This is a genomic window from Streptomyces sp. NPDC026206, from assembly GCF_040638465.1.
Taxonomy (GTDB): Bacteria; Actinomycetota; Actinomycetes; order Streptomycetales; family Streptomycetaceae; genus Streptomyces.
In genome coordinates, this window is the sequence record NZ_JBEZYL010000020.1 from 57,672 (window position 1) to 103,685 (window position 46,014).

A 46,014-nucleotide genomic window follows, 5' to 3' on the forward strand; every position below is an offset into this window, starting at 1 on the left:
CGGGCGGTCGCCACGGTCCTGGCGGCCGGGTCCTCCGCCTGCTGGGTGAGCCAGGCGCGCAGCCCCGCGACGGCGGTGGAGGGCAGCAGTCCGCTGCCGCCCGCGGACTCGGGCAGCTCGGGGATGGTGAAGCGGGGCACGTCGCCCAGGCCCGCGTTCTCCAGCAGCGCGTCGTACTGCCGGGACACCTCCACCGCCACCTGGTGCGGCACCCGGTCCAGTACGGTGACGAGCGTGACGTCGTACTCCTTGGCCGTGCGCAGCAGGTGCCAGGGCACCGCGTCGGCGTACCGGGTGGCGGTGGTGACGAGCACCCAGATGTCGGCGGCGCAGATCAGGGCGGCGGCGAGTTCGCGGTTGCGGGCGACGAGGGAGTCGATGTCGGGCGCGTCGAGCAGGGCCAGGCCGCGCGGCAGGGCGCGGTCGGTCTCCACCCGCAGGGCGAGCGGCTCGTCCTCCGCCACCTCCTCCCTGCCCTCGACCACTCCGTCGTCCATCGCCTCCGCCTCGTACGCCGCCGCGGCGGCCTCCTGGTTCGGCACCCAGACGCGCTGCAGCTTCGGCAGCACCCGGTCCCCGGCGAACCAGTGATGATCATCCGGATGGCACACCAGAACTGGCATGCGGGTTGTCGGCCGCAACACCCCCGCCTCCGTGACCCGACGCCCCACCAGCGAGTTGACCAGAGTGGACTTCCCGGCTCCGGTGGACCCGCCGACAACCGCCAGCAACGGCGCTTCGGGGGCGCACAACCGGGGCACCAAGTAGTCGTCGAGCTGCGCCAGGAGCTCGGCCCGGTTTCGGCGGGCGCGGGCGGCGCCGGGAAGGGGGAGCGGGAAGCGTGCGGCGTCCACGCGGTCACGCAGTGCGGACAGCGCGTCAAGCAGTCGGGGCCGTACGTCCAAGGTCGCCACACGTGTAGAATGCCCGGTTCTGGGGCGTTTTTGAAGCGTATAGCCCCTGGCGCGCGAGGCGTGGCGCAAGAGGCCCAGGCATAACGAGTGCACAACACCCGCTGACTGATGCGTCAAAAACGATGCGAAAATCGCACCTGCCTGCGATTATCAGGACCGCTTCACCGAACCTCCACATCGTGTCACGGAGGTGAAGCAACCGGGACGAGGTACGCGGAGCCCTATCCTTGTCCCCGGCAAGGTCACGGCACCACCGAGCCCGGGGCTTCAGCCGTCCGCGACCGCCGCACACACCGGCCCCCGTAGCTCAGTGGATAGAGCAGGCGCCTTCTAAGCGCTTGGCCGCAGGTTCGAGTCCTGCCGGGGGCGCTCGCTCCAGATTGCACGCCCCTCCCGTTGGGAGGGGCGTTTTTGCTGGTCAGGGGCACGAGGCCCGTGAGGTCGCGGGTCTCGCGGACGGCACCGTCGTCCGTCCAGGCGCTGCCGGCTTCGGGCTCGACGGCGTAGACGAGGAACTCGCCCCAGCCGGTCTCGGGCCGCGCGGCGGCCTCGACGCGCGGGGCGACGGCTTCCTCCGGGCGCAGACCCGCGTAGTAGAGGGGGGCGAAGAACGCGCGGAGCCGGCTTGAACGGCTCCGGCACGTTCCTCGGGCGCCGGTGGTGGGCCGAGGCCAGGAGCTCGCCGAGGTCGGTGACGCGGAAGCGCCGGACCGTCTTGCGGTCCGGGTTCAGGGCTCTGACCGCGGTTCCGTGAAACAGCCGGTTGCGGAACGGCGGCAGTTGGGACGCTCGATCCTTAACGGCTGCGGCCTGGGTGAGCCTGCCCTGTAGCCCCGTCGCCGCGTTCTCCCGACTCAGAGGGCGACCTCGCAGAGCGCGTCTGTGAACTTGTCAGCCCGACGTGTGGCAGGCTCGGCCGAGGGCGCCCCCTGCCGTGATGAGTTCCACCCGGGTGCCGAGTCTGGTCCGGTGAGCGTCGTAGGGCGTCGTACGACGCTGCCCGGCACGAGACACCACGGAGGACACCATGACGGCCACGCCCGGCAACGCGAGCAGCAACCTCCCCGGCAAGCCGCCAGTCGTCGACCTGGCCACCTGGCAGGCGGCGCGCGAGGAGCTGCTGGTCCGCGAGAAGGCGCACACCCGTGAGGGCGACGCGATCGCCGCGGCCCGGCGGCGGCTGCCGATGGTCGAGCTCGACGGCGCGGTCGAGGTCACCGGCGTTGACGGGCCGGTCCCGTTCCTCGACCTGTTCCAGGGGCGCGACGAGCTCGTGGTCTACCAGCACATGTGGTACGACGGCGCGCCGCATCAGGGGCAGTGCGAGGGCTGCACCACTACGGCCTGGCACGTGAAGGATGCCGTCTACCTCAACGCCCGGGGCGTCTCGTTCGCCGTCCTGACCTCGGGCCCGTGGGACGAGGTGGCTCCCTACGTCGAGTTCATGGGTTACACCCAGCCCTGGTACTCGGTGCGGGGCCTGGAGGCGCCGGTCGGCGGAGAAATGGGGCACATCGTCTGCTTCCTGCGCGACGGCGACCGCGTGTTCCTCACCTACGCCACGACGGGCCGTGGCAACGAGCCGGTCAACGGGTCCCTCGGCCTGCTCGACATGACGCCCTACGGCCGCGGCGAGGCGTGGGAGGACAACCCCGAGGGCTGGCCCGTGATCGGCGATGTCCGCGAGGGGCACCCGTCCGAGGGCGGCCAGGCCTGCTGGTACTGGCGCGCGGACGCCGACGGCGTCGCCACCTGGGGCCCGACCAGCCGGCCCGTGCCGCAGTGGACCCGCCCCGGCGCGACCCCCGTGGAGACCCTCGGCCGGCACGGCCACCACCACTGACGCGCCTTCGTCGACGGCGTCGGCAAAAGGTGTCAGGTGCCGGGCGGAACCTCCGGACGATGCGACGCCGTTCGCCGCCCTCGCCGCAAGGGACCCCTGGCGGGTGCCCGGCCGCCCCGCCCGGAAGTGCTTCCCGGCGGCCGGCCCGGAGGCGCGCCCCGGGAGTGCCGTCGGCGCCGCCCAGACATCGCCCGGTCGCAACGACCCCTTTCCTCTTATGGATATGAGCCCTCGCAGGCATGTCCACAAGAGGACACAGGGAAAACAAAGACACACGGACAGCACCAGTAGTTCCGAAAAGGCTGTCAACAACCTGCCATGGGGAGCTGCTTCGCACCAAGCGCTCAGCGGCATGACCGAAACTTGACACGCGGTTTTCGATCCGGATGCACATTGCCCTCCGCCACCTTCCAGGCGGATACCGCCCTCCACCGCACGGCGGAGGGCAGGTCAGCTCACGGGACGATTTCCGCGGGACCACATGGTACGGCTGAGCATCCGCTCCTAACCTGCCATGGGTGCTGTCCGGCGAACGGACACTGAAAACGGATGCCGTCCTCCCGAGCAGTTGGAGCCGGCAGCAGAAATAACTTTCGTAAAGGAGCGTCATGTTCGGACGGATAGGACGGTTCTCCGTCAACCGGCCATGGCTGACCATCGTGGCCTGGATTGTCGCGGCGGTCGCCCTGGCCGGACTGGCCCCGGAACTGAAATCGAGTACTGATCAGGCCGACTTCCTCCCATCCCACTATGAGTCGGTTCAGGTGGGCAAGCTCCAAGAGAGCGCCTTCCCGCAGCAGGAGAGCGCGGCGGCCATCGTCGTCTATCAGCGGACCGACGGCGAGAAGCTGACCGATGCCGACCGGGCCGTCGTCGTCAAGGCGACCGAAGGGCTCGAGGCCAAGAAGTACGAGAACTTCAGAAACGTGGTGACCTCTCCCGAGGCGGTCTCCAAGGACGGCAGAATGGCGCTGGCGAGCGTCTTCTCCACGAAGAAGGACCCTGGGGAGGAAGCCACCCTCGAGTCGGTCAAGAAGCTGCGCACGGACGGCAAGGAGCTGCTCCAGGGCAGCTCGCTGAAGATGGGCGTCACCGGTCCGGCGGCTACGAGCGTGGACGCCAAGGAGTCGGGGGGCGACACAGACGCCATGATCATGATGGCCACCGTGCTCCTGATTATCGTGCTGCTCGGCGCCATCTTCCGCAGCCCGCTCATCGCCCTGCTGCCGGTGCTGATGATCATTTTGATGTTCGTCATGGCCCAGGGCCTCATCGCGACCGCGAGTAGCGTCTTCGGCCTGGAGGCCGACAGTAGCGTCTCAGCGATCCTCATCGTGGTGCTGTTCGGTGTCGGCACCGACTACATACTCTTCCTGCTGTTCCGCTACCGGGAGCACCTGAGGACCGGCCAGGAGCCGAAGCAGGCGCTGATCGACGCCGTCTCCCGGGTCGGCGAGACCATCGCTTCCGCCGCCGGTGCGGTGATCGTCGCCTTCCTCGCCCTGGTGCTGTCCACCATGGGCAGCATGCGCGCCATGGGACCGTCGCTGGCGATATCCGTCGGCGTGACGCTCGTCGCCGCACTCACCCTGGTACCCGCGGTCTTCTCCCTGCTGGGCACCAAGGCCTTCTGGCCGTCCAAGGCGTGGCAGCGGACTCCGAAGAACCGGCTGGCCAACGGTGTGGGCAACATGGTCTCGCGGCGTCCCGCCCTGGTCGCCGCCGTCTCCGGCGGTGTGCTCGTCGTCCTCGCGCTGGGCACCCTCGGCTTCAAGTCCGAGTTCGACTCCGAGAGCTCGCTGCCCAAGAACCTGGAGTCCGTGCAGACGATGGCGGACATGCAGAAGAGCTTCTCCGCCGGCGAGTCGGACCCCAGCCTGGTGTACATCCAGTCCAAGGACGGCGGGAAGCTCGACAAGGCCGCCCTGGACACCTTCCAGCAGGCGATCTCCAAGGCCGAGGGCGTCGGCGACGTCTCCCCGGCGAAGCTGAACCCCAGCGGTGACGTCGCCCAGTACAACATGGTGCTCAAGTACCGGCCGGCGTCGGAGAAGGCCATCGAGCTGGTCTCCGGCACGCTCCGCGACACCGTGCACAAGAGCGCGCCCGAGGGCACGAGGGCTCTGGTGGGTGGCACGACCGCGGTACTCGCCGACATCGAGGACGCGGTGAACCACGACTACAAGCTGGTCTTCCCTGTCGCCGGACTCGCCATCATGATCATCCTTGGCCTGCTGCTGCGCAGCGTGGTCGCGCCGGTGTACCTGATGATCGCGGTCAGCCTGGGCTTCACCGCGACCCTCGGTTCGACCGTGTGGCTCTTCCAGGACATCAAGGGCGAGCGCGGCCTGCTCTTCATGCTGCCGATCATCGTGTACCTGTTCGTGGTCGCGATCGGCACCGACTACAACATCCTCATGGTGGCGCGCCTGCGCGAAGAGGTCGGCCGAGGCAAGTCCCCGGCCGAGGCGGCGCGGCTCGCGGTCACCCACTCGGCGCCGACGATCGGCTCCGCGGCCGTCATCCTGGCGGGCACCTTCGGCGTCCTGGTGCTGGCCGACAACTCCATGCTCCAGCAGATGGGATTCGCTGTCGCGTTCGGCATCCTGCTGACCGCGTTCATCATGGCTCTGCTGCTGGTGCCGACGGTGACCGCGCTGCTCGGCGACAAGGCCTGGTGGCCCAACCGCGGCGGTGGATCCGCCGGGTCCGCATCCGGCCGGCCTCTCGCACAGGAGCCCCAGCACACTGTGGAATCCGCCGGCGTGTGACCACGGTCCCGCGCTGACAACCGAACGCCGGCCCTCCGCGACACTGTCGCGGAGGGCCGGCGTCGTTTCGCGTACCGCAGAAGCCGAGGCGGCGCGGTGCCGGCGGCATCATGCGGCCGGAGGCGGGGTCGCGGGACGGTGGGGTCTCGCCCCTCGGAAATCCGGTGCAGGAAGATGTCAGCTTCCCTTGTTCCGGATGGCGGCCGGATCGTGAATGGATTCAATGAAGCTGTCCGGCAGCCGGGGACGGCCGCCGGAGGGAATTGTCGTGCGAGAAAGAATGGGGAAACGGTATGCGTGGATTTCTGACCGCCGTGGCTTCCGCCGCCGCCGGGATGGCTCTCGTGGTGTCCGCTCAGGGGGTGGCGGCCGCCGCGACCGGCACAGCGTCCGGTGGATCTGTTCCCGGCTGTGTCACGGCCAAGCAATGGGCCGCGGGCACCATCTGGGTGGACGTCACCAACAACTGCAGCACCGTACAGCGCGTGCAGGTGAGGTACGTGAACCGCATCGACGAGACGTGCTACGTACTGCAGCCCGGCGAGAAGCGGACCAGTTCCCTGCCCTTCAACTTCGCGCGCTTCGACCGGCTGGTCGGCTGCTGAGTTCCGCTTCCCGTACCCGAATCCGGCGTCGAGCAGATACAGAGGACTACCGTGATCGACAGCAATACCCACACGGATGTACTCGCGAAGATGGAGCGCGACTACGTCGCCTGGCTGGAACAGGGCGGGCTGAGCCGCATGGCGCAGTGGGACGGCCGGGATCTCACGGATCCGGGGGTGTTCGCGGAGGCCGTCGGCGAGCCGGTGCTGGAGCCGCACCGGGCCGCGCTGGCGGGTGACGACGGAGTCCGGTGGGCTAATCTGCTGGCCGCCTTCATCGAGGCGGTGCACAGCGGGACGCTCGACGCGCTGGAGGCCGAGACGGCGGCGATGGCCGCGAGCCTGGACGGAGGGCACGCGGGCGGCTGCGGCTGAGGAACGCCCTCCCCGATGGCTACGGCCGCCCCGTGGCCGGGCGAGCGAAGACGCCGGGGAGGGCCGGCCGCGGGGCCCGCGGCCGGCCGTGCGCTGCGGGTCCGGAATCAGGCCGTGCGCAGGGCCACGAAGTCGCAGAGTGCGTCGAGCACCTTGAGCGCGGGCTGCTCGGAGAGGGACTCGAGGGCCTGCCGGGCGCGGGCGAGGCGCTCGTCCATCAGGGCCCGGGCCTCGGTCATCGCGGGGGACGCGGCGAGCAGTTCCAGCGCACGGCCGCGCGCCGCGGTGTCCGGGGTGCCGCCGTCCACGAGCAGGCGGCGCAGCTCACGACCGTGCGGGCGCTCGTCGCCCAGGGCGAGCAGGACCGGCAGCGAGGCCACGCCCACCGCGAGGTCCTTGCCCTGCTCCTTGCCCAGGAGCGCGGTGGGCGAGGTGATGTCCAGCAGGTCGTCGGAGATCTGGAAGGCGACGCCCAGCTGTTCCCCGTACTCCGCGAGGGCGGCGACGACCGGTTCCCCGGCGTCCGCCTGTACCGCGCCCATGCACAGGGCCATGGAGATCAGGGCCGCCGACTTGCCCGATATCACGGCGAAGTAGTGGTCGAGCGGGTCCTCGCCCGGGGCGGGCCCGGCCAGTTCGCGTATCTGGCCGTCGACGAGCCGGTTGGCGGCCTGGGCGTTCATGACGGCCGCCGCCTGGCCGAGGTCGGCGGCGAGCTGCGCGGCCTTGGCCAGCAGCCAGTCGCCGGCGTACACCGCGAGCCCGTTGCCCCAGCGGTGGTTGACGCTGCTCACCCCGTGCCGGGTGGGTGCCTGGTCCATCACGTCGTCGTGGTAGAGCGAGGCGACGTGGACCAGCTCGACGATCACCGCCGCGTCCTCGGCCCGCCCGGTCGCCGGGTCGCCGAACTCGGCGCCCAGCAGCGCCAGTACGGGGCGCAGGCGCTTGCCGCCGGCCGCGACCAGGTAGCCGACCACCTCGGCCGTGAAGGCGTCGTGCGCCGTCGCGGCGCATGCCTGGAGGCGCCGTTCCGCCTCCGCGGCCCGGCGGCGGAGCCGGGCCTCGAGCCCGGGATCACCGGCCCCGAGCCAGTCGAGCAGCTGGGCGCCGCCGAATCCGGTTCGCGTCGACGACACGTTATGCCTCCCCGCGGCCGGGGCCCGACGGCCCCGGTCCTGTACTGGTGGGCGCCGTCGCCGGACGGCCGGCGGCGCCCGGATGTCAACAGCCCGACAGGTCGCCGAGCCGGAGTGCCGCCTCGATCACCGGGTGCGCGTAGGCCTGGCCCGGCTGCCGGCCGAGCCGGATCACCGGTCCGGAGACCGACAGGGCGGCGACCACCCTGCCGTCGCGGCCCCGCACGGGGGCGGTCACGGTGGCGATGCCCGAATCCCGCTCGCCCACGCTCTGCGCCCAGCCGCGGCGGCGCACGGCGGAGAGGGTGTCCGCGGTGAACCGGGCCCGGCGCAGCCCCTCGTACAGCCGGTCCGGCTCCTCCCAGGCGAGCAGCACCTGGGCCACGGCCCCGGACGTCATCGGGAAGGCCGCGCCGACCGGCACCCTCTCGCCGGGGCCCGCGGGCTTCTCGGCCGTGGCCACGCACACCTGGAGATCACCGCGGCGCCGGTGGAGCCGGGCGTCGGCGCGGGTCCGGTCGCGCAGGGCGCTGAGCACCGGGCCGGCCGACTCCACCATGCGGTCGCCCCGCACCTCGACCGCCATCTCGCCCAGTCGCGGCCCGAGCATGTAGCGGCCCCGGCTGTCACGGGTGACCAGGCGCAGCCGCTCCAGGGCCATCGCCAGCCGGTACACCGTGGGCCGGGACAGGCCGCTGGCCGCGACGATCCGGGCCGACGAGGCGGGACCGTCCTCCAGCACGCCCAGCAGGAGGGACGCCTTGTCGAGTACGCCGACGCCGCTCTCGTAGCGGGGCCGCAGGGACGCAGCGGTGCTCATCGGGTGCCCGCCGGCGGCCGGGAGAGCGCGCGGATCAGTTCGTCGCGCTGCTCCACCAGGTAGAAGTGGCCGCCGGGCAGCACGCGGAGCGTGAAGCCCCGGGGAGCGACGTCGGACCAGGCCGCCATGTCGTCCTCGGTGATCGCGGGGTCCGTGTCGCCCACGTACGCGTGGACCGGGCAGCCGACCGGAACCGGGCGGCGCGGGCCGTACGTGCCGACGATGGTGAAGTCGGCGCGGAGCGCGGGGAGCACCAGCTCCCGGAGGTCCGGGTCGTCCAGGAGCGCGCTGTCGGTACCGCCGAGCCTGCGCACCTCGGCGATCAGCGCGTCGTCGCCCGCCAGGTGCAGCGGCCGGGGGGTGAGCCGGTGGGGCGCCTTGCGGCTGGAGACATGGAGCGCCCGGGGGACCACCAGGTGCCGGCTCTCCAGCCGGAGCGCGAGCTCGTAGCCCAGGGACGCGCCCATGCTGTGGCCGAAGATCTCCAGCGGTACGTCGAGGAAGGGCAGCAGGGCCGCGGTGACCTCGTCCGCGAGCGCTTCCATGCTGCCGGCGCCCGACTCGTCCAGCCGGTCCTGGCGCCCGGGGTAGCGCGCGACCAGGACCTCGGTGTCACTGCTGAAGGCGGAGCCCCAGGCGTGGAAGAAGCTCGCCGACCCGCCCGCGTGCGGCAGGACCAGCAGCCGCCTGCGCAGCCCGGCGGCCGCCCCGTACCTGCGGAACCATCTGCTGTCGATGCCGACCGTCATCCTCTGAGCACCTCGCGTCAGGGGTAAATCAACCGTCCGCGACCCTCGCGGCGCCTGAATTTCCGATGTTCCTGTCTAACCGTGGCGCCGGGACGGCGACAACGAGCGTTACAGGAACCTGCCAGTGGTACGAATTTTCTGATGTCCGCTTCGCTCAGGGCCCATGACGCTGCGAAATATTGGGAAGCAGGCCGAGTTCCGCGGCCCGCACGCCTGCCTGAAATCGTGAGGACGCCCCCACCACGGTCATGATTTCCGCGACGTACCGGCGATAGGTGCGGACCGACATCGACAGTTCACGCGCGGACACTTCATCGGTGGCGCCCGCGTAGAGCTGTTCGAGAATGCGGCGGGCGGTTTCCGTACGAGTGCGGTCACCGAATTCGATCGGCACCGCCACGTCCACGGAATTACGCCAGACGCCGTCGAAGAGGGTGAGCAGTGATTGAGTGACATCAGCGGCACGGATGAGGGAGGCGCGCCGCCCCACGGCCGAGTCCGCGCACACCAGGGCCTCGCAGCCGTCGACGATGACGGCCGAGAGCAGGGGGATCCGTGCGATCCGGACCGCGGCCCAGCGCCGCTCGATCGCGTACCTGCGCACGAACTCCCAGTCGGCCGAGGCCGGAGCACACAGCAGCCGTACCCTGACGGCGTCCTCGCGCCGGGTGAACAACTCCGTCAGGGCGTCGAGCACCGCCGTCGCATGGTCGGCCTCGGAGGCGAGGACCACGTCGACGCTCTCCACCACCCGCCGGATCAGTCCGCGGCCCAGGGAGAGGGTCTCCTCCCCCGCATCGACCATCCTGACGAGTGAATCGCCGCGCATACGGCCGCGGTGTTTGCCGACGGTGGACTCGATGAGGGCACCGATCTCGAGGAGTTGTCTCTCGAATTCCTCGTCCGTCTCGCCGATGGGTCTGCATTCCCCACCGGTGTCTCCGGCTCCGGGCTCCGGACCAGCCGGTGCCGATCGCAGCACAGTACTCACCCCCGTGATCTTTTCAAGAACAGGTAAAGAAAACGCACGCGTCACGCCGTTCCGGGGCTCAGCCACCGGCTGACAGCAGTCCCAGCTCCACGGCGCGCACTCCGGCCTGAAACCGCGAATTGGCGCCCAGTTCCCGCATGATCTCGGCCACGCGGCGGCGATAGGTGCGCAGGGACACCTGGACCTCGCGGGCGGCCACGCCGTCGGTGCTGCCGTCGCGCAGGTGTTCAAGGATGCGCCGCGTCACGTCCGAATTCAGCCGCTCGTTCATCCAGGCGTGGTCCACCGGGTGCAGAGCACCGCTCCAGACTCCGGCGAAGAGCAGGTCCAGGGCACGAGCGGCGGCGGGGTCCTCGACGATGACCACGTGGTCGTCGGCCGGGCCCCGATGGGACCGGATCAGGGCGGTCCGGCCGTCGGCGATCAGGACCTCCCGCAACACGCTTTCGGTGACCCGCGTCTCGAGGCGGGGCGAGAGCTTGCGCACGGGAGCGACCGTCGGTGCCATCAGGCCACGCGGGGTGCAGAGCAGGCGGGTGGTGACGGAGGGGTGCCGGGCACCGCGCAACCGGGCCAGGGCAGCGGCGCCCAGTGCGGCGTTTCCGGCGTTGCCCGGCAGGGCCAGGCTCAGGCTGTGGCGGGCCCGGGCGAAGAGCACATCGACGACGTTCTCGACAGCGGCCTCATCGTCCGCCTTCACCACGAGGGGGTTGCGCCCCGGCATCCGGCGGTACATCGAGACCGTCGAGTCGATCAGTTCCCGCGCGCACAGCAGTGCCCGCTCCATCTGGTCGGCCGTGCCGTCGGGCCGTTCGCTCCCCGGCCGGGGTGCGTCCCGCAGGGCAGCGGTGTTCTCGCATGGTGAATATGTGGACAGCATCAACATTTCGGCTACTCTCCCCCGTTGCGGTGCAGCAGGTGCCCCCACCCATCGCACACCGAACCATCCAGTGCCTGGGTGGCCGGTCGTTGAATTCCACCGCAAGAAATATGAAGCGCCGGATCCGAAAGCCGCCCCCCTGGGCAGCCGGGTCCTTCCGGGCCGAACGCCACTGAAACGCTCGACACCCCCCACGGACACCGGCTCGACCGACATTAGTTCGGGCTGCGGAGATCGTCAACGTCAGTTGATGCTTGAAGGTGACCCCACAGTCCGATTAATGCCATTTCCATAAAAGGAATGGAGAATTCCGGGATTCCGGGCAGGGAAGAAAACAGAAATTCACGGCCTTCCTGTCGATGGGGCCGGCCGGGGTCAGCCCGGGCTCGTCGTCAGCCGCGCCACCCCGGCCGGCGGCGGTGCCGGTGCCGGTGACAGCGCCGTGGACAGGGGACCGTCCCAGGTCCGGGGGGTGCCGAAGTTCCGGTGCACCCAGTCCGGGTCGTACACCGAGTCGAGGTAGCGGTCCCCCATGTCGGGCGCGATCGCCACGGCCGTGAGGCGCTCGCCGGGCGGCCGCCCGGCGAGCCAGCGCAGCGCGCCGCTGACGACGGTCCCCGTGGAGCCGCCGAACAGGAAGCCGCGCCGGGCCATGGCGTGACAGGTGTCGATCGTGTCCCGCTCCGGCACCATCACCACGTCGTCGACCAGGCCGGAGTCCAGCAACTGCGGCCGCACGCCCGCCCCCAGGCCGGGAATCATGCGCGGCAGCGCGGGCCCACCGAAGGTCACCGAGCCGATGCTGTCCACCGCCACCACGGTCACCGGCCGCTCGCGCTCGCGGAAGTAGCGCGCACAGCCCATCAGCGTGCCGGTGGTGCCGGCCCCCACGAACAGCACGTCCAGTTCGGGGAACTGGGCGGCGATGGCCGGACCCGTACCGCGGTAGTGCGCCAGCCAGTTGTTCGCGTTGGTGTACTGGTTGAGCCATACGTACCGCGAGTCGTACGCGCACAGCCGGCTCACGTAGTCGATGCGGGCGCCCAGCAGTCCGCGCTCCTTGTCGGGGCGCGTGACGACATGTACCTGGGCGCCGAAGGACTCCATGAGCCGGCGGCTGGCCGGGTTGCAGCGGGAGTCCGTGACGCACAGGAATCCGTAGCCCCGGCTGGCCGCGATCATGCTCAGGGCGATGCCGAGATTGCCGGAGGAGGACTCGACGAGGATCGCTCCCGGCGTCAGCAGCCCGCCGCGCTCGGCGGCGCGCACCATCTCCAGGGCGGCCTTCAGCTTGACGGAGCCCGCGAGGTTGAGCCCCTCGCACTTGAGGTAGAGCGGAACGTCGAAAGTGGGCGCGAGATCGACGAACAGGTCGTCCACATTGATCTCGTGCGGGTCGGATATGACCGGCACTTCATCACCGCGATTCGTCTGGAGCGCTGCCTAGGCGCGGGTGTGTCCGTAGCGGTCGAGCTCGTGGAAGAAGCCGTCGACGACGCCGAGCCGGCCCGCCTCCTGCAGCCGGTCGTGCACGTAGCGGCCGAGGGCGACGTCCAGCACGCCGAGGCCGAACGGCGAGAAGACGACGGGCCGGTCGTCGGGCAGCTCGATGCGGCCCTCGAGGACGTCGTGGAGGGTGCCGTCGATGAAGTCCCGGTTGCCGGTGAGCTGTTCGGCCAGGTGCGGGGAGGTGTTCGCCTTGAGGCAGTGCTCCACGTCGTCGACGATGTTCGCCGAGGCCAGCAGGATCTCGGGCGCCAGGTCGCGCAGCGAGACGTTCAGGACGAGCTGGTTGCCCGCGAACCACGACGGGTCGTGCACGTGCGGGGCGGCCGCGACGGTCGCGAAGACCACGAGGTCGCACTCACGGATCAGTTCCTCGGCGGTCGGGCGCACGACCACCGGCGTGTCGCCGCAGCGCCCGGAGACGTAGCCGGCGAACGCCCGGGCGTGGTCGTCGGACAGGTCGTGGATGCCGATCTCGTCGAAGGTCCATCCGGTCGCCTCGAGGTAGGCGTGGATATAACGGGCGATCAGCCCCGTGCCGATGAAGCCGATACGCCGCGGGCGCTGGCCCCGGCTGAGCCGGTCGGCCGCCAGCGCCGCGGAGGCCGCGGTGCGGGACGCGCTGATGATGGAGCTCTCCAGGCACGCGAAGGGGTAGCCGGTCGTGTAGTCGTTGAGGATGAGCACGGCCGACGCGCGCGGGATGCCGGAAGCGACGTTCTCGGGGAAGCTGGAGATCCACTTCAGGCCGTCGGTGGGCCGCTCACCACTGACGGCGGCGGGCAGCGCGATGATGCGGGCGCTCGGCCGGTCGGGGAAGCGCAGGAAGTACGAGGGCGGGTTGACCGTGTCGCCGGCGCCGTGCAGCCGGTACACCTCCTCGACCAGTCCTACGACCTCCTTCTCGCTGCCGGTGAGGACTTCGGACACCTGTGCGCCGGTGATGACGGCGAACGGCGGCACGACAGGCTGCGGGGACATGGGTTGGCTCCATTCCGGGATGCTGCGAAGGGTGGTGGGCGGGACGGTGTCAGGCACGGCCGGGCCGTGCCACGGGGTCGCCGAGGACGACGGCGATCTCGCGCTCGCCCTCGTACGGCTCCCGGCTGTGCGCCATCCGCAGGTTGTCCACGATCATCAGGTCCCCCGGGCGCCACGGCTCCCGCAGGGTGTGCTGCTCGTAGACGGCGTTGATGGCCAGCACGGTGTCCTCGTCGAGGGCACCGCCGCCGCCGTAGCGGGAGTTGAACGGCAGCCCGTCCTCCCCGAACTCGAACTTCAGGTACTCGCGGATGACCGGGTCGAGCGTCCACTCGTTGAGGAAGGCGATCTGGTTGAACCAGCCGGGGCGGCCGGTGCCCGGGTGGGTCAGCACGGCCTCCGCACGCTGGCGGGTGCGCAGGTCGCCGTTGCCCTGCCAGACGGCCTCGATGCCGCGGTCGGCGCAGTACGCCTCGACGTCCGCGCGGTCCGCGGAGCCGAAGGACGCGGACAGTCCCACGCCGACGGTGTCGGTGTAGTTGCGGTCCAGCAGCCAGCCCTCGCGCTCGAACCGGGCCACCAGCGCCGGGTCCAGCGCCCGGAGCACCTCGTGGGCGTCGGCCAGCCCGGTCACCCCGCCCGAGGCCGGGGCCGTCAGGCAGGCGAAGAGCAGCGTGCCGGGGACCTCCCGGGCGTAGCTCAGTTCGTGGTGCATGCACATCGGCTGGTCGGCGGGCCACTCCGACGAGGAGTACACGCCGTCGGCCAGCATCCGCCGCGCCGCGAAGCCCTCGCGTTCGGTGACGACCTCGTCCAGCAGCTCCCGGGCCACGCGCCCGACGGCAGGCGCGTCCCGCAGGCCCAGGCCGCGCACGAGCAGGGCCCCGTGCTCGGCGACCGCGGCGCGCAGGAAGGCGCGGTGCTCGGCGGCCCAGGCGGCGGGGTCGGCGGGCGCCGGATGGTCCGGCTCCAGGATCGCGGGGCGGCCCTCGGCCGTCCGCACCGTGTACGGGGTGTTCCGCGTCGGGGTCGACGTCTCAACCATGGGTCCGGTCATTTCCTCAGTTCTTCGTTTCACTGGTCTCGGCGGGTGCGGCGGAGTCCGCGACCCTGTTGCTCCCCGCGTCGAGCAGCCCCGCGAGGTCGGCGAGCCGGGGGTGGCGGTGCACGTCGCGCAGCGTGAACGCGCGCTCCATCCGGACGACGAGCTGCACGGCCGACAGCGAGGTCCCGCCCCGGTCGAAGAAGTCGTCGTCGCGCCCGAGCTGGCCGGCCGGCAGCCGCAGGACCGCGGCCCACGCCTCGGCGAGCCGCCGCTCGGCATCGGAGCGCGGCTCCTCGCGCCGGCGCTCCGGCTCGCCCCGTTCGGCGGCCAGGGCCGTCAGGGCCCGCTTGTCGGTCTTGCCGTTCCCGGTGAGCGGCAGTGCCTCCAGGCGCTCCAGGCGGCGCGGCACCATGTACTCCGGGAGCACGCGGGCGAGCCGCTCGCGCAGCGCCTCGGCGGGCTCGTCCGAGCCGGCCTGGAAGGCGACCAGGTGCCGGCCCGCGTCCGCGCTCTCCACGACGACGACGGCGCCGTCGCGCACGCCCGGCAGCCGCAGCAGCTGATTCTCGATCTCGCCGATCTCGATCCGGAATCCCCGGATCTTGACCTGGGCGTCGCGGCGGCCGAGGAATTCGAGCGTGCCCTCGGGTGTCCAGCGGCCGAAGTCCCCCGAGCGGTAGAGCCGCGCGCCGGGACGGTGGGGGTCGGAGCCGAAGGCCGCGGCGGTGCGTTCGGGGTCGTTGACGTAGCCCCGGCCGACGCAGACCCCCGAGAAGACGATCTCGCCGGGCGCGCCCAGCGGCACGGGCCGCAGGTGCTCGTCGACGACGTAGACCGTCACGTTGTTGACCGGCCGTCCCAGCGGCACGGAGTCGCCCGCCGGGGGAGCGGTCATCACCTCGTGGTTGGTGTCGTCGCAGGTCTCGGTGAGCCCGTAGGCATTCATCAGGGGGACCTGGGGGAACCGTGCGAACCACCGCACGGCGAGTTCCTTCTTGAGGGCCTCGCCGGTGACGGACACGCAGCGCAGCGCGGGCAGTTCGCGCGGTACGGCCTCCAGTCGTGCCAGGACGACCTCCAGGTAGGAGGGGACGGCCTGGAGGACGGCGACCTCGCCCTGTTCGACGGTGTCCAGGTAGCGGTCGACGTCGAGGACGGCCTCCTGCTCGACGATCAGCGTCCGGCCGCCGACGACGAGCGCCGCGAGGAGCTGCCACAGGGAGATATCGAAGGACTGCGGAGCGGTCTGCGCCACCACCTGTCCCTCGGTGATGCCCTGGTCGTCGATCTTGGCGTAGAGGTGGTTGACGAAGCCGGCGTGCTCGCACATCGCGCCCTTGGGCTCACCAGTGGAGCCCGAGGTGAAGTAGAGGTAGGCCAGCTGACCGGCGCCGACGGGCACCCGGGGGTCGGTTGCGGGGTGCCCCTCGCGGTGGGCGGCGGCGATGTCGAGGAGTTCCGTCCGCTCCCCCGCGGCCTGCTCCACCGTGCCGCGGCCGGTGGCCTCGGTGAGCACCAGGCGGCAGCCGCTGCGCAGCAGGGTCCTGGCCATGCGGTCGGCGGGGGCGTGCGGCTCGATGGGCAGGTAGGCCGCTCCGGCCTTGAGGATGCCGACGACCGCGGTCAGCCAGTGAAGATTGCGCTCGGTGACCACGGCCACCACCGGCTCCGGGCCCAGCTCGCGGGCGAGCAGGGCGTGCGCGATCCGGTTGGCGGCGGCGTTGAGTTCGCCGTACGTGAGGCTGCTGCCGGCGTGCACGGCCGCGGTCCGGCCGGGGTGGGCGGCGGCGCGTTCCTCGAACAGTTCGTGGAAGCGCCGGTCGGGGACCTCGCGCACGGGCCCGGCGAGCCCGGTGAGCTGGTGGCGCAGTTCGTCCTCGGACAGCAGCCCGCCCTCGTGGTACGGGTCGTCGGGCCGCTGTGTCATTCGTTCCAGCGCCGTCAGGTAGTACCCGGCGACGCGGGCCGCGGCCTCCTCGTCCAGCACGTCGGTGCGGTACGCCAGGTGCAGGTGCGGGCCACCGGGTGCGGTCCGCAGCGAGGTGGCGAGTACGACGGCGGAACCCTCCGGGGCGGCGTACGCGCCGCCGAGGTCGAGGACCGTCTCGAAGGTGCCCTCGGCGGGCTCGGCGGCGGCCTTGCCGGCCCGCGCCAGCAGGTCCCGCCAGGTGGCACCGTCCACGGACAGGGAACACGGCCGGGGGCCGCCCGGCGCCTCCCGGTCCGCGACGGGCACGCGGCCCGTCGTCAGGCCCTGTTCGCCGCTCAGGGCGGCGAGCACCACCGTGTGCGCGGCGAGCGCGGCGGACTCCCAGCTGGTGCCGGAGCGCCGGGCCAGCAGCCGGACCCGGGCGGCGAGCCGGACGGGCAGGGGGCGGGACAGCCCGGCGAACGCGGCCGGGCCGCCGGACGGCCGTGCCCAGCGCGGGATCAGCCGCTGGGGAGTGCCAGTGATCGTCATGCGTCCGTCTCCTGTCGGGCTCCCGCGCTGACCGCCGGGGCGTGGAAGGGCGCGTCGGTGGTTCCGTCCCAGGCCTCGCCGCGCACGGCCGCCACGAAGGCCGAGACCCGCTCGGCGCCCCAGAAGCCCTCCCGGCCGTGAACGAAGTACGGCACCCCGAAGGCGTCGTCGTGGTAGGCGGCCATGAGGCATGCCACGCCCCTGGCGCGCAGCCGGGGGTCGTCGACGGCGTCGGCGACGGCCGGGTCGATGCCCAGCTCGGCGGCGATCTTGGCGATGGTGGTGCGCTCGGCCAGGTCCAGGCCCTCGTTCCAGCGCGCCCGGTAGGCCAGGTCGACGAACTCCCGTCCCCTGCCCTTCTCCTCGGCGGCCAGGTAGGCCAGGTGCGAGACCTCCCAGTGCGGCGCGCGGTCGACCGGCCAGGTCACCGTCCAGCCGCGGGCGTGGGCCCACCGGCGGGCATCACGCAGGATGTAGAAGTTCTTCGCCCGGTGCATGGGCATGACGGGCAGGGTGACGCCGCCCTCGGCCAGCAGCCGCTCGGACTCGGCGTCGGGCTCCCAGTAGGGGATCCACTCGATCGAGTCCAGGACGTCGGGGTAGCGCTCCTTCAGGTCGCGGTAGGCGAACCATGAGTACGGGCTGCGCAGCGAGAAATACCACCTGGGGTTCTTCTTCCTGCGGTTCACAGCGCGATCCCGCCGTCGATCTGGAAGACGGAACCGGTGATGTAGCCGGCCCGGTCCCCCGCGAGGAAGGCGACGAGCTCGGCGACCTCGTCGGCGGTGCCCATGCGGCCCAGGGCCACGTTGGCGAGCGCCGCCTCCCGCGCGCGCTCGGCGACCGCGGCGACCATGTCGGTGTCAACGAAGCCGGGCGCGACGACGTTGACGCGGATGCCGTAGCGGCCGGTCTCCTTGGCCAGGGAGCGGGAGAAGCCGATGATGCCGGCCTTGGACGCCGCGTAGTTGGTCTGCGTGGCGTTGCCGTAGATGCCGGCGACGGAGGAGATGTTGACGATGCTGCCGGAGCGGCGCTTCATCATGCCGAAGGCCACCGCGCGGCAGACGTGGAAGGCTCCGTCGAGATTGGTGCCGAGGACGGCGCGCCAGTCGTCGTCGGACATCATCACCATCGCCTTGTCCCGGGTGATGCCCGCGGAGGTCACCGCGGCCTGCACCGGCCCGAGTTCCTTCTCCACGGCGGTCACCCAGGCACGCACGGCGTCGGGGTCGCTGACGTCCACGCGGTGGCAGGCGACGTTCGCGCCCAGGGAACCGGCCTCCTTGACCAGCAGTTCGGCCGCCTCCGCCTGCGAGTGGTAGCAGAAGGCGACGTCGTAGCCGTCCGCCGCGAGCCGGAGCACCGCGGCCCGGCCGATGCCCCGGGAGCCGCCGCTGATCAGCGCCACGGGCCTGTCCTCGGTCATGGGGTCGCCTCTCTGTCTCGTCCGGCTTCCGGCCGGGCAGGGGTGGTGGGGGTGCGGAGCCGGTCCGCGGGCCGGAAGGCCATGACCATCCGGGCCACGGACAGCACGGTGTCCGGGCCGCGGCGGCTGACACCTTCGAAGATCACCGAGTCGGTGAGCGTGTGGGAGATGCGCACCCGGTGCTCGATCACGTCCCCCGGGTGGACCGGGAGGGGGAACTCGGCGTCGGCGACCGAGCCGAAGAGCATGACCTGCCCGGCGGCGTCCGGGGCGGCCGCCGCGGCCAGCAGCCCGGCCGCCTGCCCCCAGGACTCGATGAGCAGGGACGCCGGATAGGCCGTGTCGGCGTCGGGCGAAAGGCCCGCGTACCAGGGCTCGTTGTACGTGACGGCCTTGATCGCGCGGATGCTCTCGCCCGGGACGAGCTCCAGGACGCGGTCCACGAGCAGCATCGGATAGCGGTGCGGCAGCAGGTCCGTCACCCGGGGCGGCGGAAGGGAAGGTGCGCTCATCGCGGTTCACCTCCCGGTGCGCGGTACCGCAGCCGTACGGAGGCGGCCTTGCCGCGCTCGGTGGTGACGGTGGCGTCGCAGCGCCAGCCGTCCCCGTCCGGGCGCCAGGCAAGCGCGATGTCGAGGACGTCGCCCGGGTACACGGCCCCGGCGAACCGCGCGGAGACCACCGCGGCGAGCTCGGCCGGTCCGGGCGCGGTGGCGGTGGCGGCGCGGTGCGCGCACTCCACGACGCACACCCCGGGGAAGATCGGGAAGTCGGGGTAGTGACCCGCGAAGACCGGCTCCGCCGCGGTGACGGCGACGCGGGCGGCGGCCCTGCCGTCGGCGTCGCGCGCGGACACGATCCGCACGTCCCCGGCCACGGGGCTCGGCCGGGTGGCCGGGGCGGCCACGGCGGTGTGACCGGTGCCCGTCATGACGCGACCAGCCGCAGTACGGCGCAGGCCAGCGAGCCGTCGCGGTCCGCGGAGGTCACGACGGCCAGGCGCCCCGCGGCCTCCGGCGTCGCCTCGGCAGTGGCCAGCAGCATCGCTATCTGGAACACGCCGGAGGCCGCGGAGACGTCGCCCAGGCGGCCGACCGCCGGGACGCGTTCCAGGGCCGCCGGTCCGCAGACCGCGGCGAGCGTGTCGCGCTCGACGGCGCCGAGGCGGCCGGGCGCGTCGCCGGGGCTCGCCGCCCACACCTCCTCGGGCCGCGCCCCGGCGGCCTCCAGGGCGGAGCGCACGCACGCCTCCAGGACCGTACGGACCCGTGGTCCGTCCGCCACCCGCGTCCGTACGGCGAGGATCTCGGCCAGTGGCCGGCGGCCGGGGCCGCCCGCGCCAGCGGGCTGGATCAGCAGGACGGCGGCGCCCTCGCCGAGGGCGAACTCGGGGGCCTCCGCACCGCGGCTGTGCCGCTCCAGCCAGTAACGGGCCGCGGAGAACTCCTCGGCGGCGGCGCACAGCACGGTGTCGGTGCGGCCGGTGGCGAGCAGCCGGGTCGCGTAGTTCACGGCGAGCAGGCCGGCCGCACGGCCGCCGGCGAGCGTGGTGTTGGGGCCGCGGATGCCGTACCAGATCGCGCACTGGCCGGCGGCGCAGTTCATGACGGCGTTGGGCATGACGGCGGGATCGACGTCATAGGGCCGCTCGCCCTCCAGCGAGCTGCGGGTGAAGTCCATCATGCTCGCCGCGCTGCCGGTGGTGGTGCCCAGGACCAGCGCGGCCCGCTCACCGGTCTCGGTCTCCCGGGCGGCGCCCGGCTGGTCCAGCAGCCCGCCGACGGCGGACACGGCGAGGCCGGTGACGCGGTCCATGGACCGGGTGCCCTTCTTGCCGAGCACCTCGCGCGTCTCGAAGCCGGGCACCAGGTGCGCGTGGCCGGCGGGCACGCGCCAGCGTCCGGCGTCGAGCGGGGCGGCCGTGGACCTCCCCGAGCGCAGGCCCTCGCGGAGCGCCTCGGCGTCGAGCCCGTAGGGGGAGACCGCCGACCAGGCGGAGATCACCGGGGGTGTGCGGACGTCCGTCGTCATGCCGCCGCCCTCCTCGGGGTGGACAGTGCGGCCACGGTGTCCTCGTCGAGGGTCGCCATCTCCCACTGATTGGGTGCCGTCTCGGTCAGGTAGCCGTGGGTGATGGTGCCGGTGGCGGTCTGCACGAGGAGTCCGTCACGGATGACGTAGCAGTCCATGCGGGCCGTGTAGAGGAGGTTCTTGAAGACGTTCTCGATGGTGTAGACGGTGTGGAGCTCCTCCTCCATCCGGGTCTCGTCGAGCAGCTCGATGCGGGACTGGGTGACCACGGGGATCCAGTTCCGGGTGTCGAGGACCTCCTTGATGGCCAGGCCCCGGTCGGCGAGGAAGAGGTCCTCCGCCTCCTCCATGATCCGCAGGAAGCCGGACATCTGCACACGCTCGTTGAAGTGGCAGTAGAAGTAGGGCATGCGCCAGCGCCAGCCGAACGCGTTTGACTCGCCGATGAGTTCGGCGAGGACCGGGTCGCCGGTGCCGGTGACGCCACGTCCTTCGGAGAGGCTGCCGTACGGGCGGGGCGCGGCCGTCAGCGCGCGGCGCGCGCCGGTGCCGAGCCGCTGCACCGCGAACCGTTCCAGGCCGGCCGGCCAGGGCTCCTCGGCCTTGATGTGGTCGTCGATCCGCAGCGCCACCCGCACGGTCGAGCCCGCGCACTTGAGCCGCTTGCCGTCCCGCTCGACGAACAGCTCGACCTTGAACGTCAACCGGTCGTCGCCGTCCTTGACGGCCGGGGTGACCCGTGCCTCGACCTCGTCGTCGACCGCGAGCAGCGCGCCGAGCCGGGAGTGGATGTCCACGACGTCGAAGCCGAGCCCGAAGCTCCGGTAGAGCACGCCCGCGGGCAGCCCCGCCTCGCGGAAGTGGTTCAGCACGGCCGCTTCGGCGACGTAGTTGATGTGCTTGAAGCCGATCGCGAAGCTGATGTTGTTGCCCTCGAACACCGGGCGCAGCCGCGCCGTGCTCGGGTTCTCCAGCAGCGCCGTCACCGCTTGATCGGGCGTCGGGCCCATCGCTGACTCCTTCGTTTCGTGGTTCAGATGCCGGCCCCCGGGCCGATCGGCTCCGGGGTCCGGTCGAGGAACGCGTGCACCGTGTCGGCGAACCAGCCGGGCCGCTCGAGCATCGGGAAGTGGCCGCTGTCGGGCAGGATCAGGGCCTCGGCGGCAGGCATCCGGCCGGCCAGCGCCAGCGCGTCCGACGCCGGCGCGGACGCGTCCAGTGCGCCGCCGATCACCAGACACGGGGTCCGGACCAGCGCCACCTGGAACAGCGGAGTCCGCAGGTAGGTGTCGAAGAACCGCAGCCAGCCGTAGGGGCCGATCCACTCGGTCAGCCGGCGTGCCATGTCCTCGCGCAGCGCCGGGTCGATGGGCCGGTCCAGGCTGCGCAGCCGCAGGGACTCGGCCAGTGTCTCGGGGAAGCTCCGCAGCGTGGGCGCGATCATGTCCCAGTGGAAGTCGTCCGCGGAGGCCCGGTAGAAGGGGTTGACGAGGACGACGCCCGGGAGGTCGAGCGGGTCGCCGGCCGCGGCGCGGCGGCTGAGCAGTTCCAGCAGCACGACCGAGGTGAACGAGTGCGCGACGATGAGGTCGGCTCCGCCGGGCACGTCGTCGATCGCCTCACCGACCAGCCGCGCCGAGTCCGTCTCGTGCCGCCACTGGGGGATGCCGCCACCGTGCCAGGGCAGGTCGGGGGCGTGGATCCGCACGTCCTGACGCCAGTGCCCGGCCAGCCCCGACCATATGGAGCTGTTGTTGCCGAGCCCGTGCAGGAGCAGCACCCTCCTCATGAGGCGTGCCCCGGCGCGTCGAGGGCCAGCCCGGCGGCGCCGTCCGGCCCCTTGCCGCCGAGCAGGGCGTACACCGGTCCGGGGCGGCCCTCGGCGAACCAGCCGACGGCGGTGGCACACTGCAGCACGCCGAGGGCTCCGGAACTCTCGCCGTGGTCGGCCAGGGAGCGGCTCTCCGCCCCGCCCGGCACGACGGCCGGGTCGGGTGTGAGCCACAGCCGGGGCCCGGGGGCGGCCTGTGCCAGGCGTGCCGCGGCGGCGGCGAGCCCCTCGGCGCGGACCGAGGGACCGAGCAGGGCCCTGGGGGCGGCCGTGCCGCCGCCGTCGCCGTGCCGGCCGAGGACCAGGGCGGCGCCGCCGTCGGCGACCGGTCCCCCGACGAGCCGCCGGGTCACCTCGTTGTCCGGCTCCACGCCGATGACCAGCAGGTGCTCGGCGCGGCCGGAGCGCAGCAGGAGGTCGGCCCAGCGCACCGCGTCCAGCCCCGAGGTGATGCCGTTGCACACCGTGAGGTTGGGGCCGCGCAGGCCGTAACGGATGGCCGTCTCCGAGGCGATGATGTTGCTGGAGGCGTTGGGGATGTCCATCGGGCTCAGCCCGCCGGTGCTCTCCTCGGCGATGGTCGCGACCGCACGGCAGACGGTGTCGGCGTTGCCGAGGTTGGAGCTGACCACGACGCCGATCCGGTCGCCGGGGACGGTGAGTTCCCCGCCGTCGAGCAGTCCGGCGTCGGTGAGCGCCGCGCAGGCCAGGTGCAGGCCGACCCGGGTGGCCCGGTCCTTGAAGCGCAGGCCCTTCTTGCCGATCAGGGCCGCCGGGTCGACGGCGGGCGCGCCGGAGGGCGCCGGTGCGAGCAGGCGGCGGGGGTCGTCCACCCCGGGGAGGGCCACTGCCAGGCCCGTGACGGCGGTCCTCATGCCGCGCCCTCCACGATCGCGACGGCGTTGACGCCGCCGAAGCCGAAGCCGTTGACCTGCGCCACCTTCAGTGGTGCGGACAGCGGCTCGTCCCGGACCAGGTGCAGCCCGGCGCCCTCCGGCAGGGGGTCGCGGAGCCCGGCGATCGGCGGCACCACGCCCGTCTCAAGGGCGCGGAGCGCGACGATGAGGCTGAGCAGGCCGGCGGAGCCGGAGGTGTGCCCGGTCAGGGACTTGATGCCGGTGAGGGCGGGCCGGGTGCCGGCGAAGACCTCGGCGGTCACCTCGGCCTCGGTGCGGTCGTTGAGGGGGGTGCCCGTCGCGTGGAGCAGGACGAGGTCGATCTCCGCGGGCGTGAGCCGCGCCCGGGCCTGGGCGTCGTGAATGGAGGCGCGGACACCGGCCGCGTCGGGGGCGGTCTGGTGGTGGGCGTCGCAGTTGACGGCCACCGAGCGCAGCAGGCCGCGGACGGGGCGGCCCGGCGCGGCCTCGCGGCGCAGCACGACGGCCGCGGCGCCCTCGCCGAGGATGGTCCCCTGCCGTGCCGTGTCGAACGGGCGGACCGAGGGCGGCGGGTTGAGCTGCACCCGGTCGGCCAGGCCGAACATGCTCTCGGTGACGACGTCGCAGCCGGCGACGATCACGGTGTCCGTGCCGCCCGCCTCCAGCAGGTCCCAGCCGAGGGCGAGGGCGTAGAGCGAGGCGGAGCAGGCGCCCGCCAGGGTGTGGGTGTCGTGGGCGCCGAAGCGGCGTGCCAGGGCGGTGCCGAAGTGCAGCTCGTCGGCCTCGAAGGGGGTGCCGTCGCGCCACCACAGCTCCAGCGAGCGCAGTTCGCGCAGGCCGGTGCCGACCAGGACGGGGATGCCGGCCAGGTCGTCGGGCAGCCCGGCGTCCCGGGCGGCCTGCTCGACCGCCTGGAGGAGGAAGCGGGTGGCCCGGCCGGGTTCGTCGACGCCCTCGGCGGGGCGGTCGTCGATCTCGAAGAGCTGCCCGGCTTTGAAGCGGGAGCGGTCGAAGCCGCGGAGGGGGGTGGGGCCGCCGCGCCCCTCGCACAGGCGGGCGAAGATCTCATCGGGGCCGGCGCCGATGCTCGTCACGGCGCCGACCCCGGTGATGGGGAAGCTCATGCCGGGCTCCCGGTGTACTTCCCGAGAATCACGATCGCATTGTTGCCGCCGAAGGCCAGGCCGTTGTTCTGGACGATCCGCAGGTCGGCGTCGACGGCGTGGTTGGGCACGCAGTCGATGCGGCACTCCGGATCGGTCTCGGTGTGGTTGATGGTGGGCGGGATGAAGCCGTGGGTGATCGCGAGGCCGCAGGCGATGGCGCCGAGGGCGCTGGCGGCGCCCATGGTGTGGCCCAGCATCGACTTCAGCGAGATGGTGCGGGGCGGCTCCTCGCCGAAGACCTGGCGGATGGCGCCCGCCTCGGTGATGTCGTTGGCCTTGGTCCCGGTGCCGTGCGCGGAGATCAGGTCGACCTCCTCCGGCTTCACGCCGGCGTCGCGCAGGGCGATCTCCATGCACTCGGCGACGCTGGCGCCGTTGGGGGCGACCTGGTGGTACGCGTCGCAGTTGAGCCCGTAGCCGAGTACTTCGGCGTAGATGGTGGCGCCGCGGGCGAGCGCGGACTCCAGGCTCTCCAGGACGAGCACGCCGGCCCCCTCGCCGGTGAGGATGCCCTTGCGGTCGACGTCGAAAGGCTGGCAGCACTCGGGGGCGATGGTGCCCAGCCGGTAGAAGCCGGTGAAGGTCTTGCGGCACATGGCGTCGGCACCGCCGCACAGGGCGAACTCCACCTCGCCGGAGCTGACGGCGTCGTAGCCGTACCCGATCGCGTAGTTGCCCGCGGAGCAGGCCGTGGCGATGGTCGGTGCCTCGACGTCGGTCAGGGCGAGCTCGTGCGCGATGGCCGTGGAGAGCCGGGCCGCGGGGACCCGCCGTACGATCCCGGGGTCCATGCCCCCGGGCCCGTCGGCGAGCTCGGCGGCCACCAGCTGGTCGAGCTCGAAGGACTCGCCGTCCGTGGTGCCGACGGATATCAGTCCCCGCTTGCCGGCCAGTTGTTCGGGGTCCAGGCCCGCGTCACGCACCGCCATCCGTGCCGCGGCGACGGCGAAGCGGCTGGCACGTCCCAGTTCCCCCAGCGGGATGCGGGTGATCCACTGCTCGGGTTCGAATCCCTTGACTTCGCAGCCGTTGCGGTGTTCGAACCCTTCGACGTCGAAGACCGAGATCGGGCTCACACCGCTGCGGCCGTTCCGGAGGCTCTCGGTGAATTCCGCAGCCCCGATGCCGATGCTGGAAATGACTCCGAATCCGGTGAGCACCACCCGGCGCTTTCCCTGCTCAATGCCGGGATGTACTGAGGACATGCTGTCTCCCCTTTCGATCGGCGGGCACGGACCGGATCAGCGGGCGGCGGCCTCCGCCACGACCTGGTAGACCTTCTCCAGGTTGACCATTTCGCTGAGGTCGGACTGATCGATGGTGATCTTGAACTCCTTCTCCAGGGCGGCGAGGATCTCGATCGCACGGAGAGAGTCGGCGCCGTGGTCCTCGATGAAGAGGCTGGTGTCGGTGATCTCGGCGTCCTCGAGCTCGAGGATGTCGCAGACGATCTCCTTGATGGCGGTGCGGCGCTCATCGGTGATGGTGGCCATGTTCCTTGTGCTCCTTGTCAGATTCCGGATCGTGCCGGATTGGTGGCGCAGTCGGCGTAGTTGCCGGGGGACATGCGGTGGCGCGGTTTCAGACTCCGGCGTCCATGGCCTCGGCGAGACTGCGCGGACGCATGTCGGTCCAGTTCTCGTTGATGTAGTCCAGGCATTCCTGCCGGGCGGCCCGGCCGTGCACCGGCTGCCAGCCCGCCGGGATCTCGGCAAAGGCCGGCCAGAGGGAATGCTGACCCTCATCGTTCACCAGCACGTAGTAGTCGGCCTGCTCGTCCTCGAATGGATTGGACATGCCCTTCCCTTCCAGTGCCTCACCCTTTTGGGAAGGACCTTAGGCAGCCGGGATTCGCGTCCACAAGGCTCTTCGGCAAGGTGCGGCGCCGATCGCTTGAGAGATTCCGATGAGAAGAATTCGATAAAGCATTGCCACCACGCGCCCCGTCACCCCGGAGCGACCACCGGACACCCTAAAAGGGATATTTGACTCAGCGTCGGCCGGGGTGTGGCCCGCATGCGTCACGCTGAACCGCCGTAAGAACACCCAGTGTTACCGCCGCTTATCAAGAAATTCTCGGCCGCCAGTCCTGACCGCCGGTTCGCCCGAGTAGGGTCGCCAGCTCAGTCCCCCCGCCGACACAAGGAGTTCCGGTGCCCCGCACCTTGCTGTGCCTCAGTTTCTGCGGTGGCGGCACGTCGCCGTTCCGGCCCTGGGCGCGGACGCTCCCGGACGACGTGGAGCTGGTGGTCCACTGCTACCCCGGCCGGGAGAGCAGATACCACGAGCCGTTCGCCCGCACATGGGACCAGCTCGTCTCGGACGCGCTGACGACCGTCCGCGCGGTCGGCGATGGGTCATACGTCCTGCTGGGACACAGCATGGGGGCCTGGGTGGCCTTCGATCTCACCCGTCGGCTGGAGGAAGGCGCGGGCCGGCCACCGTCGGCGCTGGTGGTCTCGGCCGCGGACGCGCCGAGCCGGTGGGCGGCCGAGCGGGACCTGCCGCCGACCACGCGCAACACCGACGAGGAGTTGCTGGCCTGGATGAGCGCGGCAGGACAGCTGCCGGCGGTCCTGCTGGCCGATCCCGACATGCGGCAGATCGCGGTGGAGATCTTCCGCGCCGATCTGCGGGCCGCCGAGAGCTATCGCTACCGCCCCGGCCGCACGGTGCGCACCCCCCTGCAGGTCTTCTACGGTGAAGAGGACGAGGTGGACGCCGCGGCCGCGGAACGCTGGCGGCCGATGGCGGCGGGCGGCTTCGAGGTGGAGCGGCTGCCGGGCGGGCACTTCTACACTCCCGGGGTATGGGCCGGGCTGCCGGAGCGGCTGACCGGGCTCAGGCCGCGGGCATCGGCCTGAGCACCCTGCGGCGGATCGCCCGCAGCATGGAGCGACGGGTCAGCCCGCTGGCGGCGCGGATGACGAACCAGTAGGTGCGGAACCTGCGCCGCGTGCGGTCATCGGTGGCCCATACGCGCGTCTCCGTGCTCAGCAGCCCGTCGTCGTAACTGACGTTCATGGCCATCTTGAGGAACCCCGGCTGATCGCACTGCGCGAAGGCCTCGGCGACCGACCCCTGCGGCCTGGGCCTGTCCTCCAGACAGTCCAGGACGATGAAGAGGAACTCCCCGTCCCCGGCCTCCACCGTCTCCCCCGCGCCGCTCAGGGAGTCGGTGACGATGCGGCGCTCCGGCGACACGTCGGTCTTCGTCAGGGACATCAGCGCGCGGGAGACCGGGGCCTCCCCCCAGGTCGTCTCCCTGACGGCGCGCATGACGTCCTGCCGAGACGGGCATCCGGGCACGGACACCCGGTGGGTCTCACGGAAGTGCCAGTCGGGGAGGACATGGTCTATTTTCGCCGTGCGCTGCTCGCTCATCGGCCTCTCCAAGAGGTAGTGGTGCACTCCCAGAAGTCCTCCCAGAGCCACCGAGGTTGCGGCAATGCCATATCGAACTCCCCTAACCGGCGCCATCAGGGCCGTGTGCGTGACCGCCGCGGTGAGCGCGGTGGCGGCCGGCGGTGCGACCGTACGCGACGGTGGCTGGTCCGCCGCGGTCACCATGGTGACCGCGGCGGTAGCCACGCTCACGGCGGTCGGCTGGTGGCTGCGGAGCGTTCCCCGGCTCACCGGCTCGGCGGTGATCGCCGCGGTGTGCTCCGGCGCCGGCACGGCCCTGAGCCTGCGCGGCGAACCGATCGGCGAGAACTCGCCCGCCGCCCCCCTGATGTCCGTCGAGTTCATCACGCTGGTGGGCCTGACTTTCGTCGTGACGCGCTTCGTCCCGCTCCGGCGTGCGATCCCCCTCTGGCTGCTTCTGGGTGCCGCCGCCTCCACCGTGCTGTTGCGCGTGCAGGGGTTCGACAGCCTCCTGGAAGCGGTCGGGCAGGCCGCCTTCCTGTCGCTGGGGGTGATGGCCGCGGGCGGGGTCGGCGCCTACCTGCAATGGATGGACGAGCAACGCATGAACTCCGTACGGGCGGCCCGCCGGGCCCAGCGCATCGAACTCGCCCGTGACCTTCACGACTTCGTGGCCCACGACGTCTCCGGCATCGTGGTGCTCGCCCAGGCCGTGCAGGTGGTGTGCGCACAGCAGCCGGAACAGGTGCTCCCCCTGCTCCGGCAGATCGAGTCCGCGGGCCAGCAGGCGCTGCGTTCCATGGACCGCACGGTGCACATGCTGCACCATGCCGACGATCCGGCCACCGACCGCACGGGCCGCTCCTCCGACGACCGGCCGAGCTCCTACGGACTGAGCGACATCCCCGATCTCGTCGAACGGTTCAGGTCCTCGGGTCCGGCGAGGGTCGGGCTGGACCTGGACCTCACTGTGGAGCTGGCCGCCCAGGTTCCACGCGAAGTGGCCGCCACGGCCCACCGCGTCATCGTCGAGGGCCTGACGAATATCCGGCGGCACGCCCGTACGGCCGCCGACGTCCAGGTCGCTGTGCGGCCCGAGACCGGCGGCCCGGTGCCGGAGCTGGCCATCACGGTCACCAACGCCGCCCAGGCCATCGTTGCGACCGGGCCCCTCCACGACGGCGACCGGCGCGGCGGACTCGGCCTGGTGGGCCTGACCGAGCGCGTCGAGGCACTCGGCGGCACGCTCACGGCCGGTCCGTACGGAGCCGGAGGCTGGCAGCTGCGGGCCGCGCTGCCCATCGGTGCCCCCGCGCAGGGGGACGGCCGTCCGGCGGAGACGGAAGAGCCCGGTGTCATCCGGGGGGTGGCAGGATGACACCGGGCAGTGGTGGGGAACGGCGGGGCGTCAGCGGTAGAGGAAGCCGGAAAGCAGCGGCAGCCCTCCGAACGGGTCGGCGCCCGCCACGCACGCGTCCTTCTTGACGAACCGCTTCACGTAGGCCGCCCCGTCGGTGCCACCGGAGGCCGGGGTGTCGGAGGGCAGATAGGTCCGGGCGAAGCGGTAATGCCCGCCGCGCCACTTGGCCAGCGAGCGGTCCACCCGCTGCCAGCCCTCGGCCAGCCGCTCATCGGCCGTGTCCGCGAGTGCGGCGGACAGCGGCAGGTGGTCCCGGACCTCGGGGCTGTTGAGCACGGTGAGATGATCGACGGATCCGAAGACCTCATGCTTGCGCGGGTCGTACCCGTACACCGCGATCTCCATCGCGTGGTAGTTCAGCGACTGCACCGCGCTGGCGGCGCCAGTGTAGTCCCGGAACGTCATGAACCCGTCGGGCGTGAGGGTGAGCAGGACATGGAAGACGTCGTTCAGCAGTGCGGCACACACACCGGCGAGGTCCAGCCGGAAGGCGGCACGGGCCGGGAACCCTTCCTTGAGGGCGGCCGTCTCCACGGAGAGGCGGCGGATGAGGAAGAACAGGTTCTCGCAGGCCTGGACGGTGCGCAGGAAGATGTTCTCCTGGTGCTTGTCCGACCGCGGGAAGCGGGTGCACTCGGCGAGCAGAGCCGTGCGACGGTTCAGCGCCGGGTCCACGGCGGCCCGGTCGGCCAGGTCGCCGACGCGCACGCCGAGCACGGGGTCGATGACCGTTCCGCAGACCGTGGCGATGGTCTCGTCCAGTCGCTTGATCCGCTCGTCGCCGCCCTCCACCTGTGCGTTCTTCAGCCAGGCGACGCGCTCCACCGCGGCCAGGTCGGCCAGGGTGGTGTGCAGCGCGAGGAGCGCGCCGGCCACCGGGTCGTCCGGGAACCGGTCGAGGAACCAGCCGTAGACGTGCATGCAGGTGTACCGGTAGTACTCGGGTATCTGCAGGTCGCGGCTGAGCGGACGGGTCAGCAGCCGCAGCGCCTCGCTGACCTCGTCGTCCGCCTCCGGCGGGATGGTGTCGTGCGCCGCGGCGAGGAGCTCGGCCTCGGCGGGCTCCAGGCGGGCGCGCCCGCGCTCCCGCTGGAGCTCTGCGAGCCCCTCCTGCCGGGGAGTCAGGACGTGACCGGGCAGGACGCAGTCGCGGGGGTCCCGCCCGGTCACGGGGCTCGCCTCGACGCTCACGCCTTCCTCCCCATGACCAGGTGTTTGTCCCAGGTCGAGCGGCGCACGGCGCAGTCGGTGAAGCCGGCCTCCCCGAGCAGGGCGAAGTACTCGGCCGCCGTGCGGTGCCGCCCATACGTCTCCACGTGCATGGAGAGGTTCTGCGCGGCCGTCGCAAGCGGGCCGCCGTCCTCGTCGAAGAGCCGCTCCATCAGCAGTACCCGGCCGCCGCTTGCACAGGCGTCATAGGCCTTGCGCAGCAATTCGACGCAGGTCTTGTCCTCCCAGTCGGAGAGGATGTAGCCGAAGGAGAGGCAGTCCGCCGCCGGCAGCGCGTCCTGGAAGAAGTCACCGGGGGCGAAGGAGAGTCTGTCGCCGAGCCCCTTGGCGTCCCGCGTGCGCTCCAGGAACGGTCCGACCTGCGGGAGGTCGTAGACGGTGACGTGCAGCCCCGGGTAGTGGCCGAGTGCCGCCACCGCGAACGCGCCGCTGGCACCGCCGACGTCCACCAGCGTGCGTGCCTCCTCCAGTTCGGCGAGCTGCGCCAGCTCATGCGAGACCCCGAAGCTCAGCTGCCACATGGCTTCGAGGAACGCCCCGGTCGCCGTCTCGTCGCGGTAGATCGTCTCGAACGGCGCCGGCAGTTCCGCGTCGACCGCCGACTTGCCGTGCGTGAGGTATGCGTCGAGCTGGCTGAGCTGCTGCGTCGTGTTGGTGACCAGATGGCGGACAAACCCGCCGATGTAGCGGGGGTTGTGCGGGTCGAAGGAGGGCACCAGGGCATCGGCGAGACGATACGAGCCATCCGCGTCACGCTCGATGATGGACACCGAGGCCAGCACCAACAGGAGCCGCTCCAGAGTCTCCACATCGATCCGCCGGGCAGCAGCGATGCGGTCCGGGGTGGCCGGGCCTTCCTCGATCAGGTGGACGAAGACGCCGTGCTTGTCCGCCAGATGCAGTGCATGGGTCGAGAACAATCCGAACATGGCGTTGTCGAGACTGCTGGAAGTCATCGGTTCCTCTCACGGAATTCCGCGCGTTTAGAAGGAACAGGTTTGCGCGCGATCCCGTAATCCGTCACCGCAATTCAATAAACCTGATACGGCGTACCCCGTCCGGCCGCGGCCGCCTACGGTGACCCGGAGTCGACCGGAGAGCAGGAGCAGCCAGATGACGAAGATCCTCGACCTGGGCGCATACGGGCCGGACTTCGCGAGGGACCCGTACCCGATCTATGCCGAGCTGAGGAACGAGGGCCCGGTCCATCAGGTGCACACTCCCGAGGGACAGGACGTGTGGCTGGTCGTCGGCTACGAGGAGGCCCGCTCGGCTCTGACGGATGCGCGGCTCAGCAAGGACCCGCGCACCATGCTCGGGGACGACGCCGTCCAGGGCGCGGGAGCACTCGCCAACATGCTGGAGAGCGACCCGTCACAGCACACGCGGCTGCGCAAGCTGGTCACCCGGGAGTTCACTCCGCGCCGGGTCGAGGCGCTGCGGCCACGCGTGCAGCAGATGACGGACCGGCTGATCGACACCATGCTCGACGCCCCCGACGGCCGGGCCGACCTCGTCGAGGCGCTCGCCTTCCCCCTCCCCATGTCCGTGATCTGTGAGCTGCTGGGCGTACCCGCCCGGGACGCCTCGCGGTTCCACGCCTGGTCCAGTGACCTCATCGCGCCGTCCGCCGGCGTCTCCGCCGGAACGGTGCTGCGATCGATCGCCATGTATCTCACCGGACTCATCGAGGAGAAGCGGGTCGGGCCCGACGACGACCTGCTGAGCGGCCTCATCCGCATCACGGACGAGGACGGCGACCGGCTCTCCGAGGAGGAACTCCTCGGCATGGCCTTTCTGTTGCTGATCGCCGGTCACGAGACCACACTGAACCAGATCGCCAACGGCATCCGGGCGCTCCTGGAGCACCCTGCCCAACTGGCCGCGCTGCGCGCCGACATGTCTCTGGTGGACAACGCCGTCGAGGAGATGCTCCGCTACGACGGGCCGCTCAAGTCGGCGACGGACCGCTTCACCAAGGAACCCGTGGAAATCGGCGGCACTGTGATCCCGGCCCGCAGCCAGGTACTCGTGGCCCTGGCCTCGGCCGACCGGGCCCCGGAGAAGTTCCCCGACCCGGACCGCTTCGACATCCGGCGCGACGCGCGCGGCCACATGGCGTTCGGGCACGGGATCCACCACTGCCTGGGTGCGCCGCTGGCCCGTATGGAGCTGCAGATCGCGGTCCGCACGCTCCTGGAGCGCTGCCCCGACCTGGCGCTGGACGCCGACCCCGACACCCTGCCGTGGATCTCCGGCGCTCTCATTCGCGGTGCCCGCACGCTCCCGGTCCGCTGGAGCCCCGGCCACAGACCCGCCCCGTCCACCGTCTGAAGACAGGACCGATCCTCATGGCATCCGCCCTACCTTCGGCGCCGAATCCGGCCGGCAGAAAATCCCTACTGCCCTCGCTCGTCGGAATGCGCTGCGTAGCGGCGGCAATCGTTTTCCTGACCCACATCATTCAGGCGGGCATCTTCACCGATGCGCAGCTCAACCAGGACCTCAACCGGTGGTTCGCGAAGACCGGGTTCGCCGCCGTGGGCTTCTTCATCATGCTCAGCGGGTTCATCCTGACCTACAGCGCCGGGGAGAACGACCGCCCGCTGCGTTTCTGGATCCGGCGGCTCTCCAGGATCTACCCGACCCATATCCTGTTGTGGGTCGTCTCGATGGCCCTGATGGCCTGGCTCACCGTCAGGCCCGCTTTCAGTGACGCGCTGCCGTCGTTCTTCCTGGTCCAGGCATGGACCTCGAACGAGAAGGTCATCTGGGCGGTGAATGGCCAGACGTGGACGCTCTGCGGCGATCTGCTGTTCTACCTCGCCTTTCCCTGGCTGATCCGCCTCGTCCGCAGGATCCCCGGCCGGCTGCTGTGGCTGTGCGCCGGGTGCCTGGTCGCCGCGGTCACCGCGGTGGCTCTCATCGGCGATCTGGTCACCTCGTCCACTCCCGAACTACCGTTCATCCAGGCCTCCTGGGCGGAGCATTGGCTGGTCTTCAACCATCCGGTCACCCGCATGCTGGACTTCGTGCTCGGCATCGTCATGGCGCAGATCCTGCTGACCGGCCGGTGGATCAGGGTGCCGCGAACCGTGGCCATGCTGACACTCGTCGCCTCGAACGTGATCGCCCTCGAGGTGCCCGGAACGTTCGGCCTGGTCGTGCCCTTCGTCGTCCCCCTCGCCCTGGTCATGACCGCCGCCGCGGCCGCCGACCTCGAGGGCGAATCCAGTGTGTTCCGGCTCCGCACGATGGTCCGCATCGGTGAACTGTCCTTCGCCTTCTACATGACGCATTCCCTCGTCACGCTCTACGGGCCGATCGGGCGGTTGAAGCGCACATGGCCAGTGGCCGAGGGAGTGGGCCTGATCGTCCTCACCTACGTGCTGATCCTCATCGTCTCCTGGATCCTCACCTACGGCTTCGAACGCCCGCTGTACAGGTGGCTGACCAGGTCGGCCGGACCGTCGAAGCCATTCCCGCCGGCACTCCCGCAGGACCCCGGCATCCCGGTGCAGGCCGTCGAATCGAAGTATTGAGACTGCCCCGCCAACGCTTCTCCGGCTGCTGTTCCATGGTGCCGACGTTCCCCCGGCCGGACGAAGGAGAAGCATGTGGATGCAGTGATGATCGATGTCGACGGTCTCACGAAGGCCTTCGGGTCCGTAACCGCGCTCGACAATGTCAGCCTCAGAGTGCCGAGGGGTTCCGTACTGGGGCTGCTGGGCCACAACGGGGCCGGCAAGACAACGCTCGTCAGCATCCTGAGCACCCTGGCGCGCCCGACCGCCGGCCGGGCTCGGGTGGCCGGCTTCGACGTCGCCCAGGAAGGCCTGGAGGTGCGCCGGCGCATCGGCCTCACGGGGCAGTACGCGGCCGTCGACGAGACGCTCTCCGGCCGGGACAACCTCATACTGATCGCCCGTCTGCTGGGCGCGGCCCGGGCCGAGGCATCGGTCCGGGCCGACGAGCTCCTGGAGATCTTCCAGCTGACGCAGGCCGCACGGCGGCGCGCGAAGACCTACTCGGGCGGGATGCGACGCAAGCTCGACCTCGCGGCGAGCCTCGTCGGCCGGCCCGAGGTGATCTTCCTGGACGAGCCCACCACGGGACTCGACCCGGTGGCCCGCCGGGATCTGTGGAAGGTCGTCCAGCGACTGGTCTCGGAGGGTGCCACGGTCCTTCTGACCACCCAGTACCTGGAGGAGGCCGACTTCCTCGCCGACTCCATCACCGTCCTGTCCAAGGGGAAGGTCATCGCGTCCGGCACCGCGGAGGAGCTCAAGTCCCGCGTCGGGCGGCGCAGCGTCAACCTGACCCTGCGCGACGGCAAGGAGCTCCTGGACACCGCGGAGGCGCTGCGCCGCAGCGGGCTGGTCCCCACCCACGACGAGGAGGGGCTCACGGTCACCGTCCCCGTCATGGACTCCGCGGAGATCGCCGCAGTCGTACGGGCCGCTGACGACGCGGGTGCCGACATCGCGGGACTCGCCTATTCCGAGCCCACTCTCGACGACGTGTACATGGCCCTGAACCACTCCGCCCCCGCCAGGTAGGGAATCCCGATGACCATCGTCACCAACAGCCGGGCGTCGGACCATCGTCCGGACCACCACGCCTCCGCCGGCACCCCGCACTACCGCGGATCGGGTATGGGACGGCAGGTTCTCGTACTGTCCGGCCGGTCGCTGCGGGCCCTGGGCGACCCCGCCCTGATCGTGCCGGGCCTCCTTGAACCCATCCTGATGCTCACCGTGTTCAGTCAGGTGTTCAAGAGCGTCGCCCAGGCCTCCTCATTCCCGGCCGGCGTGAGCTACATCGACTATCTCCTCCCAGCTTTCCTGATCAGCAGCGCTGTCAGCGCTGGCCTCAAGTCCGGTGTGGCACTGACCACCGAGCTGGGCAACGGGATCATCGCCCGCTTCCACGCCATGCCGATCCGGTCCGCCTCGATACTCATCGGCCGCAATATTGCCGACACGGCGCTCAGCGGCGTGAACCTGCTGGTCATGCTGACGGCCGGGGCCTTGGTCTTCGGTTTCGACCCGGCCGGGGGCCTGCTCGGAACGGCCGGGGCCCTGCTGATCGCCGTCATGCTCAGCTGGTCGCTGGGCTGGGTGTTCATGGCCATGGCCGGCTGGCTGCGCCGTCCCGAGGCCATGCAGCCCATCGGGGGGATCGTCAACCTGGTGCTCATGTTCGCATCGAATGCGTTCGTCCCGGTCGACAGCCTCCCCGGCTGGCTGCGCGCCTTCGCCTCGGTCAACCCGATGTCCCACGCGATCAGCGCGGCCCGGGACCTGACCCTGGGCGAGGGCGGGTTCAGCAGCGTCCTGGCCCCCTGCGGCCTCTGTGCGGTCATCGTCCTCGTCTCCGCACCACTGGCCGTCCGCAGCTTCCGCAGGGCCGGCTGACACACAACCGAACGCCTCGGGCCGGAACCATCGAGGTTCCGGCCCGAGGCGTTTGCCATCGGCGGACGGGCAGCAGGCCGTCGCTCAGCACCCGCCGCAGTACTGGCACGTCCCGCGCCGGCGGAGGTAGTAGCAAAGGGTCGCGGCAGCCAGCGCCACGCCCCAGACGACCCACAGCATCGCCGGGTAGTTCGTTCCCCATCCCTGCGGCTGATTTCCGCCCCGGATCATCATCACGCCGCCGGGAATGAGCACCGCCGCCACCAACGAGGCCGGGATGATCGCCGTGGCGAGGGCAACCGGCTTGCCCGCCTTGAACCACACCCAGCGGGGCCAGACCTCGCCCCAGCGGTGGACCAGGCCGTGGGTCAGCAGGCTGCCGAGGGCGGACGCGACCGCCAGGCCGAGCCCGATCTCCAGCATGCCGTCCGTGTTCTGCATGTCCTCAAGGAAGGCGTCGGTGATGCCGAGGGGGTAGCCGAAGTACCAGGCCAGCCGGGTCGCTTCGTAAGGAATGCTGGACAGCACCGAGACGAGTACGGCCTTGCGCCCCCACCTCACCACTGCCTCCGGCGCGGTCCACGCCGCCGCCATTCCGCCTCGGCCGCAGCGCACGCACAGCCCGCGGGAGCGCCGCTGGTAGGCCAGGGAGGCCAGTGCCCACAGCACACCGCCGACGAACAGGATGACCAGGTTGTTCCGGTGCCAGAAGAGAATGTCACCGATGCCGTCCTGCTCACCCGGCACCCCGGTGAAGGTGAAAACCAGGAAGAGCGGGGCGAAGATGACGATGGCCAGCAGTGTGTAGTCCGGCAGCACCAGGCAGTAGGTCACGGCCTGCGCCCATCCCATGACGAGCAGGAGGCGGCGGCCTCTGCCGTTCCCCCAACGCCGGGCCATGAGCACGCCGGCGACGACGCCCGCCAGTCCGACGACCGCGATCAGCGGCGCGACCACCTCGGCCCGGCTCGGTTCCAGGATCGAGCCCGACGAACGTTCCGGGACGACGTGGGCGAACGGATACCCTGAGCCCCCGAACGACCAGTACACCCCGGCCGCACCGTAGAGCAGCGACCACACGGCCGCCGCATATCCGCTCCAGTCCGGCCAGCCCGACCACCACCGGCGCCGAGGCACGGCATCCGACGACGTCGGCCCCCTCCCGTCGGCCCTCACCGAAGTCGTCATCGCGTTGGTTCCCTTTCACGCCACTGTGAGACGGTGGTTGCCGTCACACGCAAGGATTCCGGGCGGGAGGCGTCCCCACATCCGCCGATCGGGAGATATGGGCCTCCGTGGCCGCCCGAGCCGGCCGCAGAGCGACGCCCGCACGACGGGAGGGGCTCCCGGTCCGCGAAATACCGGACCGGGAGCCCCTCCCGTCGTTCTCAGCCCTCCAGTTCCCGCAGCTTGTCGCGCAGGATGCGGGCCACTGTGGCCACGTGTCCGGCGCTGAAGAGCTGCCGGTGCAGGCAGTCCACCTCGTGGGTATCCACCCGGCCCGAGACGTACGGGCTGATTCCCTCCACCGTCTGGGCCACCTTGTCGCCGTTGTCCGGGTCCTCAGCGGCGACGATCAGCAGGAGGTCCCCGTCGTAGACCTCGGGCACGTGGCCGGCAATGATGCGCCAGTTGTTGTTCGTGACGGCGCCGATCCGCAGGATCACCTCCTCGTCGAAGGTGGCCAGCGAGCTTCCCTCCTCCCGGAGCACCGACATCACCTCGTCGTGGTCCAGCGGGCCGTCGCCGAACATGCCGGGGTCCCTGCCGACGAAGTCCAGCAGCACCTTCAGGGTCTGTTCGCGGTTGGTGCCCTTGAAGTCGGCGCTGACCATGTCCTTGGTGACCGGCGGCTGGTCGAGGTTGGCCAGCAGTCCGACCTCCTCGCCCTGGCCCTTGAGCAGCACGGCGATCTCCTGCGCGACCAGCGCGCCCATCGACCAGCCCGCGAGGTGATACGGCCCGGTGGGTGCCACGGAGCGGATCTGCTCCAGGTAATCGAGGGCCATCTCACGTACCGAAGAGGGCAGTTCCTCCTCATGGCCGAGTCCCCGGGCCTGCACGGCGTAGATCGGGTAGTCGCGGTGGATGTGGCGCATCAGGCCGGCGTACATCCAGGCACTGCCGCCGATCGGGTGCAGGAAGAACAGCGGCGGCTTGTCGCCCCCCGTGCGTATCGGCAGGATCACATCGAACCCACTGCCGTGTTCGTCGTTCCCAGCACCGATCAGCTCGGCCATCTCAGCCGCGGTGGGCGCTTGGAAGACGGATTGGTTGGACAACTCGACACCGAAGATTGCCCGGACCCGGCTCACCAGCTGGATGGAGACGATGCTGTCACCACCCAGCTCGAAGAAGTTGTCGTCGATGCCCACCTGCGGCACCTTGAGGATTTCGGCGAAGACCTGGCAGAGCACCTCCTCCCGCGGGTTGCGCGGTCCCCGGCCGCTGGTCGCGGCACCAGCCGCCGGTGCGGGCAGCGCCTTGCGGTCGAGCTTGCCGTTCGGGTTCAGCGGAAGGGCGTCCAGCGCGACGAACGCACTCGGCACCATGTATGCCGGAAGCACGTCCTTAGCATGGGCGCGCAACACGGCGGCGCCGGGTGCCGGACGGCCCGCCTGCGCGACCACATAACCGACCAGCTGGCGGCCGCTCCTGTCATCGCCCCTGGCCACCACCACGGCCTGGCTGACATCCGGGTGAGCCACCAGCACCGACTCGATCTCCCCGAGTTCGATGCGGAAGCCCCGGATCTTGACCTGGTCGTCGGAACGCCCCAAGTACTCCACTTCGCCCGCGGCCGTCCACCGAACCACATCTCCGGTCCGGTACATCCGCTTGCCCCCAGTGCCGAAGGGGCTGGCCACAAAGCGCTCCGCGGTCAGGGACGGCCGGTTGAGGTAACCCCGCGCCAGCCCCTCGCCGGCGATGTACAGCTCACCGGGCACGCCGGGGGCAACCGGCTGGAGCTTGCCGTCCAGGACGTACACCTGCGTATTCCGCAAGGGCCGGCCTATCGGCGGGTTCCTTGTCACCTCCTGCTCGGAGAACCACGCCGTCGTGTAGACCGTGGCCTCGGTGGGGCCGTAGATGTTGGCCACCCGGCTGCCCGGGATCGCCGCCAGCACGGTGTTGGCCAGGTGAGCGGGCAGCGCCTCGCCGGCCAGCACGACCGTTTCGGCGGTCAGCTTCGCGTCGCCGTCGTCGAGCAGTTTTGCCACCGCCGACGGCACGCCGCTGATCAGTGTCCCGTTCCACGTCCGCGCCGGAGTGTCGAGCACCGCAAGCACGTCCCGGACCACTTCCAGGCAACCGCCGCTCACCAGCGGACCGAACATCTCGAACACGGAGACGTCGAAGTTGAGCGAGGTGGAGCCCAGAACCCGCGACAACCGCTCCGCCCCGAACTCCTCGACCGCCCAGGTGGCCAGGTCGACGGCGCTGCGGTGGGCGACGACCACTCCCTTGGGGCGGCCGGTCGAACCCGACGTGTAGATCAGATAAGCCGGGTGGTCCGCCAGGAGCATGCCTCCCCGGTCCGCGTCCGTGAGATCGGTGCCGGGCACCGAGTCCAGAGCCGTCCGGGTCGCGTCGGTGTCCAGAAGAAGCCTGGGCACGTCGTCGTCCGGAGTCCGCGGCTGTGCCACGGCCACCGCGGAACTCGTCACGACGAGTGCCGGCCCGGCGTCCGCCAGCATGAACTCGATCCGATCCTGCGGATATCCGGGGTCCATGGGCAGATAGGCCGCCCCCGACTTGAGCACGGCCAGCACCGCGACCATCATTTCCGCCGAGCGCGGCAGTGCCAGGGCGACGAACTTCTCCGGGCCCGCGCCGTGGCTGACGAGGAGTCGCGCCAGGCGGTTCGCGCGGGAGTTCAGTTCCGCGTACGTCAGTGTCGTACCCTCATGCACCACCGCGGCGGACTCCGGTGTTCGGGCCGCCTGGGCCTCGACCAGTGCGGCCAGCGTTTCATCCGGTATCGCCCGAGCCGTGTCGTTGACCTGCGCCAGAAGCTGCCTCTCCTTCGGGGTCGTCAGGTCGAAACGACTGACCGCACACTCCGGCGCGGCGACCGCCTGCTGAAGGAGCCGCATCAGCCGGGCGCCCATGATCTGCACGGTCTCGGCGTCGAACAGCCCGCTGTTGTACTCGATGACTCCACCGAGTCCGGTCGCCGCACCCCGGTCGCCGTATGCCTCCTCGAAGCTGAACATCAGGTCGAACTTGGCGATGTTGGAACGCAACGGCTGGGGTGCAAGGGTCAGCCGCGGCAGTTCGAGCCTCGCCTCCTCGTTGTTCTGGAAACCGATCGCCACCTGGAAGAGCGGATTGCGGTTGACCGCCCGGACCGGGTTGAGCTCCTCGACCAACTTGTCGAACGGGATGTCCTGGTTCGCGTAGGCCGCCAGGTCGGTGGTGCGGGTCCGCCGTACCACTTCCAGGAAGTCCGGGTCGCCGGAGAGGTCGCCGCGCAGCACCAACGTGTTGACGAAGAAGCCCACCAGCTCGTCGAGTGCCTCGTCCGTGCGTCCCGCCACCACGGTTCCCAGCGGAATGTCCGTCCCGCCGCCGAGCCGGGACAGCAGGACGCTCACCGCAGCCTGCAAGACCATGAAGGTGCTCGCGTCGGCCGTGCGGGCGAGGCGGGCGAGATCCCCCGCAAGGGATGCCGGGATGTTCAGCGGGATCTGTCCGCCTCGGTTGCCGGACTGTGCCGAACGCGGGCGATCGGTCGGCAGGCTCAGCTCCTCGGGGATGCCCTCCAGGGCCGTTCGCCAGTGCGCGAGCTGCTGGGAGAAGGCGCTGTCGGGGTCCTCCTCGGCGCCGAGCGCCGCACGCTGCCAGAGCGTGTAGTCGGCGTACTGCACCGGCAGCAGTCCGAACTCCGGTGCCCGGCCCCCTATCCGTGCCTCGTACGCGGTTCCCAGGTCACGGGCGAGCGGCGCCATGGAGGAACCGTCGCCCGCGATGTGGTGCAGAACCAGCAGCAGTACGTGCTCACGCGGTCCGAGCTCCCACAGATGAGCCCGGATCGGCAGGTCGGCCGAAAGGTCGAAGTCCTGGACAGCAGCAGCCTCAAGGGCCGCGTCCAGGTCGTCCGCGCCGATTCCGGTCGCCGTCAGCGAGAGAGTGGCCTCCTCGGGCGCGAGGATATGCTGGCGGGGTACCCCGTCGGTGACCGGGAAGAGCGTGCGCAGGCTCTCGTGCCGGGCCACCACGTCCGAGAGTGCCGCGCTCAGCGCTGCCGCGTCGAGGTCGCCCAGCAGCCGGGCGGCCAGCGGGATGTTGTACTGGCCGTTGCCACCATCGGTCGTGTGGATGAACCACAGCCGGCGCTGGGCGTAGGAGAGCGGGATCTCGTCCGGCCGCTCGGCGGGACGCAGTGCGGCCCGGGCACCGTCCGCGTCCGCCAGCCGCTCGGCGAGGGCCGCGACGGTGGGCGCCTCGAAGACGGCCCGCACCGGAAGCTCCACGTCGAAGACGGTACGGATCCGGTTGACGAGCCGGGTGGCGAGCAGCGAGTGGCCGCCCAGGTCGAAGAAGCTGTGGTCGATGCCGACCTCGGGCAGGCCCAGCACCTCCCCGAAGAGCGTGCTGAGCGTCTCCTCGCGCTCGGTCCGCGGGGAGCGGCCGTCCGCGGCCTCCGCGAAGTCGGGTTCGGGCAGCGCCCGATAGTCGATCTTCCCCGGTCCGGTCAGCGGGATCTCCTCCAGCCCCACGACCGCGGCCGGGACCATGTACTCGGGCAGGACCGCCGCGACGTGATCGCGTACGGCGCGCCCGTCGACCGGCTCACCGGCCGCGGGCACCACGTAGGCCACGAGCCGGTGTCCGCCCTGACGGCTGTCACGTGCCTGTACGACGACGCGGTCGACGTCCGCGCGCTGGGCGATGACGGCCTCAATCTCGGCGGGCTCGACACGGTAGCCGCGGATCTTCACCTGGCCGTCGGCGCGGCCGACGAACTCCAGTTCACCGTCCGGCGTCCATCGCACGACGTCGCCGGTGCGGTAGAACCGCTCGCCGGGCGCCCCGAAGGGATTGGCCACAAACCGCTCGGCGGTCAGCCCCGGCCTCCCGAGGTAGCCGCGGGCCAGGCCGGCGCCGGCCAGGAACAGCTCGCCGGGCACTCCGGCCGCGACGGGCCGCAGGTACCTGTCCAGGACGTACGCCTGCCGGTTCCACAGCGGACGGCCGATCGGGGGATGCACGGATCCCGAGAGCGGGCGGCTCATCGTGGCGCACACCATCGTCTCGGTCGGACCGTAGGCGTTGATCAGTCGACGGCCGGACGCCCACAGCGCGATCTGGTCCGGCGGGCAGGGTTCGCCGCCGGTCACCAGGGTGCGCAGCGTGGGCAGTGCGTCCGGTGGGAGGGTGGCCAGGGCCCCGGCGGCGAGCTGCACATGAGTGGCGCGGTGGTTCTGGATCAGCGCCGTGAGCTCGTCCCCGACGGGCTGCTGGTTGCCCTCGGGCAGGATCAGGGCGGCGCCGCCGAGCAATGTCATCGAGAAGTCGGCGACCGACACGTCGAAGCTCGGCGAGATCACCTGGAGGACGCGGCTGTCACCGTCGATGGCCAGGTTCGCGGCGTGCGCGCCGGCCATGCTGGCGAAGCCCTCGTGAGTGACCAGCACGCCCTTGGGGCGGCCGGTCGTGCCGGAGGTGTAGATCGCATACGCGGGGTGGGCCGGGCTCAGTGCCCGTACCCGGTCCTCGTCCGCGGGGGCCGTCGCGGGGGCGGCCGCCAGCAGGGCACGGGCCCCGTCCTCGTCGACCACCAGCGACGCCGCCACTCCGGCCGCCGCGAGCTGCCCTGCGGCCTGCCGGGTGGAGAGCACCATGGCCGGCTTCGCGTCCTGAACGACGAAGGAGATGCGCTCCGCCGGGTAGCCCGGGTCCACCGGCACGTAGACCGCACCGGCCTTGAGGACGCCGAGGGTCACCGCGAGCCACTCCACGGACCGGGGGACGGCCACCGCCACGGCGTCCTCGGGACCCACACCCCGCTCGATCAGCACGTGCGCCCAGCGATTGGCACGCTCGTCGAGCTCCGCGTACGAGAGGCTGTCGCTCTCCGACACCACGGCGGTGCGCTGCGGGTCCTCGGCCACCCGGGCCTCGAACAACATGGGGAACGTGGCGGGTGCCACGTCGTGGCCGGTGCCGTTCCACTCGACCGTGATCCGGTGCCGTTCGGCATCGGACAGGGTCGCGAGCGAGGCGATCGGCTGCCCGGGGTCCTTGCCGAATGTGTCCAGCACCCGCACCAGCCGGTCACCGAACTCGCGCGCGGCCGCCTCGTCGAACAGATCGGGGCGGTATGTGATCTTCAGGTTCATCGAGCGCGTGCCGTCCGAGGTCGACAGGCCCAGCGCGTAGTGGGTGCCTTCCTGGAGGGAGGCATCGACGACGCCGAGGCCCTGGGCGGATTCCCTGAGCCCTGCCGCGTCAACGGGGAAGTTCTCGAACACCGTCGCCGTGTCGAAGAGCTCACCGAGCCCGGCCCGGCGCTGGATGTCGGCGAGCCCCAGGTACTTGTGGGGCAGCAGATCCAGCTGCTGGTCCTGCAGTCGGCCGAGAAGGTCCAGCAGGGTGTCCTCGCGCTCGGCCCGCACACGTACGGGCAGGGTGTTGATGAACAGGCCCACCATGGACTCCACGCCCGGCAGCTCCGCCGGCCGGCCGTTGACCGTCTCGCCGAAGACCACATCGTCGCGCCCGGTCAGCCCGCACAGCAGCAGGCCCCACGCGCCCTGCACGACGGTGTTCCTGGTCAGTCCGTGGCGCCGGGCCTGTGCCGCGAGTGCCGCGGTGGTCTCCTCCGACAGCCGGACCTCCCACGTCGCGGACCGTACGGTCGCGCGGCCGGCGTCAGCCGGCGCCAGCAGCGTGGGCTCGTCCACGCCCTCGAGGGACTTATGCCAGGCGTCCTCGGACGCCTGCCGGTCCTGCCCAGCGAGCCAGGCGAGGTAGTCGCGGTAGGGAACGGCCGCGGGCAGGGCCGAGGCGTCGCCCCCGCGCCCGTACAGCTCGAAGAGCTCGCCCATCACCAGCGGGGCGGACCAGCCGTCGAGGAGGATGTGGTGGTTGGTGAAGACGAGCCGGTAGGAGTCCCCGCGGAGCCGGATCAGGGTGAAGCGCAGCAGCGGGGGCTGCTCGAGGTCGAAGCGCAGGGCGAGATCGTCGGACAGGAGGCGACCGAGCTCGGCCCGCTGCTCCTGCTCACCCAGCCCGCTCAGGTCGACCTCGGTCCAAGGCAGTTCGACCTCGCGCGGGATGACCTGCAGAGACTGGCCCGAGCCGCCGGGCCGGAAGGCGGCCCGCAGATTGTCATGGCGGCGCAGTACGGCGCGAGCGGCGTCCCGTAGCACCGTGGCGTCCAGCTCACCGTGGAGATCGAGGGCCATTTGCACGTTGTAGACGTCCGCGCCCCGCTCGTCGTAGAGGGCGTGGAACAACAGGCCCTCCTGCAGCGGCGAGAGCGGCAGGACGTCCGCGAGGCCGGGCTGCGCCGCCTCCAGGTGCTCGATCTCGCCCTGCGTGATGGCCACGAGAGACAGGTCGGACGGGCTCAGGCCGCCGCCGGCCGCCCCCTCGACGTGTGCCACGAGGGCCTCCAGGGCCGTGAACCAGGACTGGGCCAGACCGCTGATCTCCTCCTCGGAGAACAGCTCCTTGGGCCAGGTCCAGGAAGCGGACAGCCGCAGGCCGTCGGGGTGCGTAACCGCACGGGCGTTGAGGTCCAGCGCGTGCGGCAGCGGCAGGCCGGCCTCGGGCACGTCCTCCATGTCCCGCAGCACGACGGGCGCTGCGGCGTCCTCGGCTCCCGTCGACGTGCTGAGCCTGCCCAGGTAGTTGAACCCGATCTGTGGCTCGGCGTACCGGGCCAAGGCACGGGCGGTCTGCGGGTTGAGGTGGCGCAGCATGCCGTAGCCGAGGCCGTTGTCGGGGATGGCGCGCAGCTGCTCCTTGACCTCCTTGAGCGCGGCGCCGACGGCCGGGCCGCCCGCGCGCAGTTCCGAGGCCGGCAGCTCGCCCAGGTCGAGGCGCACCGGATACTTGCTGGTGAACCAGCCGACCGTGCGGGAGAGGTCCACCCCGTCGACGATCTCCTCACGGCCGTGGCCCTCAAGGTCCACGAGCACCGCGGAGCCGTCGCCACGTCCCGACGTACGCCGCCAGTCGGCGACGGCGATGGCGAGCGCCGTCAGCAGGACGTCGTTGACGCCCGCGTTGAACGCCGTCGGCACCCGGCCGAGCAGCGGCTCCGTGACGGCCGCGGGCAGGCTCAGGCTCAGCACGGCGGAGGCCCCGATGGTGTCCCGGGACGGGTCCAGCGGCCGTTCGGTCAGCAGCGGGTCAGGGGTGGACAGGATGTCCCGCCACAGCGTCAGTTCACGCATGCGGCCGGGGTCGCTCGAGAGTTCCGTGAGGTGCTGGGCCCAGCGGCGGAAGGAGGTGCCGACGGGCTCCAGCTCCACCGGACCGCCCGCGATCAGTGCCTCGAAGGCGGCCTCCAGGTCCGGCACGAGGATCCGCCAGGAGACTCCGTCGACCACCAGATGGTGGGCGACGATGGCCAGTCGGCCGCGGGCCTGCGGGCCCATGTCGAACCAGACGAACCCGATCATCCGTCCCGCGTCGGGGTCCAGCTGCGCCTGTGCCTCGGCGGTCTCCCGTGCCGCGGCCGCGTCCAGGTCCGCGTCGGACGCACCGGCCTCCACGAGGGCGGCCAGATCGACCCGGCGCAGGCAGTCCTCCGCCGGCACGGCACCGGGGGCGAGCGTCTCCAGGGACCAGCCGACATCCTCGCCGATCCGGGTCAGCACCATGCGGAGTGCGTCGTGATGGTCGAGGACGGCCTGTACAGCCTTTCGTACGAGCGTCTCGTCCAGGCCGGGCGGGGCGGACATGGACATCGTCTGATTGAACCGGCCCATGTCGCCGCCGAGTTCGCGGAGCCAGTCGATGATCGGGGTCATCAGGACGTCACCGACGCCGTCCGTCGTGGTGGCGGTGGCCGCCGACCCGGTTTCCTCCGCCGACTCCAAAGCTGCCACCAGGGCCTCCACGGTTTTGTGTGTGAATACATCACGCGGGCTGAACTTCAGCCCCGCCTTGCGGGCCCGGCCCACCAACTGAATCGAGATGATGCTGTCACC

Annotated in this window: 37 protein-coding genes, 1 tRNA gene and 1 pseudogene (1 of these 39 cut by a window edge); 11 read left to right on the top strand and 28 right to left on the bottom strand. The window is 71.0% G+C overall.

Going from position 1 to position 46,014, the window contains the following annotated elements; all coding sequences use genetic code 11:
- Nucleotides 1-905 carry the 5' portion of a dynamin family protein gene (locus AB0F13_RS24000; RefSeq protein ID WP_362086018.1) on the bottom strand. It extends 727 nt beyond the left edge of the window, so the window shows 905 of its 1,632 coding nt (coding positions 1-905); it begins with the start codon at nucleotides 903-905; its stop codon lies off the left edge, out of view.
- 305 nt (nucleotides 906-1,210) lie between these two features.
- On the opposite strand from AB0F13_RS24000, the gene AB0F13_RS24005 reads away from it, so the two are divergent.
- The 5 genes from AB0F13_RS24005 to AB0F13_RS24025 all read left to right on the top strand — a co-directional run bounded on the left by AB0F13_RS24005 (nucleotide 1,211) and on the right by AB0F13_RS24025 (nucleotide 6,508).
- Nucleotides 1,211-1,283: transfer RNA gene (locus tag AB0F13_RS24005), tRNA-Arg, on the top strand.
- A gap of 658 nt (nucleotides 1,284-1,941) precedes the next feature.
- Nucleotides 1,942-2,757 carry a DUF899 domain-containing protein gene (locus tag AB0F13_RS24010; RefSeq protein ID WP_362085905.1) on the top strand — a complete coding sequence of 272 codons (816 nt, stop codon included), beginning with the start codon at nucleotides 1,942-1,944 and terminating at the stop codon, nucleotides 2,755-2,757.
- A 608-nt stretch (nucleotides 2,758-3,365) separates the two neighbouring features.
- Nucleotides 3,366-5,528 (top strand): MMPL family transporter, encoded by a 2,163-nt coding sequence (locus AB0F13_RS24015; RefSeq protein ID WP_362085908.1) that lies wholly within the window; start codon nucleotides 3,366-3,368, stop codon nucleotides 5,526-5,528.
- A gap of 293 nt (nucleotides 5,529-5,821) precedes the next feature.
- The gene (locus tag AB0F13_RS24020; RefSeq protein ID WP_362085911.1) at nucleotides 5,822-6,133 is read left to right on the top strand and encodes a hypothetical protein; all 312 of its coding nucleotides are present in this window, start codon (nucleotides 5,822-5,824) and stop codon (nucleotides 6,131-6,133) included.
- A gap of 51 nt (nucleotides 6,134-6,184) precedes the next feature.
- Complete coding sequence (locus AB0F13_RS24025) at nucleotides 6,185-6,508, top strand: hypothetical protein (protein ID WP_362085914.1); 324 nt, start codon at nucleotides 6,185-6,187, stop codon at nucleotides 6,506-6,508.
- Nucleotides 6,509-6,615: 107 nt separating this feature from the next.
- On the opposite strand, the gene AB0F13_RS24030 is transcribed toward AB0F13_RS24025, so the two are convergent.
- The 21 genes from AB0F13_RS24030 to AB0F13_RS24130 all read right to left on the bottom strand — a co-directional run bounded on the left by AB0F13_RS24030 (nucleotide 6,616) and on the right by AB0F13_RS24130 (nucleotide 26,209).
- A complete protein-coding gene (locus AB0F13_RS24030; protein ID WP_362085917.1) occupies nucleotides 6,616-7,644 on the bottom strand; it encodes a polyprenyl synthetase family protein in 1,029 nt (342 codons plus the stop codon).
- An 85-nt stretch (nucleotides 7,645-7,729) separates the two neighbouring features.
- On the bottom strand, nucleotides 7,730-8,464 hold the full coding sequence (locus tag AB0F13_RS24035) for an IclR family transcriptional regulator (RefSeq protein WP_362085920.1): 735 nt from the start codon (nucleotides 8,462-8,464) through the stop codon (nucleotides 7,730-7,732).
- Nucleotides 8,461-9,213, bottom strand: a complete 753-nt coding sequence (locus tag AB0F13_RS24040; RefSeq protein ID WP_362085923.1) for an alpha/beta fold hydrolase — start codon at nucleotides 9,211-9,213, stop codon at nucleotides 8,461-8,463. The genes AB0F13_RS24035 and AB0F13_RS24040 overlap by 4 nt, the downstream gene beginning before the upstream one ends.
- Nucleotides 9,214-9,367: 154 nt before the next feature.
- Nucleotides 9,368-10,018, bottom strand: a complete 651-nt coding sequence (locus AB0F13_RS24045; protein ID WP_362085926.1) for a LuxR family transcriptional regulator — start codon at nucleotides 10,016-10,018, stop codon at nucleotides 9,368-9,370.
- A gap of 244 nt (nucleotides 10,019-10,262) precedes the next feature.
- Nucleotides 10,263-11,090 carry a hypothetical protein gene (locus AB0F13_RS24050; protein ID WP_362085929.1) on the bottom strand — a complete coding sequence of 276 codons (828 nt, stop codon included), beginning with the start codon at nucleotides 11,088-11,090 and terminating at the stop codon, nucleotides 10,263-10,265.
- 369 nt (nucleotides 11,091-11,459) lie between these two features.
- Entirely contained in the window at nucleotides 11,460-12,497 is a 1,038-nt protein-coding gene (sbnA, locus tag AB0F13_RS24055) for a 2,3-diaminopropionate biosynthesis protein SbnA (protein WP_362085932.1), read from the bottom strand.
- Between the two features lie 30 nt (nucleotides 12,498-12,527).
- Nucleotides 12,528-13,571, bottom strand: coding sequence for a 2,3-diaminopropionate biosynthesis protein SbnB (gene sbnB / locus AB0F13_RS24060; RefSeq protein ID WP_362085935.1), 1,044 nt, complete (start codon nucleotides 13,569-13,571; stop codon nucleotides 12,528-12,530).
- Nucleotides 13,572-13,620: 49 nt separating this feature from the next.
- Entirely contained in the window at nucleotides 13,621-14,616 is a 996-nt protein-coding gene (locus AB0F13_RS24065) for a TauD/TfdA family dioxygenase (protein WP_362085938.1), read from the bottom strand.
- Between the two features lie 16 nt (nucleotides 14,617-14,632).
- Nucleotides 14,633-17,077 (bottom strand): amino acid adenylation domain-containing protein, encoded by a 2,445-nt coding sequence (locus AB0F13_RS24070; protein ID WP_362085941.1) that lies wholly within the window; start codon nucleotides 17,075-17,077, stop codon nucleotides 14,633-14,635.
- Nucleotides 17,074-17,766, bottom strand: coding sequence for a DsbA family protein (locus AB0F13_RS24075; protein WP_362085944.1), 693 nt, complete (start codon nucleotides 17,764-17,766; stop codon nucleotides 17,074-17,076). Before AB0F13_RS24075 ends, AB0F13_RS24070 begins: the two co-directional genes overlap by 4 nt.
- Nucleotides 17,763-18,506 (bottom strand): 3-oxoacyl-ACP reductase FabG, encoded by a 744-nt coding sequence (fabG, locus tag AB0F13_RS24080; RefSeq protein WP_362085947.1) that lies wholly within the window; start codon nucleotides 18,504-18,506, stop codon nucleotides 17,763-17,765. The genes AB0F13_RS24075 and fabG overlap by 4 nt, the downstream gene beginning before the upstream one ends.
- A complete protein-coding gene (locus AB0F13_RS24085; protein WP_362085950.1) occupies nucleotides 18,503-19,018 on the bottom strand; it encodes a beta-hydroxyacyl-ACP dehydratase in 516 nt (171 codons plus the stop codon). Before AB0F13_RS24085 ends, fabG begins: the two co-directional genes overlap by 4 nt.
- Entirely contained in the window at nucleotides 19,015-19,437 is a 423-nt protein-coding gene (locus AB0F13_RS24090) for a hypothetical protein (RefSeq protein ID WP_362085953.1), read from the bottom strand. The genes AB0F13_RS24085 and AB0F13_RS24090 overlap by 4 nt, the downstream gene beginning before the upstream one ends.
- Nucleotides 19,434-20,537 carry a beta-ketoacyl synthase N-terminal-like domain-containing protein gene (locus tag AB0F13_RS24095; protein WP_362085956.1) on the bottom strand — a complete coding sequence of 368 codons (1,104 nt, stop codon included), beginning with the start codon at nucleotides 20,535-20,537 and terminating at the stop codon, nucleotides 19,434-19,436. Before AB0F13_RS24095 ends, AB0F13_RS24090 begins: the two co-directional genes overlap by 4 nt.
- Nucleotides 20,534-21,547: a hypothetical protein gene (locus AB0F13_RS24100; protein ID WP_362085959.1), complete on the bottom strand. Its 1,014-nt coding sequence runs from the start codon at nucleotides 21,545-21,547 to the stop codon at nucleotides 20,534-20,536. The genes AB0F13_RS24095 and AB0F13_RS24100 overlap by 4 nt, the downstream gene beginning before the upstream one ends.
- A 23-nt stretch (nucleotides 21,548-21,570) precedes the next feature.
- A complete protein-coding gene (locus AB0F13_RS24105) occupies nucleotides 21,571-22,326 on the bottom strand; it encodes an alpha/beta hydrolase (protein ID WP_362085962.1) in 756 nt (251 codons plus the stop codon).
- Nucleotides 22,323-23,243 (bottom strand): beta-ketoacyl synthase N-terminal-like domain-containing protein, encoded by a 921-nt coding sequence (locus AB0F13_RS24110; RefSeq protein ID WP_362085966.1) that lies wholly within the window; start codon nucleotides 23,241-23,243, stop codon nucleotides 22,323-22,325. The genes AB0F13_RS24105 and AB0F13_RS24110 overlap by 4 nt, the downstream gene beginning before the upstream one ends.
- Nucleotides 23,240-24,370 (bottom strand): beta-ketoacyl synthase N-terminal-like domain-containing protein, encoded by a 1,131-nt coding sequence (locus AB0F13_RS24115; RefSeq protein WP_362085969.1) that lies wholly within the window; start codon nucleotides 24,368-24,370, stop codon nucleotides 23,240-23,242. The genes AB0F13_RS24110 and AB0F13_RS24115 overlap by 4 nt, the downstream gene beginning before the upstream one ends.
- Nucleotides 24,367-25,617 (bottom strand): beta-ketoacyl-[acyl-carrier-protein] synthase family protein, encoded by a 1,251-nt coding sequence (locus tag AB0F13_RS24120; RefSeq protein ID WP_362085972.1) that lies wholly within the window; start codon nucleotides 25,615-25,617, stop codon nucleotides 24,367-24,369. The genes AB0F13_RS24115 and AB0F13_RS24120 overlap by 4 nt, the downstream gene beginning before the upstream one ends.
- Nucleotides 25,618-25,653: 36 nt before the next feature.
- Nucleotides 25,654-25,905: an acyl carrier protein gene (locus AB0F13_RS24125; protein WP_362085974.1), complete on the bottom strand. Its 252-nt coding sequence runs from the start codon at nucleotides 25,903-25,905 to the stop codon at nucleotides 25,654-25,656.
- A gap of 88 nt (nucleotides 25,906-25,993) precedes the next feature.
- Nucleotides 25,994-26,209: an MbtH family protein gene (locus AB0F13_RS24130; protein WP_362085976.1), complete on the bottom strand. Its 216-nt coding sequence runs from the start codon at nucleotides 26,207-26,209 to the stop codon at nucleotides 25,994-25,996.
- 356 nt (nucleotides 26,210-26,565) lie between these two features.
- Between AB0F13_RS24130 and AB0F13_RS24135 the strand changes: the two genes are divergently transcribed.
- The gene (locus AB0F13_RS24135) at nucleotides 26,566-27,276 is read left to right on the top strand and encodes an alpha/beta fold hydrolase (protein WP_362085979.1); all 711 of its coding nucleotides are present in this window, start codon (nucleotides 26,566-26,568) and stop codon (nucleotides 27,274-27,276) included.
- Here AB0F13_RS24135 and AB0F13_RS24140 read toward each other — a convergent pair.
- Nucleotides 27,254-27,796 carry a hypothetical protein gene (locus tag AB0F13_RS24140; protein ID WP_362085982.1) on the bottom strand — a complete coding sequence of 181 codons (543 nt, stop codon included), beginning with the start codon at nucleotides 27,794-27,796 and terminating at the stop codon, nucleotides 27,254-27,256. The genes AB0F13_RS24135 and AB0F13_RS24140 overlap by 23 nt on opposite strands.
- A 109-nt stretch (nucleotides 27,797-27,905) precedes the next feature.
- Between AB0F13_RS24140 and AB0F13_RS24145 the strand changes: the two genes are divergently transcribed.
- Entirely contained in the window at nucleotides 27,906-29,156 is a 1,251-nt protein-coding gene (locus AB0F13_RS24145) for a histidine kinase (protein ID WP_362085985.1), read from the top strand.
- A 30-nt stretch (nucleotides 29,157-29,186) separates the two neighbouring features.
- Here the strand turns inward: AB0F13_RS24145 and AB0F13_RS24150 are convergent, their stop codons facing one another.
- Entirely contained in the window at nucleotides 29,187-30,389 is a 1,203-nt protein-coding gene (locus tag AB0F13_RS24150; protein WP_362085988.1) for a hypothetical protein, read from the bottom strand.
- Nucleotides 30,386-31,384 carry a methyltransferase gene (locus tag AB0F13_RS24155; protein WP_362085991.1) on the bottom strand — a complete coding sequence of 333 codons (999 nt, stop codon included), beginning with the start codon at nucleotides 31,382-31,384 and terminating at the stop codon, nucleotides 30,386-30,388. The genes AB0F13_RS24150 and AB0F13_RS24155 overlap by 4 nt, the downstream gene beginning before the upstream one ends.
- Before the next feature lie 157 nt (nucleotides 31,385-31,541).
- Between AB0F13_RS24155 and AB0F13_RS24160 the strand changes: the two genes are divergently transcribed.
- The 4 genes from AB0F13_RS24160 (at nucleotide 31,542) to AB0F13_RS24175 (ending at nucleotide 35,845) form a co-directional block, all read left to right on the top strand.
- Entirely contained in the window at nucleotides 31,542-32,762 is a 1,221-nt protein-coding gene (locus AB0F13_RS24160) for a cytochrome P450 (RefSeq protein ID WP_362085994.1), read from the top strand.
- Between the two features lie 86 nt (nucleotides 32,763-32,848).
- Nucleotides 32,849-33,970 carry an acyltransferase gene (locus AB0F13_RS24165; protein WP_362085997.1) on the top strand — a complete coding sequence of 374 codons (1,122 nt, stop codon included), beginning with the start codon at nucleotides 32,849-32,851 and terminating at the stop codon, nucleotides 33,968-33,970.
- A gap of 75 nt (nucleotides 33,971-34,045) precedes the next feature.
- On the top strand, nucleotides 34,046-34,987 hold the full coding sequence (locus AB0F13_RS24170; protein WP_362086000.1) for an ATP-binding cassette domain-containing protein: 942 nt from the start codon (nucleotides 34,046-34,048) through the stop codon (nucleotides 34,985-34,987).
- Nucleotides 34,988-34,996: 9 nt separating this feature from the next.
- Complete coding sequence (locus AB0F13_RS24175) at nucleotides 34,997-35,845, top strand: ABC transporter permease (RefSeq protein ID WP_362086003.1); 849 nt, start codon at nucleotides 34,997-34,999, stop codon at nucleotides 35,843-35,845.
- A gap of 84 nt (nucleotides 35,846-35,929) precedes the next feature.
- Here AB0F13_RS24175 and AB0F13_RS24180 read toward each other — a convergent pair whose 3' ends face one another.
- The 3 genes and pseudogenes from AB0F13_RS24180 to AB0F13_RS24190 all read right to left on the bottom strand — a co-directional run.
- Nucleotides 35,930-37,033 carry an NYN domain-containing protein gene (locus AB0F13_RS24180; protein WP_362086006.1) on the bottom strand — a complete coding sequence of 368 codons (1,104 nt, stop codon included), beginning with the start codon at nucleotides 37,031-37,033 and terminating at the stop codon, nucleotides 35,930-35,932.
- A 200-nt stretch (nucleotides 37,034-37,233) separates the two neighbouring features.
- The gene (locus AB0F13_RS24185; RefSeq protein WP_362086021.1) at nucleotides 37,234-45,912 is read right to left on the bottom strand and encodes an amino acid adenylation domain-containing protein; all 8,679 of its coding nucleotides are present in this window, start codon (nucleotides 45,910-45,912) and stop codon (nucleotides 37,234-37,236) included.
- Nucleotides 45,913-46,005 (bottom strand): annotated as a pseudogene (locus tag AB0F13_RS24190) (hypothetical protein); the annotation flags it as partial. It lies immediately after the preceding gene.
- Nucleotides 46,006-46,014: the final 9 nt, after the last annotated feature.

Bases quoted from the DNA above. Each gene is read 5' to 3' on its own strand.
- AB0F13_RS24085 (WP_362085950.1), bottom strand. From the start codon at position 19,018: ATGAGCGCACCTTCCCTTCCGCCGCCCCGGGTGACGGACCTGCTGCCG.
- AB0F13_RS24015 (WP_362085908.1), top strand. From the start codon at position 3,366: ATGTTCGGACGGATAGGACGGTTCTCCGTCAACCGGCCATGGCTGACC.
- AB0F13_RS24050 (WP_362085929.1), bottom strand. From the start codon at position 11,090: ATGTTGATGCTGTCCACATATTCACCATGCGAGAACACCGCTGCCCTG.
- AB0F13_RS24010 (WP_362085905.1), top strand. From the start codon at position 1,942: ATGACGGCCACGCCCGGCAACGCGAGCAGCAACCTCCCCGGCAAGCCG.
- AB0F13_RS24065 (WP_362085938.1), bottom strand. From the start codon at position 14,616: ATGGTTGAGACGTCGACCCCGACGCGGAACACCCCGTACACGGTGCGG.
- AB0F13_RS24120 (WP_362085972.1), bottom strand. From the start codon at position 25,617: ATGTCCTCAGTACATCCCGGCATTGAGCAGGGAAAGCGCCGGGTGGTG.
- AB0F13_RS24040 (WP_362085923.1), bottom strand. From the start codon at position 9,213: ATGACGGTCGGCATCGACAGCAGATGGTTCCGCAGGTACGGGGCGGCC.
- AB0F13_RS24035 (WP_362085920.1), bottom strand. From the start codon at position 8,464: ATGAGCACCGCTGCGTCCCTGCGGCCCCGCTACGAGAGCGGCGTCGGC.
- AB0F13_RS24175 (WP_362086003.1), top strand. From the start codon at position 34,997: ATGACCATCGTCACCAACAGCCGGGCGTCGGACCATCGTCCGGACCAC.
- AB0F13_RS24090 (WP_362085953.1), bottom strand. From the start codon at position 19,437: ATGACGGGCACCGGTCACACCGCCGTGGCCGCCCCGGCCACCCGGCCG.
- AB0F13_RS24160 (WP_362085994.1), top strand. From the start codon at position 31,542: ATGACGAAGATCCTCGACCTGGGCGCATACGGGCCGGACTTCGCGAGG.
- AB0F13_RS24095 (WP_362085956.1), bottom strand. From the start codon at position 20,537: ATGACGACGGACGTCCGCACACCCCCGGTGATCTCCGCCTGGTCGGCG.
- AB0F13_RS24130 (WP_362085976.1), bottom strand. From the start codon at position 26,209: ATGTCCAATCCATTCGAGGACGAGCAGGCCGACTACTACGTGCTGGTG.
- AB0F13_RS24180 (WP_362086006.1), bottom strand. From the start codon at position 37,033: ATGACGACTTCGGTGAGGGCCGACGGGAGGGGGCCGACGTCGTCGGAT.
- AB0F13_RS24165 (WP_362085997.1), top strand. From the start codon at position 32,849: ATGCGCTGCGTAGCGGCGGCAATCGTTTTCCTGACCCACATCATTCAG.
- AB0F13_RS24105 (WP_362085962.1), bottom strand. From the start codon at position 22,326: ATGAGGAGGGTGCTGCTCCTGCACGGGCTCGGCAACAACAGCTCCATA.
- AB0F13_RS24140 (WP_362085982.1), bottom strand. From the start codon at position 27,796: ATGAGCGAGCAGCGCACGGCGAAAATAGACCATGTCCTCCCCGACTGG.
- AB0F13_RS24100 (WP_362085959.1), bottom strand. From the start codon at position 21,547: ATGGGCCCGACGCCCGATCAAGCGGTGACGGCGCTGCTGGAGAACCCG.
- AB0F13_RS24125 (WP_362085974.1), bottom strand. From the start codon at position 25,905: ATGGCCACCATCACCGATGAGCGCCGCACCGCCATCAAGGAGATCGTC.
- sbnB (WP_362085935.1), bottom strand. From the start codon at position 13,571: ATGTCCCCGCAGCCTGTCGTGCCGCCGTTCGCCGTCATCACCGGCGCA.
- AB0F13_RS24115 (WP_362085969.1), bottom strand. From the start codon at position 24,370: ATGAGCTTCCCCATCACCGGGGTCGGCGCCGTGACGAGCATCGGCGCC.
- AB0F13_RS24155 (WP_362085991.1), bottom strand. From the start codon at position 31,384: ATGACTTCCAGCAGTCTCGACAACGCCATGTTCGGATTGTTCTCGACC.
- AB0F13_RS24070 (WP_362085941.1), bottom strand. From the start codon at position 17,077: ATGACGATCACTGGCACTCCCCAGCGGCTGATCCCGCGCTGGGCACGG.
- AB0F13_RS24110 (WP_362085966.1), bottom strand. From the start codon at position 23,243: ATGAGGACCGCCGTCACGGGCCTGGCAGTGGCCCTCCCCGGGGTGGAC.
- AB0F13_RS24020 (WP_362085911.1), top strand. From the start codon at position 5,822: ATGCGTGGATTTCTGACCGCCGTGGCTTCCGCCGCCGCCGGGATGGCT.
- AB0F13_RS24045 (WP_362085926.1), bottom strand. From the start codon at position 10,018: ATGGTCGATGCGGGGGAGGAGACCCTCTCCCTGGGCCGCGGACTGATC.
- fabG (WP_362085947.1), bottom strand. From the start codon at position 18,506: ATGACCGAGGACAGGCCCGTGGCGCTGATCAGCGGCGGCTCCCGGGGC.